At 65.7% G+C, this 54,599-nt stretch carries 53 protein-coding genes and 1 tRNA gene (1 of these 54 running past the window's edge); 28 read left to right on the forward strand and 26 right to left on the reverse strand.

Annotated elements, in window-relative coordinates; all coding sequences use genetic code 11:
- The 3 genes from fliR to OXR00_RS15035 form a co-directional block, all read left to right on the forward strand.
- Window positions 1-329: the 3' end of a flagellar biosynthetic protein FliR gene (gene fliR, locus OXR00_RS15025; RefSeq protein WP_267389094.1), read on the forward strand. Its footprint begins 442 nt before the window's first position; only the last 329 of its 771 coding nucleotides appear in the window; its start codon lies off the left edge, out of view; it ends in the stop codon at window positions 327-329.
- Window positions 330-333: 4 nt separating this feature from the next.
- A complete protein-coding gene (gene flhB / locus OXR00_RS15030; protein ID WP_267389095.1) occupies window positions 334-1,392 on the forward strand; it encodes a flagellar biosynthesis protein FlhB in 1,059 nt (352 codons plus the stop codon).
- Between the two features lie 113 nt (window positions 1,393-1,505).
- A complete protein-coding gene (locus tag OXR00_RS15035; protein WP_242148666.1) occupies window positions 1,506-2,114 on the forward strand; it encodes an energy transducer TonB in 609 nt (202 codons plus the stop codon).
- Window positions 2,115-2,200: 86 nt separating this feature from the next.
- Here the strand turns inward: OXR00_RS15035 and OXR00_RS15040 are convergent, their stop codons facing one another.
- Window positions 2,201-2,638, reverse strand: a complete 438-nt coding sequence (locus OXR00_RS15040; RefSeq protein WP_267389096.1) for a flagellar assembly protein FliX — start codon at window positions 2,636-2,638, stop codon at window positions 2,201-2,203.
- Between the two features lie 87 nt (window positions 2,639-2,725).
- Here OXR00_RS15040 and OXR00_RS15045 point away from each other — a divergent pair, with 87 nt between their 5' ends.
- Genes OXR00_RS15045 through OXR00_RS15055 form a run of 3 tightly spaced genes read left to right on the forward strand, consistent with a single transcriptional unit; the run spans window position 2,726 to window position 4,565 of the window.
- Complete coding sequence (locus OXR00_RS15045) at window positions 2,726-3,814, forward strand: flagellar basal body P-ring protein FlgI (RefSeq protein WP_242149075.1); 1,089 nt, start codon at window positions 2,726-2,728, stop codon at window positions 3,812-3,814.
- Window positions 3,814-4,110, forward strand: a complete 297-nt coding sequence (locus OXR00_RS15050; RefSeq protein ID WP_267389097.1) for a rod-binding protein — start codon at window positions 3,814-3,816, stop codon at window positions 4,108-4,110. The genes OXR00_RS15045 and OXR00_RS15050 overlap by 1 nt, the downstream gene beginning before the upstream one ends.
- Window positions 4,107-4,565, forward strand: coding sequence for a flagellar protein FlgN (locus OXR00_RS15055; protein WP_267389098.1), 459 nt, complete (start codon window positions 4,107-4,109; stop codon window positions 4,563-4,565). Before OXR00_RS15050 ends, OXR00_RS15055 begins: the two co-directional genes overlap by 4 nt.
- 40 nt (window positions 4,566-4,605) lie before the next feature.
- On the opposite strand, the gene OXR00_RS15060 is transcribed toward OXR00_RS15055, so the two are convergent.
- From OXR00_RS15060 to OXR00_RS15070, 3 genes are all read right to left on the reverse strand, one after another.
- The gene (locus tag OXR00_RS15060; protein ID WP_242148673.1) at window positions 4,606-4,893 is read right to left on the reverse strand and encodes a glycine zipper 2TM domain-containing protein; all 288 of its coding nucleotides are present in this window, start codon (window positions 4,891-4,893) and stop codon (window positions 4,606-4,608) included.
- A gap of 104 nt (window positions 4,894-4,997) precedes the next feature.
- Window positions 4,998-5,414 carry a flagellar basal body protein gene (locus OXR00_RS15065; RefSeq protein ID WP_267389099.1) on the reverse strand — a complete coding sequence of 139 codons (417 nt, stop codon included), beginning with the start codon at window positions 5,412-5,414 and terminating at the stop codon, window positions 4,998-5,000.
- Window positions 5,415-5,453: 39 nt separating this feature from the next.
- Window positions 5,454-8,174 (reverse strand): hypothetical protein, encoded by a 2,721-nt coding sequence (locus OXR00_RS15070; protein WP_267389100.1) that lies wholly within the window; start codon window positions 8,172-8,174, stop codon window positions 5,454-5,456.
- Between the two features lie 113 nt (window positions 8,175-8,287).
- Here OXR00_RS15070 and OXR00_RS15075 point away from each other — a divergent pair, with 113 nt between their 5' ends.
- Both OXR00_RS15075 and OXR00_RS15080 read left to right on the forward strand, forming a co-directional pair.
- On the forward strand, window positions 8,288-9,322 hold the full coding sequence (locus tag OXR00_RS15075; protein ID WP_242148679.1) for a flagellar motor switch protein FliG: 1,035 nt from the start codon (window positions 8,288-8,290) through the stop codon (window positions 9,320-9,322).
- Window positions 9,322-9,981 (forward strand): FliH/SctL family protein, encoded by a 660-nt coding sequence (locus tag OXR00_RS15080; protein ID WP_267389101.1) that lies wholly within the window; start codon window positions 9,322-9,324, stop codon window positions 9,979-9,981. The genes OXR00_RS15075 and OXR00_RS15080 overlap by 1 nt, the downstream gene beginning before the upstream one ends.
- A 21-nt stretch (window positions 9,982-10,002) precedes the next feature.
- Here the strand turns inward: OXR00_RS15080 and OXR00_RS19705 are convergent, their stop codons facing one another.
- The 4 genes from OXR00_RS19705 to OXR00_RS15105 form a co-directional block, all read right to left on the reverse strand.
- A complete protein-coding gene (locus OXR00_RS19705) occupies window positions 10,003-10,695 on the reverse strand; it encodes a methyl-accepting chemotaxis protein (protein WP_276593121.1) in 693 nt (230 codons plus the stop codon).
- Window positions 10,696-10,770: 75 nt separating this feature from the next.
- Window positions 10,771-11,679, reverse strand: a complete 909-nt coding sequence (locus OXR00_RS15095; protein ID WP_267389102.1) for a flagellin — start codon at window positions 11,677-11,679, stop codon at window positions 10,771-10,773.
- A gap of 10 nt (window positions 11,680-11,689) precedes the next feature.
- On the reverse strand, window positions 11,690-13,777 hold the full coding sequence (locus tag OXR00_RS15100) for a flagellar basal body rod C-terminal domain-containing protein (protein WP_267389103.1): 2,088 nt from the start codon (window positions 13,775-13,777) through the stop codon (window positions 11,690-11,692).
- Between the two features lie 28 nt (window positions 13,778-13,805).
- Window positions 13,806-15,107, reverse strand: a complete 1,302-nt coding sequence (locus tag OXR00_RS15105; RefSeq protein WP_267389104.1) for a flagellar hook protein FlgE — start codon at window positions 15,105-15,107, stop codon at window positions 13,806-13,808.
- A 158-nt stretch (window positions 15,108-15,265) separates the two neighbouring features.
- Between OXR00_RS15105 and OXR00_RS15110 the strand changes: the two genes are divergently transcribed.
- From OXR00_RS15110 to OXR00_RS15145, 8 genes are all read left to right on the forward strand, one after another.
- On the forward strand, window positions 15,266-15,658 hold the full coding sequence (locus OXR00_RS15110) for a flagellar biosynthesis repressor FlbT (protein WP_242148688.1): 393 nt from the start codon (window positions 15,266-15,268) through the stop codon (window positions 15,656-15,658).
- A gap of 9 nt (window positions 15,659-15,667) precedes the next feature.
- On the forward strand, window positions 15,668-17,014 hold the full coding sequence (gene fliI, locus OXR00_RS15115) for a flagellar protein export ATPase FliI (RefSeq protein ID WP_267389105.1): 1,347 nt from the start codon (window positions 15,668-15,670) through the stop codon (window positions 17,012-17,014).
- Window positions 17,011-17,451, forward strand: a complete 441-nt coding sequence (locus OXR00_RS15120) for a hypothetical protein (RefSeq protein ID WP_267389106.1) — start codon at window positions 17,011-17,013, stop codon at window positions 17,449-17,451. The genes fliI and OXR00_RS15120 overlap by 4 nt, the downstream gene beginning before the upstream one ends.
- Window positions 17,448-18,422, forward strand: coding sequence for a peptidoglycan-binding protein (locus tag OXR00_RS15125; RefSeq protein WP_267389107.1), 975 nt, complete (start codon window positions 17,448-17,450; stop codon window positions 18,420-18,422). Before OXR00_RS15120 ends, OXR00_RS15125 begins: the two co-directional genes overlap by 4 nt.
- Before the next feature lie 36 nt (window positions 18,423-18,458).
- The gene (locus OXR00_RS15130; protein ID WP_267389108.1) at window positions 18,459-19,142 is read left to right on the forward strand and encodes a protoglobin domain-containing protein; all 684 of its coding nucleotides are present in this window, start codon (window positions 18,459-18,461) and stop codon (window positions 19,140-19,142) included.
- 106 nt (window positions 19,143-19,248) lie between these two features.
- Window positions 19,249-20,199: a sigma factor gene (locus tag OXR00_RS15135; RefSeq protein ID WP_242148697.1), complete on the forward strand. Its 951-nt coding sequence runs from the start codon at window positions 19,249-19,251 to the stop codon at window positions 20,197-20,199.
- A 70-nt stretch (window positions 20,200-20,269) separates the two neighbouring features.
- Window positions 20,270-20,779: a hypothetical protein gene (locus OXR00_RS15140; RefSeq protein ID WP_267389109.1), complete on the forward strand. Its 510-nt coding sequence runs from the start codon at window positions 20,270-20,272 to the stop codon at window positions 20,777-20,779.
- Window positions 20,780-20,896: 117 nt separating this feature from the next.
- A complete protein-coding gene (locus OXR00_RS15145) occupies window positions 20,897-22,018 on the forward strand; it encodes a helix-turn-helix transcriptional regulator (protein ID WP_267389111.1) in 1,122 nt (373 codons plus the stop codon).
- A gap of 31 nt (window positions 22,019-22,049) precedes the next feature.
- Here the strand turns inward: OXR00_RS15145 and OXR00_RS15150 are convergent, their stop codons facing one another.
- Both OXR00_RS15150 and gpmA read right to left on the reverse strand, forming a co-directional pair.
- On the reverse strand, window positions 22,050-24,818 hold the full coding sequence (locus tag OXR00_RS15150; RefSeq protein WP_267389112.1) for a PAS domain S-box protein: 2,769 nt from the start codon (window positions 24,816-24,818) through the stop codon (window positions 22,050-22,052).
- A 181-nt stretch (window positions 24,819-24,999) separates the two neighbouring features.
- Window positions 25,000-25,686 (reverse strand): 2,3-diphosphoglycerate-dependent phosphoglycerate mutase, encoded by a 687-nt coding sequence (gpmA, locus tag OXR00_RS15155; protein WP_267389113.1) that lies wholly within the window; start codon window positions 25,684-25,686, stop codon window positions 25,000-25,002.
- A gap of 178 nt (window positions 25,687-25,864) precedes the next feature.
- Here gpmA and OXR00_RS15160 point away from each other — a divergent pair, with 178 nt between their 5' ends.
- Window positions 25,865-27,007, forward strand: a complete 1,143-nt coding sequence (locus OXR00_RS15160) for an aminotransferase (protein ID WP_267389114.1) — start codon at window positions 25,865-25,867, stop codon at window positions 27,005-27,007.
- 84 nt (window positions 27,008-27,091) lie between these two features.
- Here the strand turns inward: OXR00_RS15160 and OXR00_RS15165 are convergent, their stop codons facing one another.
- Window positions 27,092-28,435 carry an MFS transporter gene (locus OXR00_RS15165; protein WP_242148709.1) on the reverse strand — a complete coding sequence of 448 codons (1,344 nt, stop codon included), beginning with the start codon at window positions 28,433-28,435 and terminating at the stop codon, window positions 27,092-27,094.
- A gap of 214 nt (window positions 28,436-28,649) precedes the next feature.
- Here OXR00_RS15165 and cyoA point away from each other — a divergent pair, with 214 nt between their 5' ends.
- The 7 genes from cyoA to OXR00_RS15200 are packed head-to-tail and all read left to right on the forward strand — an operon-like array spanning window position 28,650 to window position 35,383.
- Window positions 28,650-29,708, forward strand: coding sequence for a ubiquinol oxidase subunit II (gene cyoA, locus OXR00_RS15170; RefSeq protein WP_267389139.1), 1,059 nt, complete (start codon window positions 28,650-28,652; stop codon window positions 29,706-29,708).
- Between the two features lie 12 nt (window positions 29,709-29,720).
- Window positions 29,721-31,727, forward strand: a complete 2,007-nt coding sequence (cyoB, locus tag OXR00_RS15175) for a cytochrome o ubiquinol oxidase subunit I (RefSeq protein WP_267389115.1) — start codon at window positions 29,721-29,723, stop codon at window positions 31,725-31,727.
- Window position 31,728: 1 nt separating this feature from the next.
- Window positions 31,729-32,361: a cytochrome o ubiquinol oxidase subunit III gene (gene cyoC, locus OXR00_RS15180; RefSeq protein ID WP_267389116.1), complete on the forward strand. Its 633-nt coding sequence runs from the start codon at window positions 31,729-31,731 to the stop codon at window positions 32,359-32,361.
- On the forward strand, window positions 32,358-32,768 hold the full coding sequence (gene cyoD / locus OXR00_RS15185) for a cytochrome o ubiquinol oxidase subunit IV (RefSeq protein ID WP_242148716.1): 411 nt from the start codon (window positions 32,358-32,360) through the stop codon (window positions 32,766-32,768). Before cyoC ends, cyoD begins: the two co-directional genes overlap by 4 nt.
- Window positions 32,768-33,505 (forward strand): SURF1 family protein, encoded by a 738-nt coding sequence (locus tag OXR00_RS15190; protein WP_267389117.1) that lies wholly within the window; start codon window positions 32,768-32,770, stop codon window positions 33,503-33,505. The genes cyoD and OXR00_RS15190 overlap by 1 nt, the downstream gene beginning before the upstream one ends.
- Before the next feature lie 44 nt (window positions 33,506-33,549).
- The gene (locus OXR00_RS15195) at window positions 33,550-34,860 is read left to right on the forward strand and encodes an ATP-binding protein (protein ID WP_267389141.1); all 1,311 of its coding nucleotides are present in this window, start codon (window positions 33,550-33,552) and stop codon (window positions 34,858-34,860) included.
- On the forward strand, window positions 34,850-35,383 hold the full coding sequence (locus tag OXR00_RS15200) for a response regulator transcription factor (RefSeq protein ID WP_242148717.1): 534 nt from the start codon (window positions 34,850-34,852) through the stop codon (window positions 35,381-35,383). The genes OXR00_RS15195 and OXR00_RS15200 overlap by 11 nt, the downstream gene beginning before the upstream one ends.
- Window positions 35,384-35,764: 381 nt before the next feature.
- Here OXR00_RS15200 and OXR00_RS15205 read toward each other — a convergent pair whose 3' ends face one another.
- Genes OXR00_RS15205 through OXR00_RS15220 form a run of 4 tightly spaced genes read right to left on the reverse strand, consistent with a single transcriptional unit; the run spans window position 35,765 to window position 39,280 of the window.
- The gene (locus OXR00_RS15205; RefSeq protein ID WP_267389118.1) at window positions 35,765-36,373 is read right to left on the reverse strand and encodes an ABC-type transport auxiliary lipoprotein family protein; all 609 of its coding nucleotides are present in this window, start codon (window positions 36,371-36,373) and stop codon (window positions 35,765-35,767) included.
- 8 nt (window positions 36,374-36,381) lie between these two features.
- Window positions 36,382-37,344, reverse strand: a complete 963-nt coding sequence (locus OXR00_RS15210) for an MlaD family protein (protein WP_242148721.1) — start codon at window positions 37,342-37,344, stop codon at window positions 36,382-36,384.
- A complete protein-coding gene (locus tag OXR00_RS15215) occupies window positions 37,344-38,174 on the reverse strand; it encodes an ABC transporter ATP-binding protein (protein WP_242148723.1) in 831 nt (276 codons plus the stop codon). The genes OXR00_RS15210 and OXR00_RS15215 overlap by 1 nt, the downstream gene beginning before the upstream one ends.
- Complete coding sequence (locus OXR00_RS15220; protein ID WP_267389119.1) at window positions 38,171-39,280, reverse strand: ABC transporter permease; 1,110 nt, start codon at window positions 39,278-39,280, stop codon at window positions 38,171-38,173. Before OXR00_RS15220 ends, OXR00_RS15215 begins: the two co-directional genes overlap by 4 nt.
- Before the next feature lie 62 nt (window positions 39,281-39,342).
- Here OXR00_RS15220 and OXR00_RS15225 point away from each other — a divergent pair, with 62 nt between their 5' ends.
- The gene (locus tag OXR00_RS15225) at window positions 39,343-40,014 is read left to right on the forward strand and encodes an HAD-IB family hydrolase (RefSeq protein WP_267389120.1); all 672 of its coding nucleotides are present in this window, start codon (window positions 39,343-39,345) and stop codon (window positions 40,012-40,014) included.
- A gap of 54 nt (window positions 40,015-40,068) precedes the next feature.
- Here the strand turns inward: OXR00_RS15225 and OXR00_RS15230 are convergent, their stop codons facing one another.
- The 3 genes from OXR00_RS15230 to OXR00_RS15240 are packed head-to-tail and all read right to left on the reverse strand — an operon-like array spanning window position 40,069 to window position 45,704.
- Window positions 40,069-41,331: a DUF445 domain-containing protein gene (locus tag OXR00_RS15230; RefSeq protein ID WP_267389121.1), complete on the reverse strand. Its 1,263-nt coding sequence runs from the start codon at window positions 41,329-41,331 to the stop codon at window positions 40,069-40,071.
- A gap of 55 nt (window positions 41,332-41,386) precedes the next feature.
- Window positions 41,387-44,512, reverse strand: a complete 3,126-nt coding sequence (locus OXR00_RS15235) for an efflux RND transporter permease subunit (protein WP_242148730.1) — start codon at window positions 44,510-44,512, stop codon at window positions 41,387-41,389.
- A 7-nt stretch (window positions 44,513-44,519) separates the two neighbouring features.
- The gene (locus OXR00_RS15240; RefSeq protein ID WP_242149085.1) at window positions 44,520-45,704 is read right to left on the reverse strand and encodes an efflux RND transporter periplasmic adaptor subunit; all 1,185 of its coding nucleotides are present in this window, start codon (window positions 45,702-45,704) and stop codon (window positions 44,520-44,522) included.
- Window positions 45,705-45,993: 289 nt separating this feature from the next.
- On the opposite strand from OXR00_RS15240, the gene OXR00_RS15245 reads away from it, so the two are divergent.
- Entirely contained in the window at window positions 45,994-46,713 is a 720-nt protein-coding gene (locus OXR00_RS15245; RefSeq protein WP_242148732.1) for an SIMPL domain-containing protein, read from the forward strand.
- 61 nt (window positions 46,714-46,774) lie between these two features.
- Here OXR00_RS15245 and OXR00_RS15250 read toward each other — a convergent pair whose 3' ends face one another.
- The 3 genes from OXR00_RS15250 to OXR00_RS15260 form a co-directional block, all read right to left on the reverse strand.
- On the reverse strand, window positions 46,775-47,026 hold the full coding sequence (locus tag OXR00_RS15250) for a GlsB/YeaQ/YmgE family stress response membrane protein (protein ID WP_242148734.1): 252 nt from the start codon (window positions 47,024-47,026) through the stop codon (window positions 46,775-46,777).
- Window positions 47,027-47,121: 95 nt separating this feature from the next.
- Window positions 47,122-47,421 carry a DUF1153 domain-containing protein gene (locus OXR00_RS15255; protein ID WP_242149087.1) on the reverse strand — a complete coding sequence of 100 codons (300 nt, stop codon included), beginning with the start codon at window positions 47,419-47,421 and terminating at the stop codon, window positions 47,122-47,124.
- A 97-nt stretch (window positions 47,422-47,518) separates the two neighbouring features.
- Entirely contained in the window at window positions 47,519-47,746 is a 228-nt protein-coding gene (locus tag OXR00_RS15260) for a hypothetical protein (protein WP_267389123.1), read from the reverse strand.
- 190 nt (window positions 47,747-47,936) lie between these two features.
- Here OXR00_RS15260 and mnmA point away from each other — a divergent pair, with 190 nt between their 5' ends.
- Entirely contained in the window at window positions 47,937-49,043 is a 1,107-nt protein-coding gene (gene mnmA, locus OXR00_RS15265) for a tRNA 2-thiouridine(34) synthase MnmA (RefSeq protein WP_267389142.1), read from the forward strand.
- A 26-nt stretch (window positions 49,044-49,069) separates the two neighbouring features.
- Here the strand turns inward: mnmA and OXR00_RS15270 are convergent, their stop codons facing one another.
- Genes OXR00_RS15270 through OXR00_RS15290 form a run of 5 tightly spaced genes read right to left on the reverse strand, consistent with a single transcriptional unit; the run spans window position 49,070 to window position 52,712 of the window.
- The gene (locus OXR00_RS15270; RefSeq protein WP_267389124.1) at window positions 49,070-49,861 is read right to left on the reverse strand and encodes a PhzF family phenazine biosynthesis protein; all 792 of its coding nucleotides are present in this window, start codon (window positions 49,859-49,861) and stop codon (window positions 49,070-49,072) included.
- A complete protein-coding gene (locus OXR00_RS15275) occupies window positions 49,858-50,808 on the reverse strand; it encodes a cation diffusion facilitator family transporter (protein WP_267389125.1) in 951 nt (316 codons plus the stop codon). The genes OXR00_RS15270 and OXR00_RS15275 overlap by 4 nt, the downstream gene beginning before the upstream one ends.
- Window positions 50,805-51,386, reverse strand: coding sequence for a pyridoxamine 5'-phosphate oxidase (gene pdxH, locus OXR00_RS15280; protein WP_267389127.1), 582 nt, complete (start codon window positions 51,384-51,386; stop codon window positions 50,805-50,807). Before pdxH ends, OXR00_RS15275 begins: the two co-directional genes overlap by 4 nt.
- 46 nt (window positions 51,387-51,432) lie before the next feature.
- Window positions 51,433-51,846, reverse strand: coding sequence for a DoxX family protein (locus OXR00_RS15285; protein ID WP_267389131.1), 414 nt, complete (start codon window positions 51,844-51,846; stop codon window positions 51,433-51,435).
- A gap of 38 nt (window positions 51,847-51,884) precedes the next feature.
- A complete protein-coding gene (locus OXR00_RS15290) occupies window positions 51,885-52,712 on the reverse strand; it encodes an EipA family protein (RefSeq protein WP_267389132.1) in 828 nt (275 codons plus the stop codon).
- Between the two features lie 162 nt (window positions 52,713-52,874).
- Between OXR00_RS15290 and OXR00_RS15295 the strand changes: the two genes are divergently transcribed.
- Window positions 52,875-52,964: transfer RNA gene (locus OXR00_RS15295), tRNA-Ser, on the forward strand.
- Window positions 52,965-54,599 lie beyond the last annotated feature (1,635 nt).

The raw sequence follows: 54,599 nt of genomic DNA on the forward strand, positions 1-54,599 counted from the left end.
TTTGGATCGGTGCGCTGGTGCACAGCTATGCGATGTTCCCGGTCGGCGTGCTGCCGTCCTCCGCCGACTTTGCGCAACTCGTCGTCGCCACCGTGTCGCGCGCGACCGAGCTTGGGCTTGGCCTCGCCGCGCCGCTAATCGTGTACGGCATCGTCTTCAACGTAGCACTCGGGCTCGCCGCGCGTTTGGCGCCGCAGATCCAGGTGTTCTTTATCGCGCAGCCGCTCAACCTGCTGCTCGGGATGGGCATCACCGCGCTGCTGATGGCGGCGATGCTCGGCGGGTTCGCGCAGGCGATGTCGGCGTGGACCCGGTCGGTGTGGGGGTAGCGGCATGTCCGACGACAAGACGCATGCACCAACAGAAAAGAAGCTCGAGGACGCGCGCAAGAAGGGCGATGTCGTCACCGCTGCCGAGGCGCGCCATGCGGTGATGTTCGTCGGTGCGCTCGCCGTGCTGCTGATGCTGGGGACGTGGACCGCCTCGCGGTTCGGCGTGCTGCTCACCGGTATGTGGGGGCACAGCGAGGATATCGCGATCACCCCCGCCGGCGCGCAGCACCTGGCGTCCGCGCTGATGGGGCAGGCGGCGATGACGGTGCTGCCGATGCTCGCCGTACTGTTCGCCTTCGCGCTGCTGACGATGTTCTCGTCCGGCAAACCCCGCCTCGCCACCGATCGGCTCAAGCTCAAATGGGACAAGCTCTCGCCGATGGCGGGTGCCAAGCGGCTGTTCGGAATGCGCGCGCTGGTCGAGTTCGCCAAGACCTTCGCCAAGCTGGTGATGGTGATCGTCGTGGTCGGCTGGATGGTGTGGCCGCGCATCGCCGGGCTCGACACCCTGATCGGCGCGCCCGCCGCGACGATCGGCGCGGCGGCGACCGGCCTCGTGCTGGCGATGGTCAAGGCGGCGGCGCTGCTCGTCGTGGTGATCGCCGCCGCCGATTACCTCTATCAACGCCGCAGCTTCATGAAGCGGATGATGATGTCGTTTCAGGAGATCAAGGACGAGCACAAGCAAAGCGAGGGCGACCCCAAGATCAAGGGCAAGATCCGCCAGATCCAGATGCAACGCTCCCGCCAGCGCATGATGGCCAAGGTGCCGGAGGCAAGCGTGATCGTCGTCAACCCGACCCACTATGCGGTGGCGCTGCAATACGATCACGGCGCGATGGCGGCGCCGGTGGTGGTGGCCAAGGGCGTCGACGCAGTGGCGCTCAACATCCGCGAGGTAGCGACACGCGCGAACGTGCCGATCGTGGAAAGCCCGCCGCTCGCCCGCGCGCTGTACGCCACGGTGGAGTTGGACCATCCGATCAAGCCGGAACATTACACGGCGGTGGCGGAAATCGTCAGCTTCGTGATGAAGCTGGGGAAGAAGGGAAGCGCATAGCTTTGCTGTAGAAAAGCCAACCTTTATTCAACGGCGGGTGACCAGCAGCACGAAACTTGACAAGGTCGCGGGTCATAGGAACAGATTACCCGGTTTGGTTCGGAAGGTTTGCGATGCGCAGTTTGCTCTTGGTTGGGCTAGGTTTGGCACTGTTTCCAAGTGACAGTTCGGCGCAAGCGGCACGTCACGCCATGCCTGCGATCATCATCGGAAACCCCGGCGAGTGGTTCGGCCCTGATCAGTATCCCAAGGACGCCCTGCGTGCAGAGCGACAAGGTCGGGTCGTTGCGGACATCAGCGTCGACCTCACCGGAACAGCCACTGGTTGCAGCATCGAAATATCCAGCGGCACAACCAGCCTGGACACGGCGACATGTGATATCGCGCTTGCGCACGCCAGGTTTAACCCGGCGATCGATCGCAACGGGAAGCCCGTCACGTCCACCTACAAGCTGCCGATCAATTGGATGCTTCCAGATGAAGTGCCTGCCGTGGAAGCAAACAAGGCGACTGTGAGTTCGGCGTATGAGGCTCAGATCGTTGCCGATGGGGCCGGTATGGGATTGACATGCCGCACGATATCGAGATCGGGCGAAGCGCCGGATCCGTGCGGAAATTTCAAACCCGGCTTCAGGGTTAGCCGCCCGTACGTGCGGGACGGAAGAAAAGTCGGGTCGACCACAATTGTTAAAACATCCAGCAGCGTCACAATAGATCCGTGACTCGCCTGGCTTGTGCCGGACGCCGGGAGGCGCGCGTTCAGGCAATCTCCACGTGACGCTAACACTATAACGATTGCGGCGTACGCTCAAACTTCCCGATCGTACTTCGCCAGTTCCACCTGTACCCGCAGCTCGATCTCCGTCATCAGCGCATCCAGCGCCGGGTCGCCCGCCTCGTGCAGTTCGCGTGACCAGTCGGCCAGCGTCTCCACCACCGCCGCGCGCGGCGCGTCGACAATCGTTGCGGCATCGAGCGCCGCCAGCGCGTCCAGCCCGCGCGTGGCGCGTTGTACGACGCGGCGGCGGCGTTCTTCGGGCGGCGTGGCGGCGCTCATCGCGACGAGCATCTGCACCGATCCGATCGCGGGGTTGGCGAGCGCATTGGGTTGCAGCGCGGTATCGGGCGGGGGCGCCTGATCGCCGAGCGTGGCCATCGCGGGCGCGGGCCGGCCGATCGCCTGCACCAGCAATTGCGGCATTATCGCACCAAGCCCGTCGATCCGCACGTCAATCCTCCCGTTCACGCCACCTCGTACCCAATCATCCTATAAGAAAGATGAAGGCGGAGACGCCGATGTTTTCAAAGGATGCGCGTGGCTAATCTGCGGACACTGTTGGGCGGGCTCGCCGCCGTGCTGGCATTCAGTGCGCAGCCGGCGTGGGCGGGGTCGCGTATCAAGGACATCGTCGATTTCGAGAACGTCCGCCCCAACCAACTGATCGGCTACGGCCTCGTCGTCGGTCTCGCCGGCACGGGCGACCGGATGCGCAACTCCCCCTTCACCGAGGAATCGATGCAGGCGATGCTGGAGCGTATGGGCGTCAACATCCGCCAGGCGCAGATGAAGACGCAGAACGTCGCGGCGGTGTCGATCACCGCGACGATGCCGGCGTTCTCGCGCGCCGGTTCCGCGATCGACGTGACGGTGGCGGCGCTGGGCGATGCCACCAGCCTGCAGGGCGGTACGCTGATCGCGACGTCGCTGCGCGGGCTCGACGGCAATACCTATGCGGTGGCGCAGGGGCAGGTCGCGGTGTCGGGGTTCAAGGCGCAGGGCGCGGCGGCGAACATCAGCCGGGGCGTGTCGACGTCGGCGCGGATCGCCGGCGGTGCCATCGTCGAGCGCGAGGTGCCCTATGCGCTGCGCTCCGCCAACACGCTGAAACTGGCGCTGCGCAATCCCGATTTCACCACCGCGCAGCGGGTCGCGGATGTCATCAACAAGAATTTCCCCGGCTCCGCGCAAATGCTCGATCCGGCGACCGTCCAGCTCACCCCGACCTCGGCGGTGCCGGGTGGGGTGGTCGATCTGCTGACCCGCGTCGAGAACCTGCCGGTCGATGTCGATCAGCCGGCGCGCGTCGTCGTCAACGAAGCGGCGGGCACGGTGGTGATGAACGCCGACGTGCGCGTCAGCCCTGTGGCGATCGCACAGGGCGGTCTGACGATCAGCGTGGCGGAAAGCCCGGTCGCCTCGCAGCCGGCACCCTTGTCGTCGGGGACGACGCAGGTGTTGCCGCGCACGCAGATCAACGTGGATGACGGGGGCGGCAAATCGCTCGCCATGCTGGAGGGAGCCTCGCTCAAGTCGCTGGTCGGCGGGCTGAACGCGCTGGGCGTGTCGCCGCGCGATCTCATCACCATCCTTCAGGCGCTGAAGACGGCGGGTGCGCTCCAGGCCGAAATCGAGGTGCAGTGATGGACGCCGTATCTCCAACCGCCGCCGCCGTGCCGACCGCGCAGGCGCTCGCCGCCAACAAGAAGGCGAAGGACAGCGCGCAGGAGTTCGAGGCGGTATTCCTTGGCCAGATGACAAATCTGATGCTTGAGAACGTGCAGACCGATGAGCAGTTCGGCGGCGGCCACGGCGAAGAGATGTTCAAGGGCATTCTCGCCGAAAAGCTCGGCAAGCAGATGGCGAAGGTCGGCGGGATCGGTCTCGCCCCGGCCGTGATGGATCAAATCATCAAACTCCAGCAAGGATCGAAGTCGTGAACGCAGTCATGAAGCTTGGCCCGACCGACACCCTGTTCGGCACGTTGATCGACACGATCGATTCGCTGGTCGGCGTGATGGAGGAGGAAAGCGACAACCTAGCGCTGCATGGCCGTTGCCCCGGTATCGCCGAGCTCGCCAAGGCGAAATCGCGGCTGGTCGATATGCTGGAGGGTGCCACCGCTCAACTGTTCCGGCAGTCGCCCGACTGGATCGAGGCGCTGGCGGCGGACGAGCGGGCGATGCTGACGACGCGTGTCGGCCTCTTGCGTGATGCGGCGGCGGTCAACGCGGAGGTGCTGACGCGGCAGATCGCGCTGACGGCCGAAATGATGGCGGCGGTCGGCGTCGAGATGCAGCGGCTGACCGGGCGTCGCTCCGAAGCCTATAGCGCGCAGGGACAGGTGTCGCTGCGCGAGGTGAACGCGCCGCTGTCGATCAACTACCGGCTGTAAAGAACGGGCCGACGCGGGGACCGCGCCGGCCCGAACCGGATCAGCAACCGTTCTTGCGGTTCTGCGCGGCGTCGTGCTTCTTGTCGAGGTGACGGCCGAGCAGCGCACCGCCGACCCCGCCAGCGACCGTGCCGAGCGTACCACCGCCCAGCGCGTGGCCGGCCAGTGCGCCGCCCGCACCGCCCGCGATCGTGCCGGTCGTGCCGCTGCTGCGCTTGCAATCCTGACGATACGTCCGCTCGCTGCGGCGGTGATCGCGGTGATCCTGCGCCACGGCGGGTGCGGCGACGGTGGCGGCGAGCAGGGCGAACCCGATAAGCTTTTTCATGGTGAAACTCCCGATTGTGCGGCCTGTCACGCAGGCCAACCGGGTACACAACGCATGAGCGCGGCTTTGTTCAGCCCGTTCGCCGCATTTGCGCGAGGCCTGCGTCAGCCCTCGTTCTTGCCGAGCGCGGTTTTCAGCAGCGACATCTGCTTGCGGTAGAGGTTTGTCAGCGTCGCGAAATCCTGCTGGATGTTGCCGAGTTTGAGCAACTGGTCCTCCAGCGTGACGTTGTTGCCGTCGGGCTTCGTCTCGGTCACGTCATGGTCGAGCACGATGTTCCCCGCCTTTACGTTGCGGGCGCCGAGCGACACCATCGTGCTGCTGAGTTCGACGGTGGGTGCGGAGACGCTTGGCGCACCGTTCTGCACCATCCCGGCGAAGCTGGCCGGTGCGGTCTCCTGCGCCTTGAAGCCGGGCGTGTCGCCATTGGCGATGTTGCGCGCGATGACGTCCTTGCGCGTATCGAGATAGCGCATCGCATCGCCAATGCCGGCGAGCAGCGAAGGGAGTTGCTGGCTCATGTCAGATTCCTGAGGTGAAAGCGTGGAGGCTGGGCACGATCAGCCGGTCAGGCGCGCGAGCGCGTCGGTATAACTGGCGAGCTTGGCCTTGTCGTAGGCGGACACGCTCGATCCGCCGGACGGTCCGTCGACGGTGGCCGCCTTGGTCGCGTCCCAGTAGAGCGAGCGATAGGCGGTCTGCGTTATCGACAGCGCGGAGGTAAGCTGCCCGAGCGCCGCCTTGGCATCGGCGACGCTATCGAGGCGCAGCGCCGAGGACAGGCCGAGGCCGTAGGTGCCACCCGGCCGGACCTTGGGCGCGCCCGTCGGTACCGGATCGGACACGGTGAGCCGCTTGGCCGGCAGGCCCAGCTTGGCGAGCGCGTCCTTGCCGGTAGCGCCCGCGATCAGCTCGACGGACGCGCCGGCCTTCGCTTCGATGCGCAGCACGTTGCCGTTGCCGACCTTGGGCGTTGAAACCGTGATCTTGCCGCCGGTCAGCCGGTTGATCCGGCTGGCAAGCGACGTGAGCGTGTCGTCGGCGGCGATCGTCACCTTGCGCACCGCGCCGCCTTCGACCTGGATCGAGAATTCATCGCCCGCGCGCAACGAGGTGTTGGCGGTGAGCAGCGTGGAGTCCTGCGCGCCCTGCACGCCGAGCTTCAATCCGATCGCGCCGAGCGCACTCGCGCCGCCCTTAGCGGTCGAGACCTGCACCGAGTCCGTGCGCGTGGAAAGCTGGCCGAACTGGCGCGCACTGCCGATCGCGCCGGTCGCAGTGTCGATACCGACGACGAAACCGTCGGTGGAACCGATCTTGGCGGCGCCGATCGTACCGGTGGTGCGGCCGCCCGCGTAAAGCGTGGTGCCGTCGAACGCGATGCTGTCGATCTGATCGTCGGCGGCGGTGCCGACGTAAGATGTGGCGGCGCTGGTCAGCCCGGTGTCGAGCAACGTGACGAAACCGTCGCGTCCACCTGACATCGCGTTGGCCTGCGCGCCCGCCACCGCCGCGCTTGTCGCGCCGGCAACGGCGACCGTGCCGTCCGCACCGACCGCGATCGCGCGCGCCTCGACCGTGCCGAGGCTGATCTGGCCGAGATCGGTGGACAGCGCGCCGCCTTGCAGCTTGCGCACCTGCGTGTCGGTGCCGGCGTGCATCAGCGCGAGGACGTTGCCGTCGCGGTCCACCGCCAGGCCGCTCACCCCGTCGCTGCCGCCGCTATCGATGACGCGGCGTTCCTGTAACCGGCCGTTGCCGTCAAGCCGCGCGACGAACGCATCGCCGTCGCCGCTTGCCGCGCGACCGCCAACGTAGATCGAACCGTCCGGTGCGGTGGTGATCGCGCTCGCGGTGTCTGCGCCGTTTGCGCGAACCACCGTCGACCATTGCTCCTCGCCAGTGGTGTTGTAGCGCGAGACCAGCACGTCGCCATCGCTGTTCTGCGTATCGAAGCTGCCGGTGACGGTGCCGGCCACCACCACGTCGCCGTTGGGCGCGAGGCTGACCGCCGCGCCGGTCGCGCTGCCGGCCGCGCCGAGCATCCGCTCCCACACCACCTTGCCCTCGCTGTCGCGCTTGGTGAGCAGCAGGTCCTGGCTGCCGGCGAGGGTCTGCCCGCCGACATCGCCGGCGGCGGTGCCGACCACATAGGTGCTGCCATCGGGGGCGGTGACGCTGGCGTTGGCGGTGAGGCTGGCGTTGACCTGCGCGGGCGGCGGCGGCGTCACGCCCTTCACCGCTACCGTTGTCGAGGGGAGCAGCGCCGCACGCGCGGTGGCATCGGTGTCGAGCGCGGTGACGCTGCCATAGCTGTGCTGTGCGCCGTTATTGGCGGGATCGTCGAAGCGCAGCATCCGCACGGCCGAGGGCGCATCGAGCGCGCTGCTGCCGACCGAGACCATCAGCGCGTCGGGCGCATTGTCCTGGGTGATCGCGACCTGTTCGAGGCGCGGCGTGGTAATGCCCATCGTCCAGCCGTCGCTGTTCTTCACGGGCGCGAACTTGACGGAGTAAAGCGGCTTGGGATCGCCATTGTCATCCAGCGCGACGGTGCCGTCCGCGTTCTTCGCCGGGATCGCGGCGATCGCGGCGTTGATCGCGGCGGCGACGGAATCGAGGGTCGGCGGCTGCTGGGAGCCCGCCAGATCGACATGCACGGTGGTGCTGCTCGAGCCGGATGTGATCGCGACCGAGAATTGCTCGCTGCCGGTCATGCCGGTCAACGCCGCGTCGCGCGCGGTCGCGACGGTGCTGCCGGTGACGGTGCCGGTATTGGCGGCAAGCGACGGCAGCGTCTCGCTCTCGCCGCGGCGGGTCGGCTGCGCGAAGGCGAGATCGAGCTTCGAGGTCGGCGCGGTGCCGAGATAGGTCTGGAGATCGGCCAGCCCCTTCGCGAAGCTCTTGTTGATGCTGGCGCGCTGGCTGTCGCTGAGCGTGGCGGAAGATGCGGCCTGCGCGAGGATGCGCAGCGAGTCGAGCGCCTTGTACGCGGTGAAGCTGGTCTTCACGTCGTCGGGCAGTGTGCTGCTCTGCGCGGTGGTGGCGTCGATGATGGTCTTCATCGCCTTGACGGTGGCGACCTGCGCGCTGTCGGATGCCTTGGACGCGGGCGCCTTCCACGGTGGCGTCGTGGCGGCGAGCGTGAACTGCGCCTTGGCCTTGCGCACGGCGAGCGATTCAGATGTCGCGGCGGCGCTGCTGTTGGCCGAGGCGAACAGGCTGGTGTCGCCTGAGAGCAGCGACAGCCCGATCAATCCGCTGGAAGAGTTTATCGACACTTTCTTTACCGCCTTTCACCGACCGCGCATCGGTAATCCTATAATAGAGCGTGAAACCGGTGCCGGACGGCGCGGGAACAGTTTTTTTGGGAACGGCTGCAAAGGGGACGCAGATGCCGATGACGGCGCCCATCATCGAACCGCCGGAGCTGAAGCGCTATTCCGGCCCGCAGCGTGCGGCGGCGTTGCTGCTGGCGCTCGGCAAGGACAATGGCGCAGCGCTGTGGGAACAGCTCAGCGCCGATGAGATCCGCGAACTGTCGGCGGCGATGGTGGAGCTCGGCAGCGTGGCCGCGCCGGTGGTCGAACATCTGCTGCTGCAATTCTCCTCCGAGGTGTCGACAATCTCCTCGCTGCACGGTTCGTTCGAAACGACCGAGCGGCTGCTCGGCAACGTGCTGAGCGGCGAGCGTGCCAAGGCGATCATGGAGGATATTCGCGGGCCTTCGGGCCGGACGATGTGGGACAAGCTGTCCAACGTCAGCGAAACCGTACTCGCCGCCTATCTGCGCAACGAGTATCCGCAAACGGTCGCGGTCATCATGAGCAAGCTGAAGACCGAACATGCCGCGCGCGTGATGGCGGCGCTGCCGCGCGACTTCGCGATCGACGTGATCCAGCGGATGCTGCGCATGGAGCCCGTCCAGCAGGAGATCGTCGGCGAGATCGAACGCACGCTGCACAGCGAGTTCATGTCGAACCTGTCGCGGTCGCAGCGTCGTGATCCGCACGAGAGCATGGCCGAACTGTTCAACGCGCTCGACCGATCGACCGAGGAAGCGATGCTCACCGCGCTCGACAACCGCTCGCCCGATTCCGCCAGCCGCATTCGCGCGCTGATGTTCACCTTCGAGGATCTGTCGAACCTGATACCCACCGCGATCGCCACCGTCGTCAAAAACGCCGACAAGCGCATGATGGCGCTGGCGCTGAAGGGCGCGCCCGACGCGATGAAGCAACTGTTCCTCAGCTCGATGACCGAACGCGCCGCCAAGATGATGCGCGAGGACATCGCCGGCATGGGGCCGGTGCGTGCGCGCGAATGCGAAGAGGCGCAGGGCCAGCTCGTCCGGCTTGCCAAGCAACTCGCCGATCGCGGCGAGATCGTGCTGGTCGATCCCAAGGACGATGAAGCGATGGTGTATTGATGATGGCGGACATGAGCTTCCAGGCGCGCCCGTTTGCGTTCGACCGCGTGTTCGCCATCGCCGAACCCGATCTGTCGGGATCGGCGAGCGAACTCGCGCTGCGCCTCGCGGCGGCCGAAGCGCAGCTTGCGGCGCTGCGCGCGGATCACGCCGCCGCGCTCGCCACTGCCTATGCCGAGGCGTTCGAGGCAGGTCTGCGCGAGGCTCGGCAGGAGCGCGACACAGCGCTGCTGTCGGCGGCGGATGCGCTCCAGGCCGGCATCGAGGACATTGCGGAACGCCACGGCGCGGTGCTAGACGGCCTTGCGCAGGATGCCGCTGAGGTGGCGCTGGCGGCGGCGGACATGCTCGCCGGGCATGCGGTCGCGCTCGCGCCGGTACAGGCGATCGACGACGCGATCGCGCGTGTGCTCGGGCAGGTGGCGCGCGGGCAGGAAGTGGTGATCCGCGTGCACCCCGATCTGGTCACCGATATCGAAGCCCGCATCGCCGACCGGCAGAGTCGCGACCGTCGTCGGCTGGCACTGGTGGTGATCGAGGATATCACGCTCGCCCCCGGCGACGCGCAGATCGCGTGGGATAGCGGTGGCGTGGTGCTGGATGCCGCCGCGCGCCGTGCGGCGGTGCTGGCGGAACTGGCGCCACTGCTCGGGGCGTAGCGCCGGACGCGCGTCCAGCCGTCAGGCCGCGAGCGCGCGCTCCGTGCCGCGCTTCATCATGTCGGCGGCGCGTTGCGTCGCCTGGCGCGTGTCGCCGGCGAGTTTCTTGACCTCGCTCGCCACCACCGCGAAGCCGCGCCCGGCCTCGCCGGCGCGCGCCGCCTCGATCGTGGCGTTCAGCGCGAGCAGGTTGGTCTGCGCGGCGATGTCGCCGATCGCCTGCACGATGGCGGAGAGTTCCTGCATCGTCGATTCAAGCTGCTGCTTGCGATCCTGTAACTGGTTCTGGAAACGCTCGCCGTCGTCGAGGCGAAGCTGCACCTCCTGTTCGAGCTTGACCTGGCGGGTGATGTCGGTGGCGAACTTGATGATCTTGACCGGACGGTCGTCGCGGTCGAGCACTGGCGTGTAGGTTGCCTGCAACCACACCTCCCGGCCATCCTTGGCAACGCGGCGGTAGACGTTCGCATCGAACGCGCCGCTGCCGAGTTTGGCCCAGAACGCGGCGTAAGCGTGGGTGCGGATCAGATCGGCGTCGCAGAAGATCGCATGGTGCCGCCCGACGATCTCGTCGAGGGTATAGCCCATCAGGTCGAGGAAGATCGCATTCGCCCACAGCACGTGGCCGCCGGTGTCGAACTCAATCACTGCCTGAGAACGGCAGATCGCATTCCAGGCCGCCGCCGTCCGCAGATCGTCGTTCCGTTCGCTCATCGATATGCCTACTTCCATACGCAGCCGAGCGGTAGCGGCACTGGGTTAAGCCCGCGTTAGCAAATCGGCGGATGTCTATTGCAGGTAGCTGACCAGGCTCATTCGCGAGAGCTGCCCGAACACCGAATAGCTCGCCTCCAGCGCACTTTTGCGGGTGGCGAGATCGATCGCGACCTGACCAAGATCGGCATCCTCGTTATCGCTGACGATACCCTTCAGCAGCGTGTTGCGCGCCTGCGCGCGCGTGCCGAGCGTGTCGACCTGCGCCATCTTGCGACCGTTCTCGGCGTTGACGTCGCGCAGTTGCGAGATGCCGGAATCGAGCTTTTTCACCGCATCGCTAAGCGCGGTCTTCTGCGCATCGGTGAGGGTGGTGCCGATCGTGCCGGCCTGCGCCAGCGCCTTGAACGCATCGAACAGGCCGCCGCCGGCATCGCTTGCCAACACGCCGACCGTCAGATCCTGGTTCTCGCCGACGCGGACGGTGGCGCGCTTCTGGTCGTTGGCGAACGCGGCGGGCGCATCGGTGGTGGTGAGATCCGCGAGCGTGGCCGGCGTGAACGGCGGCGTATCGGTCTGCGCGCCGCCGAACACGGCGATGCCGCCTTCGGTGGTGTTGAGCGCGCTGCGATACTGATCGAACGCGGCCTGGATCGTGCTTTGCAGGCCGGAGGATTGCCCGCTGCCGATCGCGGTCTGCAATTGCGTGCGCAGGTCGCTGGCGCTGCCATCGATCGCGGTCAGCGCGGTGTCCTGAAGCGCCAGCGTGGTGCCGGCCTGCGTGGTCGCGGTCGACTCCGCCTGTTGCCGGGCGAGCATCGAATGCGCCGACACGGTACGCACGCCATCCGTGCCGAGCGTGGCGTAATCGGGCGCCTTGCTGCCCGAGGCGAGCTGCTGTTGCGACACGGCGATCTGCGACTGTGCGCGCTGGATGCCGGAGATCAGCACGGACTGGAGCGGAATGGTGGCGACGCGGGTCATGATGTCTCTCTCACTTGATCATGTTCAGCAGGGTGTCGTACATCTGGCTCGCCGTGGAGATGACGCGGGCGGCGGCCGAATAGCTGTTTTGCAGCACCACCATCTGTGACAGTTCCTCGTCGAGATTGACGCCGGAAAAATTGTCGCGGCGGTTGATCGCGTCGGTCTGGCTGGCGCTCGCGACGCTGAGCCGGGAGGCGGCCTGGTTGGCGTCGATGCCGGCGCTGCTGACGAGGTTTGCGGCGTAGGTTTCGAGGGCTGCCTTGCCGCCGGTGCCGAAATCGGTGGTGCCGGCAAGCGCGTTGACGAGGCCGGTCGCGCCGCTGGTGTCGCCGGTGCCGAGCGCCTGCCTGCCGATGCCCGCGCTCGCGTCGAAGGTCGCCACCGGCAGCTTGCGCGTATCGCCGGCGAGATCGACCCGCACCCCGCCGTTCGTCAGCGCATCGGCCGCGCCGGTCAGCCCGGACAGCGCGGTGAAAGACACGCCAGTGCCGAGCCGGTCGGTCGAATCCGACGGGATCGAGATGGCGGCGCCACCGACCGATGCCTTGGGGGTGAACTGGAACCGGCCATTCGCAGCAAGCGCGAAGCTGCCGTACTGGCCGAGGTCGCTGCCGTTCAGTTCGGTGACGAGATCGCCGATCGTTCCGCCGGTTGCCGGGGTGAGTACATGGGCCGCGAGCATGCGGCCGTTGCCGTCGCGCAGGTCGATTTCCGCAGTCTGTCCGGTCGCGAAGCCACTAGCATCGCCGGCTGTGAAACCGGTCGGGACGAGCGGCGACGTATCGCTGCGCACCACGTCGTTGAGCCCGAAATATTGCGAGAAGCCGGCGCCGCCGCGATCACTTGCCGGCGTGCCTTGCGCGACCACCACGCCGTTGCCGCTGGCGGCGGCGGTGAAGGTGAGCGTGCCGGTGGCGTCCAGCGAGGCGGTGGCCGCGCCGTTCAGGCCGGCGTTGATCGCCGACAGTGCATCGCCGACGGTTGCGTTCGCGCCCATCGTGGAGAAATCGAGGCTGGTCTTGGCGACGAGCTTGCCGCTCGCATCGGTGACGGCGAAGGTGGCGGCACCCGTGAAGCCGAGCCGATCGCCCGCCGTCAGCCCGGTGGCGTGACCCTCCAGGCTGTTGGGCGCGGGGACAGTGGTGGCGGCATTGCTGGCGGCGTTGAGTGTGCCCGCAAGGCCGGTGAACAGCGCGCCCAGCTTCTCCTGAAACGCCGGCAGCGTCTGGTCGCGCAGGGCCACGAGGCCGCCGATCTTGCCGCTGATCGTGCCGGTATCGATCTTCTCGCCGGTCGAGGCTCCTGCCGCCAGATCACCATCCGCGAAGCGCAGCGTGATCGCCGGATAGCTTGATTGCGCGGCGGCCTGATCGCCGACCGGATAGGACAGTTGCCGCAGCCGGTCATCGAGCAGGGCGGTACCGTTCGACGTTTCGATGGTGACGCGCCCGTCCGACTGGTTGCGCACCGTCACCTTCATCAGCCCGCTCAACTCTTCGATCGCGCTGTTGCGCTGGTCCGTGGCGGCGGCGGTGCTGCGGCCTTGCCCTTGCGCCTGCGAAACCGTGCCGTTGAGCGTGTAGATCTGCTTCAGCAGCACATTGGCGCGGTCCACGCTGGCGCTGAGATCGCCCGCGACGTCGCTCGCCAGCGCCTGCGTGTCGGCCTGGGTCTGCTTCAGTCCGCCGATCGCATCCTGCACGGCGGCTACGAACACCGCCTTCTTCTGCGTCGCGCCGGCGGTGCCGGTCAGGTCGATCGCCGCCGCCGAGATCGCATCGATCCGCCCGGGCAGGCCGGAGGCGTCACCCGGCGTACCGAGCAGCGCCTGCAGTCGACTGGTGTAATTGGCCTGGACGTCGGCCTGGCCGGTGTCGCCGGCGCGGCGGTACACGGTTTCCTCCAGGAAGCGGTCGGCGACGCGCGTCGGCTCGCCGATGCTGACGCCGCCGTACGCGTTGGAGGTGATCGCCGTCTTCTCCCGCGCGTAGCCCGGCGTGTTGACGTTGGCGATGTTGTTCGAGACGCTGCGCAACCCCGCCTGCGATGCGGCGAGGCCCGAGACGGCGGTGCCGAGGATTTCGTTGAGTGACATGGTTGGTGGTCCCCGGCCCGTTTACGGATCAGCGCTTGAGATTGCTGATTTCCTGCAACATCTCGTCGACGGTCGTGATGATCTTGGACGAGGCGCTGTAGGCGCGCTGGAAGCGGATCATGTTGGTGAACTCGCCCGCCAGATCGACGTTCGACTGCTCCAGTACGCCCTCCTGCACCGTGCCGGCGCCGACCGTACCGGCGGCGTTGAGCAGCATGTTGCCGGATTCGCCCGACACGGTGAAGCCGTTGCCGGGCAGGCGGGTGAGGCCGTCCGGATTGGCGAAGGTGGCGAGCGGGAGCTGGAACACCGCGCGCTTGGTGCCGTCGGCGAACACCGCGCTGACCACACCCGCCTTGGTGATGTCGATCGAGGAGACATTGCCGGCAAGCCCGCCGTCGATGTTCGACGCGACCGTGCCCGAGGCGCTGGCGAACTGGGTGAAGCCGTCCATGCCGCCATCGGTGCCGAGGTCGAGCTTGATCGGCTGCGATGCCGCGCCGTTGGTCCAGGTCGGGGTGAGCGAGCCGAACAGCGCGGGCGACGAATTGGCCATATCGAGGCTGCCGTCCGCCTTGAACTTCATCGTGCCGCTGGCGAGCAGGCCGCCGGCAGCGGTCACGTCGCTCTTGGGATCGGCATAGACTTCGGTCTGCCAGGTGTTGGCGTCGGTGCGCACCATGCCGAGCGTGAGGTTGTGCGGGTTGCCCTGACCGTCATAGACCTGCAGCGAGCGCGTGAAGGCGGGCGTCGTGGTGCCGGCGGCCATGTCGCCGGCATTGTAGGTGCCGGCATAGGTCGGCGTGGTCGACTGGACGTTCGCGCGCAATTCGATCTTGGTGGTCGGCGCCGCGCTGCCGCTGAGGTCGCTGAGGCGAACCGGCTGGAGATTGGTGACCGTGCCGTTGTTGGCATAATTGCCGGCCGCGTCGAGCTTCCAGCCTTGCAGGTAATAGCCGGCGCTGTTCTTGAGATAGCCGGAATCATCGGGCGCGAACGCGCCTGCGCGGGTGTAGGCCACGGTCTCGCCGCTCGGCGAGTTTGCGCGCGTGACGAAGAAGCCGTTGCCCTCGATGCCGAGATCGTTGGTACCCGACGAGGCCTGCAACAGCCCCTGTTTCGAGATGAGCTGGCGCGGCGCGAGCTGCACGCCGCCCGCCGTATAGGTCTGGTCGGTGCGCCCGTCGGTGACGAGCGAGACGAACTGCGAATCCACCGCTTTGTAGCCGACCGTGTTCACGTTGGTGATGTTGTCGGCCACCGTCGCCATCGCGTTCGACTGGGCATTCAGGCCGGACACACCGGCATAGAAGGCTGAATAGAGGCTCAAGGGTACACTCCTGTCGCCGGGCAGCGCGCCCGTTCAGATGCATTGTAGGAAGGCGTGAGGCTGCGGCCAAAACGGCAAAATTTTCCTAGTTGCGCGCCATTCGCCGTCACGGCCTTCCTATAACGGAGCCAAGGACACGATCATCAGGCGATACCGACATGCTCAAGATCACGCTGCGCAACGACGAAAAATTGGTCATCAACGGCGCGGTGCTGCGTTCGGTCGGCCGTACCGAACTGGTCATCGAGAACGACGTCGCGCTGCTGCGCGGCCGTGAGGTGATGGCGCCCGAGGAGGCGAACACGCCGGCGCGCCGGCTCTATTTCGCCTGCATGATGGCCTATCTCGATCCGGAGGGCCGCGACGCGCACCGCGACAGCATCCTGACGCTGCTCGCCGATCTGATGGGGGCGCTTGAAGCACCGGAGGCACGCGCGTTGTGCGTCGCGTTTGCGCATCACGTCGGGCTGAGCGATTATTACCGGGCGCTCACCGACTGCCGTGGGCTGATCGATTACGAAACCGGCGTCCTCTCGGCGCTGGCCGCGTAAGCGCACGCCATGCACAGCCTCGCCTCAGCCGCCCGCGCGCTGCGCGCCAGCCCGGTCGAACGCCATTACGGGCGCGTCGTCGCGGTGCGCGGCGCGCTGATCGAGGTGGAGGGCTTCCTCGGTGCGGCCAGCATCGGCGCGCGCGTCGCGCTGCGCACGCCCGAAGGCCCGGTGGAGGCGGAAGTGACCGGACTTGATCGCGGCGCGGCCTTGTGCCTGCCGTTCAGCGATCCGCACGGCATCGCCAGCGGCGCGCGCGTCGATCTCGTCTCCGATCAGGTCTCGATCCGGCCGAGCCATGCGTGGCTTGGCCGCATGGTCGATGGCCTCGGCCGCCCGGTCGACGGCAAGGGGCCGATGGCGATCGGCGCCGAACCCCGCTCGATGAAGGCCGAACCGCCCGCCGCCGCCGAGCGTGGCCGCGTCGGCCACCGTATCGACACCGGCGTGCGCGCGCTCGATCTGTTCGCGCCGTTGTGCCTCGGCCAGCGGCTTGGCCTGTTCGCCGGCTCTGGCGTGGGCAAGTCGGTGTTGCTGTCGATGCTAGCGCGGTGGACCGATTGCGATGTCGCGGTGATCGGCCTGATCGGCGAACGCGGTCGCGAGGTGAAGGAGTTCGTCGAGGATGATCTCGGACCCGACGGTCTCGCGCGCAGCGTGGTGGTGGTGGCGACGTCCGACGCGCCTGCGCTGATGCGTCGGCAGGCGGCCTGGACCACGCTCGCCATCGCCGAGCATTTTCGCGATCAGGGCCTCAACGTGCTGTGCCTGATGGATTCGGTCACGCGCTTCGCGATGGCGCAGCGCGAGATCGGCCTCGCCAACGGCGAACCGCCTGCGTCGAAAGGCTATACCCCCACCGTCTTCGCCGAACTGCCGCGCCTGCTGGAACGGGCCGGGCCGGGCCTGCACGGCCACGGTTCGATCACCGGGCTGTTCACCGTGCTGGTCGACGGCGACGATCATAACGAGCCGGTGGCGGACGCGGTGCGTGGTATCCTCGACGGCCACGTCGTCATCACCCGCCGCATCGCCGAGCGGGGGCGCTATCCGGCGATCGATATCCTCAAATCCGTGTCGCGCACGCTGCCGCATTGTCAGTCGGCCGAGGAAAACGCACTTCGCATCCGCGCGCGCGGGTTGCTCGCCACCTTCAGCGAAATGGAGGAAATGGTGCGGCTCGGCGCATACAAGGCCGGCGCCAACCCTGCGGTGGATGCGGCGATGCGGCTCGCCCCCCGCATCGAAGACATGCTCAAGCAGGGCAAGCAGCAGCAGGGCGGCGGCGGCGGCGATTTCGCGGCGCTGGCCGACCTGTTTGCCGAGGATGACGCGGCATTGGCGGTGGCGGCATGAAGACGCCGGTCGATCCGGTCGTGCGGCTCCAGCGCCGTTCGGTCGATGATCTGCGCGGGCAGATCAGTGGCGAGATGTCGCGGCTGGGCGAGATCGACGCGGCTTTTGCCGCCGTCGAAGCAGACGTAGCCGCGCAATATCGCATCGTAGCGGGTGATTGGACGATGCCGATGCACGGTTTCGCGCAGCGTCGCCGCGCCGATCGGTCCCGCTTGGAAGCGCAACGTCGCGACGCGGTGGCCCGGCTGGACCGCCTGCGCGGCGAGGCGGCGGAAGCCTATGGCAAGCTGAAGGCCGCCGAAGGTGCCGCCGAACGCTTCCGCGACGAGGCTAACGCCGCGATCGCGCTTGCCGAACAGAACGCTGCCGACGATTTCGCGCTCGGCCGTTTCGTCGCGCGCAAAGCCGCCACCGCCCGTGCGGAGCGCCGCGCATGAGCCACCGCATCGATGCTGCTACAGTTGCCGCCACCCATGTCCAGCGTGAGGCGCGCGCCCGCGCCATCTACGCCGAAGCGCAGTCGCAGATCACCAGCCGGCTATGGCAGGCGGCGATCGGCGGTGAGGACGGCGTGACCTCCGCCGTTGCGGACGCGCCACCGCTCGCCCGCGGGTTCGAGGCGATGCTCGCCCGGTTCGACCGCAGTTCGGCGATGGTATCCGGCCCGATCGCACAGGCAGCGGTTGCGAAACAGACCGCGAGCGTGCCGAGCGACGATCCCGCGCCTGCCAACATCGACGGTCTCGGCGCCAATGAACGCCATCGCACGTCGCTGGAGAAGGCCTCCGTGCGCAGCGGCATTCCCGCCGCGTCGCTTGCCTCGATCATCGATGCCGAGGCGGCGAAGGGATCGGACGGGCGGTGGAACGTCTATTCGCGCAACCCGCGATCGAGCGCGGCAGGGCTCGGCCAGTTCATCAGCGGTACCTGGGTCGGCATGGCCGAGCAGGCGGGCAGTTTCCTGCACAGCGTTGCGCAACGTAACGGCTGGCTGTGCGCGAGCGGCAAGGTGCTGCCCGAGGCGCGCGCCAAGGTGCTTGCACTACGGTATGACGCCGAAGCTTCGATCCAGACGATCGCGGACTATTCGCGCTGCAATCTCGATACGCTGAAGAAGTGCGGCATCACCGTCGGCAACAGCGTGGAGGAGATCAGCAAAACCGCCTATCTCGCGCATTACATGGGGCCGCGCGACGCCGCGAAGTTCTTGCGCGGGCAGCTCGACAGCGGTCGCGCGCGCACCCTGCTCGCCGCGCAGATCGGCACCGCCAAGGCCGGACGCGATATCGCTGCTGCGGGTAACGCGGCCGACGCGCACCGCATGTGGCTTGCCAGCCACGTCAGCCGCAACGTGCGCCCGGCGCGTTACGTCCTGTCGGGCGTGAAGGCGACGACGCTGCAATCCTAAAGCCGTGGCGCGGCTGGTCGTCCTATAAAGGATGACATGCCTCCCACACCTGCATCTGCCGTCGTGACGATCCGCGCGCATTACAGCGGGGTCTTCGATATTCGCGATTTCGACGCAGCCGATCACGCGCTGCTGCGCGAAGCCGCGCCGGCGTTCGAACGCGCTGTCCCGGCTATCATCGCGGCCTGCAATGTCCAGATCCAGGCCAGTCCTGCCGCCGCTCGCTGCCGTGCGGACAGGTCCGACATCAACGACCTGATCCACGCGCAGGCACGCCATTGGATCGCCCTTTTCACCGGACGGTTTGATACCAGCTATGTGGACTCGGCCCGCGCGATCGCGACGATGCACCGCCGGCTCGGGTTCTGTCCGCACTGGCTGTCCGCCGATCACGGCATTGTCACGACACGGTTTTGCGCGATCGCTGCCGAACACGCCAGTCGCGGCTTCCAGCCCGCACGGGGGAGGCGCGTGGCGCGCCTGACCGCGGTGGTGATGAAAACACTTCGACTCGATGCCGAGTATATCGAATCGGCCTATAACGAGGGGAGTGAGGCATTCCTCACAAACACGCGCGCCCCTCACTTCGGGCAAGCACGGGACGGCGTACCGACCCGCCGATATTACGGGGAAGGGCGGTTCCGTGCCAATCGCACCTCGGCGATCCGGCGCGGTGTGCCGCTGCCGGCGCCGACAGCTGCGGGACTCTACGTAATATAGGATTAGGTGGAGACACCTATAGGATTAACAACGATCCCTTAAGTCTTCGAACGGCATTAATGTCCTCAGGCGATGCGACGGGATGCATCGAAACAAGGGGAAGATCATGTCGAAGACCACCGATCTGCTGGAAGTGGCCGTTGCCGTCGTCATCGAGAACACGCCGGCCGGCGAGGTCCGTCAGACCAACCGCCAGCGCGCCAATGTCGACAAGGCGTTCGCCCGCATCCTCACGCTGATCGCGCCCCGCATCCGCCACTTCATCCGCCAGTACGGCCTTGTCGCGCATTGGGACGATGCCGAGCAGGTCTGCGCGATTGCCGTGCACCGCGCCATCGCCGCATACGATCCGGAGAAGGCCAAGTTCACAACCTTCGTCAACTGGCAGATCCGCGGCGAGTTGCAGGGCCTGCGCTTCCGTCTGATGGCCGACCAGCGTCCGTCCGCGAAGAAAGTCTCCGCTGCCACCGTTTCGCTCGACGCTCTGGCGATGGGCATGGACGGTGAGGACGGCGTGCACGAATTCCTGATCGAGGACGAGAGCGCGCTACCCTCCACCGAGGCCGCCGCATCGTCGTTCATGGCCGAGGGTGCCGCACAGGCGCTGCTCGATGCCTATGTCGACCATCTTCGCGAGGTTGGCACCAGCCACCTGCTGCGCGCCCGCGCCAAGACCGGCACCCGCGCCAAGACGCTCGATGCAGGCGAGTCCGCCAAGCTGGAGGAGCGCATCCAGCGCGACCGCGAGATCGTCGAGCATCACCTGTTCAACGCCGACGAATCCGCCGAACTGCCAAGCGACCTGACCCGCGAGCGTCTGCGCCAGATCACGCGCCGCGCCAGCAAGATCATCAGCGAACTCGCCGAGGACGGTGCCCACCTGCGCAGCCGCCCGGCCGACCGCAGCCGCTCGCTGCTGCCGAGCCCGGCGCAGCGCCAGAGCCAGATGGTGCGCGTCAAGGCGATCGCCTCGGTCCCCGCCGATTTCGAAGCCGCCGATGCCGCTTTCCTGCCGCGTGAGCAGACGCTCGCACCACGCGGTGCCCGTCTCAACTAAAGTTTGAGAGCTGTTTTGTCGGAGTACGTACTCCTCCTATAAGGTCTAGTAGGGACTTGGAGGAACAGTCATGCGGCATCTCTCGGCACAATGCGGTCCGCGGCATCGGCCGGTTTGCACGCGCGAACCGGCACCGGCCACGCCGGCGATCCCGACGGCCGACCTGATCGCCCACGCCCGCGCGCTGATCGCCGCGCAAGACTGCACGATGCTGCTGATCGAGCGGACGGTGCGTGCCGGCAAGGTCGCCATCCGCATCGACAAGATCGCTGCCGATGGTAGCCGCACCAACGGGATCGCCCGCAGCAATGATCCGGCGATGCACGCGCTTTGCTATGCCGCCAATGCCACGCTGCGCCAGCTTGCCACGATGCTGCCGGAGGCCGCGCGTGATCGGGTCGGGCTGATGACCGATGGAAGCGGTGCGGCGTTCAGCCCCGACCAGGTGTCGGTGGCCGCAGGGGACTGGCTCGGCGCGGTGCTGAGCGGTGCCGTGCTGTGCGTCGACATCGCGCCCTTTGCTGCCGATGGGCGCTGGGCCAAACTTTCGGTGCCGCAACGGGGCAGCCGGGCGCACTAGTCCTGCCATAATCGCCTGTTCCCTTCCGCGAACGCTTGCTATCAGGCCGCAACAGCGCACCGGCTTCTTTTGCCGGAGCCGGAGGGTGAAGTGGCGGTTCGCAAACAAGCCGGAATGATGGATGCAACCGCACGCCGCGGTGCGCCGCGCGCCCGTGGTGCTCTGATTGCGAGCGCCGGCAACGACGCCCCCGCGATCCCGCTCGACCCGTATCGCAGCATCGTGTTCCCGAACCATCTGCGCGAACAGCGCCGACTGCATGGGTTCTCCGCGTTGCTCGGGCTGTCCGCCGCGCTACCGGCGATCCCCTATATCCGGCTGTCGAAAATCGAACGTGGTGAGGTCGTCGCCCGCGCCGATGAGCTTCAGGCGATTGCCGACCTGCTCGGCATCTCGCCGGTCGATCTGCTGCTCGACATCGAAGATCCCGCCTTCGACATGGCGCATTGGGTGGCGCAGCGCGGCCAGCAACTTGAATTTGACCCGCCCGCTGAGCAACTGGCGATCCTGCTCGCTGCCGCCTTCCGCAAGACGCGGCAGGTCGATCGTGATCTGCCGCTGGCGGTGCTGGAGAGCGTCTATGGTCTTCCGCCGGTGATCGTGTCGCGGATCGAGAACGCGGTGAAGACACCCGATCGCTGGAACGCGACGACGTTGCGCGCCATCTGCGCGGTCATGGACGTCGCGGACTTCGATGCGCTGGTGCAGACCGTGCGCGAGGCGCATGCCGCCGGCGCGTTGGATACGTGGATTGAGCGGTTGCCCGGCGAGGCGAGTCGTCGTCGCCGCACTGCCGAGCGCGTGGCCGATCTGCGCAAGCAACTCAGTAGCGCTACGCCGGTGCCGCAGGCCCCGCCCACGCCGGCAGCGGACGCGCGCGCGCTGCTGACGGTGTATGGTGCGCCACTTGCCGACGGGCTGATCGCGGCGACGCCAGCCGGTTTCACCATCGCGGCGCCGCCTGCGGCCGGCCCGGCAAGCTTCGGCGTGCGGATGTGCCGCGCGACGCTGGGCGCTGGCATGCCGGCGCATGCGGTGCTGGTGGTCGATCCGGACGTGTTTCCCGCGCCAGGCGCGCTTGCCGTGCTGCGGGAAGACGCGGGGTTTCGCGTCGTCTCGATCGGAGTCGATCGCAACGGCATGATGACGGGGTATAGTGCGCAGCCAGACAAGCAGATCCCTATCGACGCGCTTGATCCGGCGGCGGTGCTTGCCGTTATTGCGGCATATTTCCCATAGTTTTGCGTGTGTCGGCTGGCAGAGTCGTCGGTCACGCTCGCGCCACGGGATCGGGCAAGGCGCGCCGCTGACCTGCCTCGCGCACCGGCGCGACGGGCAGCGCGATGAGGAAGGCCGCGCCGCCCTCCGGCGCCGACTCGGCCGTCAGTTTGCCATCGTGGCTTTCGATAATCGTGCGGCACACCGGCAACGCCAGTCCTGAGCCACGATCGCGTGGATCGCCGAACGGTTCGAACACCTGCTGGATGGCCGCCGCCGCCACGCCGACGCCGGTGTCGGCGATGCGGATGATGAGGGTGTCGCCGCGCCGCGCGACGGTAAGGTCGACGCGCTTGGTCTCGCAGCCGCGCATCGCCTCGATGGCATTGTGGAAGATACCGATCAGCACCTGTTCGATCTGGAGCCGGTCGGCCAGGATCTCCTCGTTGCCGTGTTCGTAATTGCGTTGCACCGTGACGTTCTCGGCCACGGCGTCGGGGGCGATGGCGGTATAGGCGTTCTCGATAATGTTGCCGATCGGCTCGCGGCGGCGTGTGGCGGCGCTGTTCGGAGTCAATTGCCGCATCTTTTGAACGAGTTGTCCCGCGCGCATCGCCTGTGTCTGCGCCTGCAGCACCGCGTCGAGCAGTTGCGGCGGGTGACCATCGGCCTGCGCCTTCAGGATGCGAATGCACACTTCGATGTAGTTTACGATCGCGGCAAGCGGCTGGTTCAGTTCGTGTGCGAGCGTTGCTGCCACGCTGCCCATCGCGCTCAGGTGCGACACGCGCAGCATCGTTGCCTGTGCGTGTCTCAGCTCCGCTTGCGCCGCCTGCGCGGCGGTCACGTCGATGGAGAGGCCGATGATGCGTTTGGTGTCATCGGTGGTCCGATAGGTGCGACCCATGCTATGGATCCAGCGCAGCGTGCCGTCCGACCGCACCACCGGGTACACGATGTCATGATTGGCAACCTCGCGGGAGGCGAATCCGCTGCTGTCGATCAGATCAAGCGTCGGCTGGTCGAACAAGGCACGCCATTCCCGAAGGGGTACGCCGTTGGTGCGCTCGGGCGCGACGCCGTGCATGCGCAGCATATCGGCGGAGGCGATGATCGCGTCACGCTCGAAATCGATCTCCCACAGTCCGGCGCCCGCAGCCGACTGCGCCAGCCGCAGCCGCAATTCGCTCTTGGCAAGCGCGGCGAGCGCATCCTTGCGCGCGGTGATGTCCTGTATGGCCGACGCCGCGTAGAGTGGCTGTCCATCGCGGTCCCGGATCACGGTCGCCGATATGGTTACCCAGACGATCTGGCCCTCGCGGCTGCAATACCGCTTTTCGACCGAGAATTGCTCGTCGGAGCGGGCGATCATCGCCTGCAAGATCGCATCGCTCGCCCCGAGATCGAGCGGATGGGTGATGTCACGATAGGATTTCGTCAGCAGTGCGGCGCGATCATGCCCGACGATCTCGCAAAAGCGGTCGTTCACTTCGAGGAAACGGCCATCCAGCCCGGTGCGGGCGAAACCGGCCGCCGCCTGTTCGAAGACGGCGCGGTATCGGGTTTCGGCCTCCTCCAGCGCGGCACGCGACCTCACCGCCTCCGTCGCGATTTCACCGAACACCATCACGCCACCGATCGCACCGTCACTATCGTGCCACGGCTGCAACTCGGACCGCAGATACTCGCACGAGCCATCCGCCATCCGTACTTTGCTGACTGGGCGCGAAACCTTCTCGCCGGCGAGCGCACGCACAGCACCGTCGCCGAGGTGCGCGGCGTACGGCGGCAGCACCTCGGCCGGGCGCCGGCCGATGATCGAGGGTTCGTTTTCCAGCCGCAGGTCGCGCAGGTAGCGGCGCGACACTGCCCGATAGCGTAGTTCGGCATCGAGGGCGGCGATCGCGACCGGTGCGTCGGTGACGAACGCCGTCATCTCGGTGGCGCGCCGGGTGTGGGCTGGTAGCGTAGCGCGGCCGGCGATGCCCAGCGCATCGATCATCAGCGCGGCGGTGGCGCTCAGCGCCAGGAACGGCACCAGATCGGCCGTGAGCGGTGCGCCTGCGGTGATGCTGAAAATGACTAGCGAAGCGCCGCTCAGCAGCAGCAGGATCAGCGCGGCGCCGATCGCGCTGCGGCGGTAAGCGACTCCCGCCCATAACAGCAGCGGTACAACGACCCACGCGCCCGGCCGGATATCGAGCATCGACAATGCGGCGAGCGCGAGCAGCGGCAGCCCGATCGCGCCGAGCAGCACGGGTGCTAACCCGGGGCGGCGCGTCGCGCGCGCTGGCCACAACAGCAGCGCGAGGGCGAGGATGGTCTGGACCGGTGCCGTGGTCGCGAACTCCCGGACGGCATCGGTACTGTCGAGCGAAGAACCACGCAGCAGTGCACCGAGCACGGCACCGGCCGCGCAAGTGATGACCACCGCGCCACCGGCAGCGAGCAGCGCGAGCAACGAAGGCTGCAGCGCCCTGACATCTCCCTCCGCTGGGATCAGGCTCGCACCAAGCCAGGCCGCAGACGCGCCCGCCAGGCTGGCGAGTACCTCCAGCATCGGCGGATAGGTATGAGGATGAACCAACAGCGCAGCGACGGCACCGATCACCACCGCTGGCCAGAGCCGGCGGCCGCCGACCACCAGCCCCGCCAGCGCAACGCCGATTGCCGGGAACAGCGGTGTCGGGATGTTGCGCAGCTCGGCGAGGGAGGTCAGACCTGCGGTTGCCAACGCCGTTGCCGCAGCAAGCAACACAAAACCCACCGCCGCCGCGAAAACGCTACGCGTCTGCGGGTTGGAGATGGGCACGTCTGTCATGCCTGCTGGTATCCGATGGTGCCTGTGAATACCATTCCGCTGCACTACTTAAGGCCACTGCGACAGTGTCGATGTGGCCAATAATGGCACGCTAAGCTATGGAACAAACTGCCAACTCGCTCCTGATTACCCCATAATGGGGCAATAAAGAGACGAGGTGAGCCACCTTTACGTCAGAATGTTACCGCTCGTTCAAGTAATAGCGGTCGGTCGCAACAAGATCATCATCGAGATCATACACGATCGGTTGCCCGGTCGGGATCTCCAGCCCGGTGATTTCATCATCCGGAATGTCCGACAGATGCTTGACGAGCGCGCGCAGTGAATTGCCGTGCGCGGAGATCAGCACGCGCTGACCGCTTTTCAGGGCCGGTGCGATGCGGCTGTTCCAATATGGCAGTACGCGCGCGATCGTATCCTTCAGGCTCTCGGTGGCGGGGATGGCGATGCCGGCGTAACGGCGATCCGACGACAGGTCGAACGCGCTGCCCGGTTCGAGTGGCGGGGGCGGCACGTCGAAACTGCGGCGCCAGATATGGACCTGCTCGTCGCCGTGTTTGGCAGCGGTCTCGGCCTTGTTGAGGCCGGTCAGCCCGCCATAATGCCGCTCGTTAAGCCGCCAGTCCTTTTCGACCGGCAGCCACAGCCGCCGCATTTCCTCCAGCGCGAGATCGAGCGTCTTGATCGCGCGGGTTTGCAAGGAGGTGAAGCACAGGTCGAAATCCAGGCCCTTTTCGGCCATCAGCCGGCCGGCGGCACGCGCCTCTTCCGCGCCTTGCTCGGTCACGTCGACATCCCACCAGCCGGTGAAACGATTCTCGAGGTTCCAGGCGGACTGGCCGTGGCGGATCAGGACGAGGCTGGGCATGCGGTGTCTTTCCCATGGGGCAATGATGCACCCGTTCTTAGCGGCTGCTCGCGCGGAGGCAACGTACACGCTGGGGCAGTGCGGGGGCGGGTGCGGCTATGGGTGACGTGGGATTTTTCCTGCCGCGCCTGTTCGTGTAACGCGTCTTCCCGACCCGCAAAGATCCGAAGGCGTTTGCATGAACCCCGTCTATACCCAACTCGGCACCACCATCTTCGAGGCGATGTCGGCTCGGGCGCGGGCGAGCGGCGCGATCAACCTCGGTCAGGGCTTTCCGGACGGCCGCGGGCCTGAGGATGTGCTCGCGGAGGCGGCGCGCGCCCTGATCGAGGAGTCGAACCAATACCCGCCGATGCTCGGCACCGCGCTGCTGCGGCAGGCGGTGGTGGGTCACTACCGCGCGCATCAGGGACTCGACCTTGCACTGGAGGAGGTGATCGTCACCTCCGGCGCGACCGAGGCGCTGGCCTGCGCGATCTTCGCGCTGGTGTCCCCCGGGGACGAGGTGGTGATGTTCCAACCGCTCTACGACGCCTATCTGCCGCTGGTCGAGCGGGCGGGCGGTGTGGCGAAGCTGGTGCGGCTCGAACCACCGCACTGGCGTATCACCGCCGATGCGCTGGCGGCGGTGGCGAGCGACCGGACGCGGCTGGTGATCCTGAACAGCCCGCTTAACCCCGCCGGCACGCTGGTGAACGCGGCGGAACGGGCCTTGCTCGCTGATTTCTGCGTGGCGCATGACGCGATCGCGATCTGCGACGAGGTCTGGGAGCATGTCATGTTCGACGGCGCGCAGCACCGCTCGCTGATCGCCGAACCCGGCATGCGGGAGCGCACCGTCAAGATCGGTTCGGCGGGTAAGATCTTCTCGCTGACTGGTTGGAAGGTCGGCTGGATGTGTGCGGCGCCGCAGATTGCGGAGGTGCTGGCAAAGGCGCATCAGTTCATGACCTTCACCACCGCGCCAAACCTTCAGGCCGGCGCGGCCTATGGTCTCGGCAAGGATCGTCGATACTTCGAGGAGATGCGGGCCGGCTACCAGCGCTCGCGCGATCGGCTGACGGCGGGGTTGGTCGGGCTTGGCTATGCGGTGCTGCCGTGCGCGGCGACGTATTTCGTCAACATCGACTTGACCGCGTCGGGCGTGGAGATGGGCGACGTCGCATTCGCAGAATGGCTGATCGCCGAAGCGGGCGTCGCCACCATCCCGGTTAGTGCCTTCTATGCCGAGGCGCCGGTGACGAACGTGGTCCGGCTGTGTTTCGCCAAACAGGACGCGACGCTGGACGCCGCGCTCGCGCGGATGGAGCGGCGGCCCTAGCCCGCTACTGTCCGGGTCTGCCAAAGCAAACGGCCCGCCCTCCTGCCGGAGAGCGGGCCGCCTGTTGACCGTGTCAGCCGAGACTTAGGAGAATTTCTGCCCAAGCTCGCGATTGACGTACAGGGCAATGATCGTGCCGAGCGCACCCGACAGCAGGTACCCACCCGCCGCGAGCAGCCCGAGGTGGCTTGCCAACGCCAAAGCGGCCAGCGGCGCGAATGCCGCGCCGAACAGCCACGCCAGATCCGACGTTAGCGCCGAGCCGGTGTAACGATGGTGGCTGGTGAAGTTCGCTGCGACCACGCCCGACGACTGGCCGAAGCCAACCCCGAGGATCGCGAAGCCGAGCACCATGAACACGATCTCGCCCGCATCGCCACCGGCGAGCAGTTGCGGCGCGAAGCCGCTGAACACCGCGATCGCCATCGCCGACACGCCGAGCACGTAGCGCCGGCCGAACCGGTCGGCGAGCAGCCCCGACGCAAGCACCGCGCCGAAACCCACCACCGCGCCGAGGATCTCGATCTCGAGGAAGCGGGCCGGACTCTGTTTGGTGAACAGGAACACCCATGACAGCGGGAACACCGTCACCATGTGAAACAGCGCGAAGCTGGCAAGCGGCGCAAACGCACCGATGATGATGTTGCGGCCCTGTTTGGTTACGGTGTCGAACACCGGTGCCGGCTGAAGATCGCGGGACTCGAACAGGTTGCGGTAATCGGGCGTGGAGACGATACGAAGCCGCGCGAACAGCGCGACGACGTTGATCGCGAAAGCCACGAAGAACGGATAACGCCAGCCCCATTCGATGAAGTCGTTCGCCGACAGCGTCGAGACGAGGAACGCGAACAGTGCGCTCGCCACCATCAGGCCGAGCGGTGCGCCGAGTTGCGGGATCATCGCATACCAGCCGCGCTTGTTCTCGGGCGCGTTGAGCGCGAGCAGTGAGGCAAGGCCGTCCCACGCGCCGCCGAGCGCAATGCCCTGGCCGATGCGGAACAGCGCCAGCAGGATGCCGGCCGCCTTGCCGATCTGTTCGCTGCCCGGCAGGAACGCGACCAGCGCGGTGGCGCCGCCAAGCATGAAGATCGCGATCGTCAGCTTCGTCCCGCGCCCGTAGATCCGGTCGATCGTCATAAAGATCATCGACCCGATCGGCCGCGCGATGAACGCCAGCGCGAAAATCGCAAACGAATAGAAGGTGCCGGTCAGCCGGTCCACGTCCGAGAAGATCAGCTGCGGGAACACCAGCACCGACGCGATCGCATAGACGAAGAAGTCGAAGAACTCCGACGTTCGCCCGATGATGACGCCGATCGCGATTTCGGCCGGCGCGATGCCATGCTTGCCGATATCGGCGTGCGCATCGGTGCCGTGGCCGCCGGGCGGGGCGCTGCCGGATTGGTTGCCGATGGTCTTCGTACTCATATCACGACTCCGGTATGGCGGCGCGCCGCGCAAAGAACGCACGGCGAGTCGATCGCGGATCGGGTCCGCGCGGTCAAGCCGGCCTCTCGATTATTGCTCGCATCTGCGGGATTGGACAAAATGTCCTATGTTGCGCTGCGGGACACATGCTAGGCGCAACCCCATGCCCGAAAGTGCTCCGAAATTCCGAGTCCGCACGATGTTGCGGCCGATCATGATCTTGGCGACGAGCATGATGCTCAGTGGCTGCAACATGGTCGTTCTTCACCCGGCCGGCGACGTTGCTGCGCAGCAGCGTGATCTGCTCATCATCGCCACCGTGCTGATGCTGCTGATCATCGTACCGGTGCTCGCGCTGGTGGCGTTGTTCGCGTGGCGGTATCGCGCCACCAACAAGGATGCACACTACGAGCCGGACTGGGACCATTCGACTCAGCTCGAACTGGTGATCTGGGCGGCGCCGCTGATGATCATCATCTGCCTCGGCGCGGTGACCTGGGTCGGCACCCACCTGCTCGATCCCTATCGTCCGATCGAGCGCGTCGGGGTGGGACGTCCGGTTGCCGCCAACATCAAGCCGCTGGAGGTCGATGTAGTCGCGCTCGATTGGAAGTGGCTGTTCATCTACCCGGAATACGGTATCGCCACCGTCAACGAACTGGCTGCGCCGGTCGATCGCCCGATCGCGTTCCGCATCACCGCATCCTCGGTGATGAACGCCTTCTACGTGCCGTCGCTCGCCGGCATGATCTACGCAATGCCCGGCATGGAGACGCGGCTTCACGCCGTGATCAACAAGCCCGGTGACTATGCGGGCCTGTCGGCCAATTATAGCGGTGCCGGTTTCTCGGGCATGCACTTCCGGTTTTACGGGATGAGCAACGCCGACTTTAATGGATGGATCGCGCGCAACAAGGCCGCGGGCGCCAAGCTCGACCGAGCGACGTACCTGAAGCTGGAACAGCCGAGCGAGCATGTGCCGGTCCAGCGGTTCGCCGCGGTCGATGCAAGCCTGTTCCGCGCCGCCGTCAACCTGTGTGTCAAGCCCGGTGCGATGTGCGCGGACGATATGATGCGGCGCGATGCGGCGTCCGACAGCACGCCGGATGAATTGCAGAAACACGGCCCGATGCCGATGCCTGGTGCTGCCGCCACGCCGTCACCATCTACCAAGTCGAACACCGCATTGCTGACCGGCGCGGGCCTGCCCAAGCCGACTGCAACGTCTGTCGGAACGGCGATCGCCGCTGCCGCCAGCCAACCCCGTTCTTAAAAAGCGAAACCCATGTCAGCCCCACAGTTCGTTCCGATCAGCCCGATCTTCGGTCGCTTCACGATCGACTCGCTGCCACTCCACGAGCCCATTCTCGTCGCCACCTTCTGTGGCGTCGCGGTGGGCGGCATCGCGCTCGTCGCGGCGCTGACGTGGTTCAAATTGTGGGGCTATCTCTGGAAAGAGTGGTTCACGTCCGTCGATCACAAGAAGATCGGCGTCATGTACATGATCCTTGGTCTCGTCATGTTCCTACGCGGCTTCGCCGACGCGCTGATGATGCGCGCGCAGCAGGCGATCGCGTTCCACGGCAATGACGGCATCTTCCCCGCGCACCATTACGACCAGGTGTTCACCGCGCACGGCGTCATCATGATCTTCTTCGTGGCGATGCCGTTCGTCACGGGCCTGATGAACTTCGTGGTGCCGCTTCAGATCGGCGCGCGCGACGTGTCATTCCCGTTCCTCAACAACTTCAGCTTCTGGATGACGGTCGGCGGCGCGGTAACGGTGATGATGTCGCTGTTCGTCGGTGAGTTCGCCCGCACCGGCTGGCTCGCCTATCCGCCGCTGTCGGGCATCGCCTACAGCCCGGGTGTCGGGGTCGACTATTATATCTGGGCGTTGCAGATCGCGGGTGTCGGCACGCTGCTGTCCGGCGTCAACCTGATCGCGACCATCGTGAAGATGCGCGCGCCGGGCATGACGCTGATGCGGATGCCGATCTTCACCTGGACCGCGCTGTGCACCAACATCCTGATCGTCGCGGCCTTCCCGGTGCTGACCGCGGTGCTCGCGATGCTCAGCCTCGATCGCTACGTCGGCACGGATTTCTTCACGAACGACTTCGGCGGCAACCCGATGATGTACATCAACCTCATCTGGATCTGGGGCCACCCGGAGGTGTACATCCTGATCCTGCCGCTGTTCGGCGTGTTCTCGGAAGTGACCTCGACCTTCTCGGGCAAGCGGCTGTTCGGCTATTCGTCGATGGTCTACGCGACTTTGGTCATCACCATCCTCGCCTATGTCGTCTGGCTGCACCACTTCTTCACGATGGGGTCGGGCGCGAGCGTCAACAGCTTCTTCGGCATTACCACCATGGTGATCTCGATCCCGACCGGCGCGAAGATCTTCAACTGGCTGTTCACGATGTATCGTGGCCGCATCCGCTTCGAACTGCCGATGATGTGGACGATCGCATTCATCTGCACCTTCATCATCGGCGGCATGACCGGCGTGATGCTCGCGGTGCCGCCGGCCGACTTCGTGCTGCACAACTCGCTGTTCCTCGTCGCGCACTTCCATAACGTCATCATCGGCGGTGTGCTGTTCGGGGTGTTTGCGGCGGTGAACTTCTGGTTCCCGAAGATGTTCGGCTTCAAGCTCGACGTGTTCTGGGGCAAGGTCGCCTTCTGGTGCTGGGTTCCCGGCTTCTGGGTCGCGTTCACCCCGCTGTACGTGATGGGCCTGATGGGCGTGACGCGTCGTACCCGCACCTTCGACGATCCGTCGTTGCAGATCTGGTTCATCATCGCCGCACTCGGTGCGCTGTTGATCGCCGCCGGGATCGCCGCCATGCTGATCCAGATCGGCTGGAGCATCATCAACCGTGAGAAGCTGCGCGATACCACCGGTGACCCTTGGCACGGCCGTACGCTGGAATGGTCGACCTCGTCGCCGCCGCCGGAGTACAACTTCGCCTTCACGCCGGTCGTGCACGACACGGATGCGTGGTGGGACATGCAGGAGCGCGGCGCGGTGCGTCCGACCGAAGGCTTCAAGGCGATCCACATGCCGCGCAGCACCTGGGCCGGTATCGTTCTCGCCGGGATCAGCGTCGTGTTCGGCGTGGCGATGATCTGGTACGTATGGTGGCTTGCGGCGATCAGCTTCGTCGCACTGATCGCCACCGCGATCGCGCACACGTTCAACTACAAGCGTGATTACCACATCCCCGCCGAGGACGTGGCGCGTACCGAAGCCGAGCGGACCAAAGCGCTCGCGGTGGAGGCATAACATGTCGGCAAATTCGATGACTGCGGACGGCGAGAACCTCGAGGTGTTCTACGACCTCGACGAGCATGAGCATCCCGAGGGCTACAGCACGATGCTGGGCTTCTGGATGTACCTGATGAGCGATTGCCTCATCTTTGCGATGCTGTTCGCGACCTACGGCGTGCTGGGACACAGCTACGCCGGCGGTCCTGGCCCACGGCAGTTGTTTGAACTGCCGCTCGTCGCGCTCAATACGGCGATGCTGCTGTTCTCGTCGATCACCTACGGCTTCGCGATGCTGGCGATGAACCAGAACAAGGTCGGGCAAACCCAGTTGTGGCTGTTCGTGACCGCGTTGTTCGGTGCGGCGTTCCTCACGATCGAGCTGACCGAGTTCGCCTCGCTGATCCATGAAGGCGCGACGCCGCAGCGCAGCGCCTTCCTGTCGTCGTTCTTCACGCTGGTCGGCACGCACGGGCTGCACGTCACCTTCGGTCTGGTGTGGCTGTTCACGCTGATGGTGCAGATCGGCCGCAAGGGGCTGATTCAGGCTAACCGCCGCCGCCTGATGTGTCTAAGCCTGTTCTGGCACTTCCTCGACGTCATCTGGATTGGCGTCTTCACCTTTGTCTATCTGATGGGAATGCTGCGATGACCACGCAGGACGGCGCGCCCGCGCACAGCCATGGCCAGGACGTCGCGCACGGTCATGACGATCGCCACGGCGACGGTGCCTCGCACGGCACCTATGGCAGCTATCTGCTCGGCTTCGGCTTGTCGGTGGTGCTCACCGCTATCCCGTTCTGGTTGGTGATGAGCCACGTGCTTCCCAATCAGGCGACCGGCTATGTCATCATGGCATTTGCGGCGATTCAGATCATCGTCCACATGATCCTGTTCCTGCACATGGATACCAAGTCCGAAGGAGGCTGGAACATGATGGCGCTGGTGTTTACGCTGGTCGTTCTCATAATCACGCTGAGCGGTTCGCTATGGGTGATGTACAACATGAACACCAACATGATGCCGATGTCCGTCGAGGACATGCGACAGATGCCGTGATGCCACGCGGCGGCCCGGTGGAACGGCCGCCGCGATCGCTGGCGACGCTGGTGCTGCTCGGCAGCATCGCGGCACTGGTGTTTGTCGCTCTCGTCGGGCTCGGGATGTGGCAGATCGAGCGACGCGCGTGGAAGCACGCGTTGATCGCCCAAATCGATGCGCGGCTTCATGCTGCGCCCGTGCCTGCGCCGGGTCCGGACGCATGGCCGCACATCACCGCTGCCGATGCATACCGTCGTATCGCTCTCGACGGTGTTTACCAGTCGGGGCGTGACGTTTTCGTCAAGGCAGTTACCGCTCGCGGCGCCGGTTTCTGGGCAGTGTCACCGTTCCGAACCGTGCGTGGCTTCACCGTTCTCGTAAACCGTGGCTTCGTGTCGCACCCGAAGGCGTCCGTGCCCGCCGGTGCCATGCACATCACCGGCTTGTTGCGGGTGAGCGAACCGGGTGGCGGCTTCCTGCGCTTGAACGATCCCGCCGGCGATCATTGGTATTCGCGTGACGTCACCGCCATCGCGCGCGCAAAACGGATTGGCGTCGTCGCTCCATATTTCGTCGACGCTGATGCTGCGTCCTCCGAGCGCGGCGGCCCGATCGGCGGCATGACGGTGGTGCGGTTCAGCGACAACCATCTTGTCTATGCCCTGACGTGGTTCGGGCTTGCCGCTCTGCTGTTGCTTGGGGTGCGTGTGGTGATCCGCGAGGAACTGCGCGTCCGCCGCGCCTCCTTGCGGTGACGATCGAAGCGACACCGCCGCGCGAGTCGACCCGCACCGCGTTGATGAGCGCGCTGCTGTCGGCAGATGCCGCCGGGCGCAAGAACATGGTGTTGCTGATCCAGCTGCGCTGGTTGGCCGTCGTCGGACAGTTCGCAACCATTCTGGTCGTCCAGTTCGCGATGGGTGTGGTCTTGCCGCTGCACGCGATGATCGCTGTTCTGGCCGGGCTGGTCGCGTTCAACCTGTTCAGCCTTTACCTCGTGCGGCAACGTCGCACGATTTCGAACAGCGAACTGCTGGCGGCGCTGTTGCTCGACGTGGCGGCACTGACGCTGCAACTGTCGCTGAGCGGCGGGGCGACCAATCCCTTCGTATCGCTGTTCCTGCTCCAGGTGGTGCTCGGCGCAATCCTGCTGGAACGTTGGTCGAGCTGGGCGCTGGTTCTCGTCACCACTGCGGCGTTCGCGCTGCTGATGCGCCGGTTCAGCCCGCTTGCGCTGCCGCTGAAGCTTGCGACCGATCCCTTCGGGCTACACATCCTCGGCGCACTGGCCTGTTTTGCGTTGGTGGCGGTGTTGCTGGTCCTGTTCGTCACGCGGGTCAGCGGTAATCTGCGGGCGCGCGACGCCTTTGTCGCGGATATGCGCCAGCGGGCGGCGGATGAGGACCACATCATCCAGATCGGGTTACTCGCGTCGGGCGCCGCCCACGAACTCGGCACGCCGCTCGCCTCTCTGGCGGTGATCCTAGGCGATTGGCGGCGGATGCCGCGCCTCGCCAGCGACCCGCAGCTTGCGCAAGACATGGCCGAGATGCAGGCCGAGGTCGAACGCTGCAAGGCGATCGTCACCGGCATCCTGATGTCGGCGGGCGAGGCGCGCGGCGAGGCGCCTGCCATCACCAGTGTACACGGCTTTTTCGACGATCTGGTCGACTATTGGGCGGCGCGCGGCACCGCTCCGATCGATTATGACAATGATTTCGGGCCTGATCTGCCGATCGTGTCCGACACCGCGTTGAAGCAGGTGATCTGCAACGTGCTCGACAATGCCGCCGAAGTCTCTCCGCGGGGCATCGCGCTTGTGATCGCGCGGGAGGGTGACGCGATCCGCCTGACCGTGAGCGATGGCGGCCCCGGCTTCGCGCCCGAAATGCTTGCCAACCTCGGCAAGCCCTACCAATCCACGAAGCAGCGGCCGGGCGGCGGCCTGGGCCTGTTCCTGGTGGTCAATGTCATGCGAAATCTCGGCGGATCAGTGGCGGCGAGGAACCGCGCCGATGGTGGTGCGGAGGTGACGATGCGACTGCCGATTGCGTCGTTGGCCTTCGAGGGTGACGTCAGGACCGTGGGGGAGGAGGATCATGACGGCTGAACGTCTGCTCGTCATCGTGGAGGATGATGACGCCTTTGCACGAACGCTGAAGCGGTCGTTCGAGCGACGGGACTATGTGGTGCTGACCGCCGCCAGCCCCGAGGCGCTCGACGCGTTGCTGGTAGATCACCGGCCGGGCTATGCCGTGGTCGATCTCAAGCTCGGTCAGGCATCGGGCCTCGCGTGCGTCAAGACGCTGCACGCGCATGATCCGGCGATGCTGATCGTGGTTTTGACCGGCTACGCCAGCATCGCGACTGCGGTCGAAGCAATCAAGCTCGGCGCATCCCATTACCTCGCCAAGCCGTCGAACACCGACGATATCGAGGCGGCATTCCACAAGGTGCCGGGGGATATCGACGCGCCGATCAGCGAGCGGCAGACGTCGATAAAGACGCTGGAGTGGGAACGCATCCACGAGGTGCTGGCGGAGACCGGCTTCAACATCTCCGAAACCGCGCGGCGGCTGGGCATGCACCGCCGAACACTGGCGCGCAAGCTGGAGAAACAGCAGGTCAAATGACGTTACGCGGACATTTCTATCGGCCCGCGTGCGTACGATCCTGCGGCCAGGTGACTGCAACAAGCGGATCGCATCGCGACTAAAAGGCTACCCCGTGGATGCCGTGGCATGTGTGCTTCGGCAGCAGGATAACGGACCTGCGTTGGTCGACGTCCACGGCGAACGTCGCCGCGATAGATGCTGCCGGACCCCAACCCATGGTGGGGCGATCTTGAGACACCGCCCGCTGTCGGTCTACTGTCGTTGCGGGTCGCGTTGCGCCGCCTTTCGGTTTCGACCTCGGGCGATTACGTGCACGGCGCTACACGATCGATCGGCAACCCCGGAGTTTGGTCACAGCAACGCATTTGCCGCGCAACTCCGGTACGCGTTATTCCCGCGTTATCGCCCGACCCAGTCCGCTACCTGCACCGCAACCTGATTGGCAGCCTGATTCAGAGCCGCCGCGCTGCCATTTGCGTCGATGACGGAGACGGGCACGCTTGCCGAAAAACGCTTCTTGTCGATCACGTTCTTGTCATCGCGGATCAACGACCCGTCGAACGCCACCACCGCCTGCTTCGAGGTCGCATCGATCCCGAAGCTGCGCAACTCGCCCGACAGCCGCGCGCCCGGATCGGCGCGAAACTGCGAGACGCTCAGCACGACGCGGCCGGTGCGTGTCGTCACCGTGTCCGACAGCAGCCGTGCGAACAGACGCGCGGGCGGTTCCACCCACTGTGCCTTGGCGACATAAGCGATTGAAGTCTCGTTGATCTGTACCGGGATGCGCGTACCGGCAAGCGCCTGCGAAACGGCCGGCACCTGGATGACGATCGTCGGCTGCGTCGCCGAACTCTGGTCCTGCCCGATCGCTGCGGGCGTAGTCGACGTGATCGTCAGCAATTGGGGCGGCGGCTTTGGCGCGAAGCTGATGCAGCCCGACAGCGACACCAGCGCAAGCAGGGCGAGAGACGATTTGACGGGCGCTTTCGGACGGAAGGAACGCATCGAAGACCTCACTTGCTTGGCTTGTAGTCGGGCAGCTTGGACTGGCCGACGAGCGAACTGGCGCCACCACGATCGAGCTTCTCGGCAACCGCCGTCAGCGCCTGCGACATGTTGCGCAGATCGTGGACGAGCGCACCGACCTCCGGGATGGTTTCCTTCGAGAACGCCTTCAGGCCGGGCCGCGCATCGGAGATCGCGGAATCAAGCGTCTCCATGCTGTGCTGCGCCGCCGCCACGGTTGCACCGAGGTTCTTGGTCGCCGGGCGAATGTCCTCGTTGATCATCACGTTGGTCGATCCGGCAAGATCGCCGATCTGCTTGGCTGCGTCACTCGCCTGCTTCAGCGTGGTGCGCATCTCAGCCAGCGTGGCGGCGATTTCCGGGCCGCGATCCGCGAGTGCGCCGGTGAGCCGATTGGTATTGGCAAGAATGCCGGTGATCGACTGCTGGTTCTTATCGGACAACAGTTCGTTGAAGCGCTCGGTCAGCGTCGAGATGCGTTCGAGCAGCTTTGGTGCGGAATTGAGCAGCGCGCCGAGCCCACCGGCCTTGGCCGGGATGGTGGGCAGGCCGTTGGGGCAATCGAGCTGCGGGTTGGTGTCCGGGCAAGCGATCGGCGGCGCACCTTTAACCGCACCGTCGAGCTGGACCGTGCTGGTGCCGGTAAAGCTGCCCTGGATCGTCGCGGTGGTGCCGACCAGAATCGGCGTATTGTCCTTCACGCTGATCCGCACCCGCACGAACTGCGGATCGTTGGTGAGGGCGATCTCCTTCACCTCACCGGTCGGCACACCAGAAAATGCGACCGCCGAACCTTTGGCGAGGCCATCGACCGACTGTTTGAAGAAGATGTCGTATTCCTTGTCACTCGCCCCGCCGAAGCGGGCGATCCACACCAGGAACACCGCCATGACGGCGATCAGGATCAGCACGACAGTACCGACAAGGACGTGATTCGAGCGCGTTTCCATCAGCTTTCCGTCCCTGCAGGCTCGTTCGCTTCATTATGTTCCAAGGTGGCGCTCGCGGCGCGACCGCGCGGCCCCCGGAAATATTCCTGGATCCAGGGATGATCGGTCGCGAGCAATTCGTCGATCGTCCCCACCGCGATCACCTTGTGATCGGCCAGCACCGCGACCCGGTCGCAGATCGCGTACAACGTGTCGAGATCGTGCGTGATGAGAAACACGGTGAGGCCGAGGGTGCGCTGGAGCGACTTGATGAGATCGTCGAACGCCGCCGCACCGATCGGGTCGAGTCCGGCGGTCGGCTCGTCGAGGAACAGCAGATCGGGGTCGAGCGCGAGCGCGCGGGCGAGGCCGGCGCGCTTCTTCATGCCGCCCGACAGCTGCGACGGATATTTCGGGCCCGCATCGGCTGGCAGTCCGGTCATCACCACCTTGTAGGCGGCAATTTCGTCGAGCAACGCGGGCGGCAGCTTCTTATAGAACTCGCGCAGCGGAACCTGCACGTTCTCCGCGACGGTCAGGGTCGAGAACAACGCGCCGCCCTGGAACAGCACGCCCCACCGCTTCGACAGGTCGACCATCTCGGTCTCCTCACGGTCGATCGTGGGGTCACCAAGCACGTGAATGTCGCCGGCATCGGGCTTTTGCAGGCCGATGATCGAGCGCATCAGCACCGACTTGCCTGTGCCCGAGCCGCCGACCACGCCGTAGATCTCACCACGTCGCACCTCGAGGTCGAGCCCGTCATGCACGACCTGCTCGCCAAACGTGTTGCGCAGGCCGCGCACGACGATCACATCGTCAGGCGTGTCGGCAGGGGGGCGTGTGCTCATATCCAGCCTACCCAGGTGAAGAACACCGCGAAGAACGCATCGAGCACGATCACCATGAAAATGCCCTGCACCACGGCGGCGGTGGTGCGGGTGCCGACCTGTTCGGCGTCGCCCTCGACCAGCATGCCCTGGAAACAGCCGGCCATGCCGATGATTGCGCCGAACACCGGCGCCTTGATGAGGCCAACATACAGATCGGTCATCGGCACCACCTCGCGCAGGCGCTGCACAAACGTAACGGGCGGAATGCCGAGTGAGACCCAGCACAGCAGACCGCCGCCGATGATCGAGATCAACGAGGCGTAGATGCCGAGCAGCGGCATCATCACCACCACCGCCATCACGCGCGGCAGCACCAGCGCCTCCATCGGCGAAACGCCGATCGTGCGCATCGCGTCGATCTCCTCGGTCAGCTTCATCGTGCCGAGCTGCGCCGCGAACGCCGAGCCGGAGCGGCCCGCAATCATGATCGCGGTCATCAGAACGCCGAGTTCACGTAGCGTGAGCCGGCCGAGCAGGTTGATCGTGTACACCTCCGCACCGAACTGTCGGAGCTGCACCGCGCCCTGTTGCGCGATGACGATGCCGATCAGGAAACTCATCAGCCCGACGATGCCGAGCGCCTTGACACCGACCACCTCGAACCGGGTGACGGTCGCGTTGAAGCGGAAGCGCGAGGGGTGGACGATGACGTTCCACAAAGCGATCATCGTCGCACCGAGGAAGCCGACCAGCCCGACCAGCGTCCTGCCGGTGAGGACGACGGCGTCGCCCACCTCGCCGATCACGCGGGTGATGCCGCCGACCGAAGCAGGGCGTATCGCGACCGGCTGATCGGCGGCTTCGACCTGCTGGAGCAGATGCTGGCCGTCCTGATCCAGGCCCTCGATCCTGGCACCGTGCTGCGCGGCGAAACGGTGGATCAGCCACGCGCCGACCGTGTCGATCCGTTCGACCCCGCTGAGATCGACGGTAGCGACCTTACCGGCATAGCTGCGCAGGCGATCAGGCAGGTTGCCGATCTGGGCGAGCGACAGGCTGCCGGTGAAGCGCAAGACATCGCCATCGCCGGAACGGTCTTGCGTGAAGGCGGCTGGGTCGTTCATCGCGCGCATCTTTGCGACAATCCCGCTGGAACGGCAAGCCGCGCTGTTGCTAGGGTGAGACGATGCACGCCATCGCCATATACGATCTCGACAAGACAATCACCCATGCTCCGACCTGGACCGCCTTTCTCATCGCAAGCGCCCGGGCGCAGAAGCCTTGGCGGCTGGCGCTGCTGCCGCTCGCCGGGGTGGCGACGCTCGGCTACGCGCTCAAACTGGTGGACCGCGCGCGGCTAAAGCAGATCACGCAACGCCTGCTGCTCGGCAACGGCTGGCAGGATGCGCGGGTCGCGCGCGCGGTCGCCGACTTCGCCGATGGTGTGATCGCGGACGGTATCTACACCGGCGCGCGGGCGGCGATCGCGGCGGACCGCGCGGCGGGGCGGCGGATCGTGCTCGCCACCGCGTCCTATGCGTTCTACGCGGGCGCGATCGCCGAGCGGCTTGGCTTCGACGATGTGATCGGCACCTGTGTGGTGCGCGACAACGGCAAGGTCCGCGCCCGGATCGAGGGCGAGAATTGCTACGGTGCGGCCAAATTGCGGATGATCGAGGCGTGGCTGGCGGGCGAGGGGATCGCGCGGGATGACGCGACCGTCCGGTTCTATACGGACCATGTGTCCGACGCGCCGACGCTGGAATGGGCGGACGAGGCATTCGCCGTCAACGCGCACGGGCCGCTGCGGCTGCTGGCGAAGCTGAAGGGATGGACGATCCTCGACTTCGAGCGGTGAGTCGCATCGTTGCGGCCGACATATCCGGTGTCGCCGACGCAAGATGTGGCCGCCTCAGCCCAGCGCCACATCCACGGTGTGGATCACGAGGCCGACAAGGCCGCCGACCAGCGTGCCGTTGATGCGGATATATTGCAGGTCGCGCCCCACCGCATTCTCCAATCGGCTGGTGATCGTGTCGGCATCCCAGCCCTTTACCGTCTCCGACACCAGCCGGACGATGTTGTCGCCGTAATCCGCTGCGATGCCGACCACGGCGCGGCGCACGAATCGGTTGATCGTCGCGCGCAGCATCGATTCACGGCCAAGCGTGTCGCCAAGCTGGCGCAGCGCGTCGCCGATCGGTCCGCGCATCACCCGGTCCGGATCGCGCGCCATGTTCATCATTCCGATGCGCGCCTGTTCCCACACGCCGTCAAGCCAGCGCTGCATCGCCGGGTTGGCGATGATCTCGGCCTTGATCGCTTCCACCCTCGCCTGCATTTCTGGGGAATGCATGAGGTCGTGCGCGAGGCTGGCCAGCCCCTCGTCGGCCTTGGCGCGCAAGGGATGTTCGGGGTTGTCCGCCATATCGGTGAGCAGCCCGTTCAGGCCGGCAATGATCTTGTTGGAGAGCGTCTCGTCGAGGCCGGTCCAGCGCATGATAGACCCGGCGCGATCATGCACCATCGCACGGATCAGATGGTCGTTGGCTTCAAGGATGCGCGCCGCCCAGCGCACGATCCCGTCGAGCAGCGGCAGGTGGCGCTCCTCCGCGATCGCGGCCGTGAGCGCCTGCCCGAGCAGCGGCGCGACATCGAGATCGGCCAGCCGCTTGCCGAGCATCCCCCGGACGATCCCGCCGAGCCGCTGCTGATCGAGCGCCTGGAGCATGCTGATCGTCATCGCCGACGCGCCACGCGCGATACGTCCGTCGCGGGCGAGCGGATTGGCCAGCCACAGTCCGGCCGCACCGGCGACATCGAGCCGGAGCATGCGGCGCGCGACCACGCGCGGGATCAGGAAATTATCGCGCAGGAAGGTGGCGAGCGTGTCGCCGATCCGGTCCTTGTTACGGGGGATGATGGCGGTGTGGGGGATCGGCACGCCCAAGGGGTGGCGGAACAGCGCCGTTACCGCGAACCAGTCGGCCAGGCCGCCGACCATCGCCGCCTCGGCAAAGGCGCGCACGAAGCCGAGCGCCGGCCAACGCTGATCGTAGGTGCGGGAAACCAGAAACACCGCCGCCATCGCCAGTAACAGGCCGGTGGCGATCAGCCGCATGCGGACGAGACCCGGCGGGGCGGCTTCGGTGCTCAGGCGTCGGGCTTTCGTCATCGGGTACGAAAAGCCCGACGCGCCGGATAGTTCAAGTCCGGCGCTCAGGCTTTCGTCACTCGGCCGCGTGCGGGGCCGGCGGCAGCAACGGCTTCTCGTCATGCTCGATCACCGGCTGGCCATCATCTCCGGGCCGGTAGGTGAGCAAGCGGCGACCGAGCCGCGGCCCCGCCCAGCGCTCGACCCCGACCGCGAGGCTGAACAGTGCCGGTACGATCAGCAGCGTGAGCATGGTCGACAGCGTCAGCCCGCCGATCACGGTGACGCCCATCGGGGCGCGGAACGACGTGTCGCCGTTGAGGCCGAACGCGGTCGGCATCATGCCCGCCACCATCGCCACCGTGGTCATCACGATCGGCTGCGCGCGCTTGTGGCCGGCGTCGAGGATCGCCTCGCGCACCGGAACGCCGTGCTTCATCTCCTCCAATGCGAAGTCGATCAGCAGGATCGAGTTCTTGGCGACGATGCCGAGCAACATCAACATGCCGATATAGACCGGCATCGACACCGGGTAGCCGGTGATGAGCAAAGCGATCAGCCCACCCAGCGGCGCGAGGATCAGCGAGCCCATGTTGACGAACGGCGGCAGCAGCCGCTGGTAGAGCAGCACCAGCACCGCGAACACCAGGAACACGCCCGCGAACACCGCGACGATGAAGTTGGAGATCATCTCCTGCTGCCATTTCGACGAACCGAGGATGAGTTCCTTAACCCCCATCGGCAGGTTCTTCATGATCGGCAGATCATGCACCAGCTTGTTCGCGGTGCCGCTCACCACGCCCGGCGCAAGATCGCTGCCGATCGTGATCTGGCGCTGCTGCGCGACGCGCTCGATCTTGGTCGGTCCGGCGCCGAAGCCGATGTCGGCGACGAGGCCGAGCGGCACCGAACTGCCCAAGGCTGTGGAAACCGGCAGGTTCTTGATGGTCGACAGCTTCTGACGCGAATCCTGCGCGAGCGCGACGCGGATCGGCACCTGACGATCCGACAGCGAGAATTTCGCGCTGTTCTGGTCGATATCGCCAAGCGTGGCGATGCGGATCGCATTCGACAGCGCACTGGTCGTCACGCCGAGATTGGCGGCGAGATCCATCCGCGGGCGAATGACGATCTCCGGCCGTTCGAGATCGCCGGCGATGCGCGGCGCGACGAGGCTCGGCACCTTAGACATCTGGGCGACGAGCGTCTGCGCCGCCTTGAGCAGGATCGCGGGATCATCACCGCCAAGCGTGACGGTGAAATCACGGCCCGAACTGCCCCAGCCGTTGCCCGACTGGAACGAGACGCGCGCATCCGCGAACTTGGCAAGCTGCGGCGCAAGTGAGCGTTCGAACTGCACGCTGGTCACGTCGCGTCCTTGGCCACGCGGCTTCAAAATCGCGGTAACGCGACCACTGCCGACCAGCGACCTGGAGTAGGTCGAGTCGACCTCGGGCTGTTTGCCGAGGAAGTCGGCGACCCTGCGCACCACCACCTGCGTTTCGGCAAGCGTGGTGCCGGGCACCATCTCGATCATCGCGCGGCTGCTGTCGCTGTCACGGTCCGGCTGAAAGGTCTGCGGGATCATCGAGAAGCACACCACCGTCAGCGCCAGCGCGACGGCGGCACCGACGATCGCGGACCAGCGATGCTTCAGCGTCCAGCGCAGCGTGGCCATATAGCGGTCCATCACCGGGCCCTCGCCGTGACTGGCGTGACCGTGCGACTTCAGGAAATAGGCGGCGATCATCGGCGTGATGAGGCGCGCGACTGCGAGGCTCATCAGCACCGAGACGACGACGGTCAGGCCGAAATTCTTGAAGAACTGACCGGCCAGCCCCGGCATCAGTCCTACGGGTAAGAACACCGCGACGATCGCCATCGTCGTCGCCAGCACGGCGAGGCCGATCTCGTCGGCGGCGTCGATCGAGGCCTGATAGGCGGTCTTGCCCATCCGCATGTGGCGGACGATGTTCTCGATCTCCACGATCGCATCGTCGACCAGCACGCCCGCGACGAGGCTCAGCGCGAGCAGCGTCATGTTGTTGAGCGTGAAGCCCATCAGATCCATCAACCAGAAGCTCGGGATCGCCGACAGCGGGATCGCGAGCGCGGAGATGATCGTCGAACGCCAGTCGCGCAGGAAGATGAACACCACCACGACCGCGAGGAACGCACCCTCGACCATCGCCTCCATCGCGGAGTGATATTGCGCCTCGGTGTATTTCACCGAGTTGAAGATCATCTTGAACTTGACCTTGGGATTGCGCTTTTCAAGGTCGGCGAGTTTCTTGACCGCGCCGTTGAACACGTTGACGTCCGAGCCGGTCTTGGAGCGTTGGAAGTCGAAGCTCAGCACCTGCCGGCCGTTCAGTTCGGACGAGGAGCGCTGCTCGGCATACAGATCGCGCACGTCGGCGATGTCGGCGAGGTGGATCGAGCGACCGTCACCCAGCGAGATTTGCGTTTGTCCGAGGTCATAGGCGCTCTTGGCGTTGCCCAGCACGCGCACCGCCTGTTCCGAGCCGGCGATTTCCGCGCGGCCACCGGCGGCGTTGAGGTTCACCTGCCGCAACTGCTGGTTGACCTGGCTCGCGGTCAGGCCCTGTGCCTGCAGTTTGAGCGGATCGAGGATCACGCGGATCTCACGGCTGACGCCGCCATTGCGGTCGACCGCGGCCATGCCGGGGACCGACAGCAGTTCCTTTGAAACGGTGTTGTCGATGTACCAGCTCAGCTGTTCGACCGTCATGTCGGTGCCGATCGCGGCGTAGCTGGCGAGATCGTTGCCGGTGGTGTTGGCGCGGATCACCTGCGGTTCGAGAATGCCGTCGGGCAGATCGCTGCGGATCTGCTGGATCGCGCCGCGCACATCCTCCACCGCACGGTCGATCGGGGTGCCGATGGCGAGTTGGACGACGGTTTCCGACTGGCCCTCGGTAACGGTCGAGTCGATCTCGTCGATACCCTGCAGGCTGCGCACCGCCGCCTCGACCTTTTGCGTGACCTGCGTCTCGAGTTCGGTCGGCGCGGCGCCCGGCTGCGACACCTCGACGATCACCACCGGAAATTCGATATCCGGCTGGTTGTTGACGTCCATCCTGATGAAGCTGACGATACCCGCCACGCTGAGCATGAAGAACAGGACGATCGCGAAGACCGGGTTGCGGATCGACCAGGCCGAGATGTTGCGGAAGCCCATGAGGGGGTTAGCTGCCTGTTTTCTGGAGGACCGGCTTCTGGACGATCGGTACGACCTTCTGCCCCGGCGCGAGGAACGCACCCGCCGACAGCACGACGCGCTCGCTGCCGTCCAGCCCGCTGGCGATCGCGACGCCATCGTCCGAAACTTCACCAACCGTTACGGCGCGGCGGACCACCTTGTTGTTCGGATCGAGGATGTACACGAAATTGCCGCGATCATCGCTCTGGATTGCGGAGTTCGGCAGTTGCGGCGCGCGCGTGGTGCCACCGCCGATTTCCGCCGCCGCGAAGCCACCCGGCCGCAGCGCCGGATTGTAGCCGAGCGCGATACGCGCGATCCCCTGCCGCGTTTGCGGGTCGATCACGGGTGAGATCTGCCAGACATGCCCCGGGTAGGTGGTGGCGCTGCCGACCGGGCGCACGGTTGCGACCGAACCGACATGGATCCTGCCAAGATCGCCCTCGCTCAACTGCGCCCGCATCTCCAGTTCGCCACCTTCCGCCATGCGGAACAGCGTGCCCGATCCCGATCCGACGATCTGCCCCGCCTCGACACCACGCGACAGGATCAATCCCGCTTCGGGGGCGCGGATGTCGAGCCGTCCGTTGCGGGCGAGCTGCTCCTTCAGGGTCGCACGTGCCACCTTCACGCGCGCTTCCGCTGCATCGCGCGTGGCAGCCTTGGTTTCGAGATCGGCCTTGGAGATGAAGCCGCGATCAACCAGCGCCAGCGCGCGGTCGTAGTTCGACTTCGCGATGCCGGCATCCGCCTCCGCCGCGCGGATCTGGGCGGCGAGCGAATCGCCGGTCTGCGTCTGTACCGAACGGTCGATCGTAGCGAGCACCTGGCCCTTGCCGACCCACTGGCCGGGTTCGACCAGCACGCGTGTAATCATGCCGCCTTCGCCCGCTACGCCGACCGGCATGTCGCGCCGCGCCGCGAGCGACCCGGTGGCGGAGATGACCTGCGAGACGGTCGAGCGGCCCGGCATCGACACGGTGACGGTGGGTAATTGCTCCACCACGGCAGCCTGCGGGGCCGCCTTGCTGTGCATCCACCACCAGCCGCCGACCAGCACCAGCAGGATCGCGACGACAGACACGATCACCAGCGTCCGCCGATAGCGCCGCTCCGGCGCGGGCAGCGCAAGCGTGCCGTCATTGCCCAACAACGGCGTTTCGTAATTCATCTCTGCCACGTCCTCGCCCCGGCCGGTCCCGCGCACTAGGGGCTGTGTTACATGAATAATGCACCACGCTCAAGCGCCGTTCGCTTTACGTCTCGTAGAATGAACGTTTCGACGCGACGCCGCAATATCTCCCGAACAGTCTCAGCGGCGAATCCTGTTACATATTGTCAGCGGTCGCGTGGTTTCAGCATTTTGTTGCGCGGTCGTTCCGTTCATCTTCGGTTTTTCTGACGCATGCGAATAGAGCCGCCACGGGCCTTGTCGCTTGTTCAACCGGGAGATTATTACGATGCGTTTTCCTCTTCATGTCGCGGCGTTGACGCTGCTGCCGTTCGCTCCGCTGCCGGCCGCGGCGCAGACCAGTGCGGCGCCGACCGTCCTGGCCGAGGGGACGCTTCTGGACGTGACCGCAGAGGGAAGCACGACACGGACGCCGGATGTCGCGACGATCCGGGCCGGTGTGGTGACGCAAGGAAACACCGCCGCTTCGACCCTCTCCGAAAATGCGCAGCGCATGACGCGCGTGATCGACGCGCTGAAGAAGGCGGGCGTAGCAGCGCGCGATCTTCAAACTGCGACGGTCAGCCTCAGCCCGCAATATCGCTATGCCGATGGTCAGGCGCCGGCCATCACCGGATATCAGGCGAGCAATTCGGTGGCGGTGCGGTTCCGCGACATCGCGCGGGCGGGCGCAATTCTCGACACGCTCGCTACGGTGGGCGCAAACCAGATCGATGGGCCGACGCTTGCGCTGGACGATCCCGATGCCGCGCTCGACGAAGCGCGGGCAGATGCGGTGAAGATCGCGCGGGCACGTGCCGAGCTTTATGCCAAGGCGGCGGGCATGTCGGTGGCGCGGATCGTGTCGATCGCGGAGAATGGCGCCAATGACGGCACATCACCCGGCCCGGTGGTGTTCATGCGCGCTGCAAAAGCCGCGCCGACGCCGCTTGCCGCCGGTGAATCGCGAGTATCAGCCACGCTCTCGGTGCGCTTCCTGCTGAAATAACGCAAAAAGGGCCGCGCGGCGTAACCGCGCGGCCCTCTTAGGCTTGATCCGTCAGTCGCGCTTAACGCAGCGAACCGCGACGCACCAGATTGACGATCGCGAGCAGGATGATCGCGCCGATCAACGAATAGATGAAGGTCATTACAGTGATGCCTTCGTTGATGCCGCCGCCGAAGATGAACGAGGCAATTACCGAGCCGACGATGCCGACGACGACGTTAAGAATGATACCCTGCTGAGCGTCGGTGCGCATGACCATGCTGGCCAGCCAGCCCACAATACCACCAACTACGAGCCAGATAATGAATCCCATATGTCCCTCCATTGCTCCCCAACGTCGGGGTTGACATAGACAAAGACGTATGGGCGGGAAGTTTGTTCCGGTTGCGATTCAACAATCCGTCGTGCTCAGTATTTCTGTTGGCGCTCGTACAGCGATTTATAATGCTGGATTCGGGTCACGCGCAGCCCGGGCATGCCGGAACGGTCGATCGCCCGCTGCCAGCCGGCAAACTCCTCCACCGTCAGGTTGTAGCGCTCGCACACTTCGTCCACGCTCAGCAGCCCGCCGTTGACGGCGGCGACCACCTCGGCCTTGCGGCGCACGACCCAACGCGTCGTCTCGGGCGGGGGCAACGACTCGAGGGTCAGCGGCTCCCCGAGCGGGCCGATTACTTTGGCCGGACGAATTTTCTGGTTCTCGATCATCATCACCTCGATCGGGGCGGGGGCCCCCTCTCAAACTCGAAACGGCAATATCTTGCCGGATTGAAGGGCGTTTAAAGCAGCGTGGTAAACGCTGCCTTCACGTCCCCTTCCAGCGGGTAAACAGCGCGGCGACGCGTGCATTGAACGCGCCGTGCGATGGCGCGAACGGCGTGTCCGTCACGACATGCGACGAAAGGCGGGCGTGCATCATCGCGGTCGGGCTGGCGGCCTGACGCGCGGTGACGCCGACCATCAGCACCGCCAGATCCGGCGGCAGGCCCGTAACGCGACCGTCGTGTTCAAACCTGGAGAAACTCAGATCCACTCGAATACGCCTCTGGTCACGCACGCCGATCGCTTCGACGAGAAGAGAGCTTTAGCCACGGCGTCTAAAGGGCTGGTAAAGCTCGCAAAGAAAAGTTGCGTAGTTCCGGCGTGGTCGCAGGGACGTCGCACGCTTCGCGATGCAGAGGTGCTTTGCATCGGCCTGTATGAAGGCCTATCTTGTGACCATGATCTCCGAAGCCGATTTCCAGCTTGGCGCCGATCTTTCCGGTCGCCGCATCGTCGTTGCCATGTCGGGCGGTGTCGATTCATCGGTGGTGGCGGCGCTCGCCGCACGGACCGGGGCCGAGACGATCGGCATTACGCTGCAACTTTATGATCATGGCGAGGCGGTCGGGCGTGCGGGAAGCTGTTGCGCGGGGCGGGATATTCGCGATGCGCGTGGCGTGTGCGACCGGCTTGGCATCGCGCATTACGTGTTCGATCACGAAAGCAGCTTCCGCGCCGACGTGATCGACGGGTTCGCCGACGAATATCTTGCCGGTCGCACGCCGATCCCGTGTGTCCGCTGCAACATGGGGCCGAAGTTCACCGATCTGTTCAAGATCGCGCGCGATCTCGGTGCGGACTGCCTTGCGACCGGTCACTACGTGCGCCGCGTCGAGGGCGCACAGGGCGCCGAACTGCACCGTGCCGCCGATCCTGCGCGCGACCAGAGCTATTTCCTGTTCGCCACCACGCAAAGTCAGCTCGATTATCTGCGTTTCCCGCTGGGCGGCCTGCCCAAGCCGCGCGTGCGCGAACTGGCTGCGGAACTTGGGCTGGGCGTGGCGATGAAGCCGGACAGTCAGGACATCTGCTTCGTACCCGACGGCGATTACGCCTCGCTCGTCAAGAAACTGCGGCCGGAGGCGGATACCAGCGGCGAGATCGTCGACGAGGCGGGCCGTGTGCTCGGCCGGCACAAGGGGCTGATCCACTTCACCGTCGGCCAGCGGCGCGGGCTGGAGATCGGCGGCACGCCCGAGCCGCTGTACGTGATTCGGCTGGACGCGGCGTCGCGGCAGGTCGTGGTGGGGCCGCGCGCCGCGCTCGGCGTAAGCGCGGCGCGGCTGTCGGGGATCAACTGGCTGGGCGGCGATTTCGCCGGACCGCTGACCGCCAAGGTACGCTCGCTCGCCAAGCCGGTGCCGGCGTGGCTCGACGGCGACAGCGTGCGGTTCGATGCGCCCGAATATGGCGTCGCGCCGGGGCAGGCGGCGGTGCTTTATGCGGGCGAGCGGGTGCTGGGCGGCGGCTGGATCGAGGAAACCGAGCGGGCACTGGTCGCGGCATAGCGCCAGCGCGACCGCAGGTCCGCCGCTTACAGGAAGAACGTCCCCTCGATCACGGTCACGCAGGCGCCGCCTAGCACCACGCGATCGCCGTCGAGCGTGCAGGTCAGGCGCCCGCCGCGCGCGCTCGCCTGATAGGCGGTCAGTGTATCGCGGCCAAGCCGCTTCGCCCAATACGGCACCGCGACCGCGTGCGCGGAGCCGGTCACCGGGTCCTCGTCGATGCCGCCGCCCGGCGCAAAGGCGCGGCTGACGATATCGGTCGTGTCGCCGGGCGCGCTGACGATGGTGAGCCAGTCGCCCTCGCGCGCCAGCTTGCGGAAATCGGGTTCGACCGCGCGGACCTGCGCCTCGTTTTCGAGCACGATCAGCCCGTAACGATGTTCGTGCCACAGCGTCTCCACCGGCGTCACGCCGAGCGCGGCGACGATCTCGGGCAGCGGCTTGGGTGAGGGCGCCCACACCGGCAGCGACAACTGGTAATCGGCGCCGGCACGCGCCACCTCCAGCGTGCCCGCCTGCCGCGTGCGGAACGTGACGCGCTCCCGGTTGCGGTCGGCGCTCAGCACGAAGTGGCCGCTCGCCAGCGTGGCGTGCCCGCACATCACCACCTCGTTGGTGGGCGTGAACCAGCGCAGCTCGAAGTCGCTGTTATCGCTCGCATCGGGGACGAGGAAGGCGGTTTCGGACAGGTTGTTCTCGGCGGCGATGCGCAGCAGCGTGTCGTCGTCGAGCCACTCTGACAGCGGCATTACCGCCGCCGGATTGCCCTCGAACGGACTGCTGGCGAAGGCGTCGATCTGGGTGAAGGGGAATCTCATGCGCGCTCCTTGGGCTTGCCGATCACGTCCGGCTCGATCAGCGGATTATTGGCATCGAGCCGCCAGCCCGGATCGACGTGGATCAGCACGTCCGCCTTCGGGTAGGCGACATGAATCCGCTCGGTCACCGATTCGACGACTTCGTACGCGTCGGCAACGGTCATTTCCGGCGCGACGTACATGTGGAATTGCACGAAATCGTGCGTGCCCGAACGGCGCGTGCGGATGTCGTGCAGCCCGCGCAGTTCGGGATGATCCGCGATCAGCGCGATCAGCCGGTCGCGTTCCTCGACCGGCCATTCCTTGTCCATCAGCAGGTCGATCGCGCTGCCGGCCGAACGCAGCGCCCCCCAGCCGAGCCACAGCGCGATCAGGACGCCGAACACGGGATCGGCGCCGCGCAGGTGCATCACCTGATCGAGTACCAGTGCGACGATCACAGACACGTTGAGCAGCAGATCGGACTGGTAATGCACATTGTCCGCGCTGACCGCGACCGAGCCGGTCTGCGCGATCACCCGGCGCTGATAGGCGACCAGCACGAGCGTCACGACGATCGCGGCGACCGACACGCCGATGCCGGTGCCGGCATCATGCGTGGTGGCCGGCGCACCGAACTGGCGGATCGCCTCCCACAGGATGCCGACCGCCGACACCGCGATCAATGCGACCTGGAACAACGCCGCGAGCGCCTCCGCCTTGCCGTGGCCGTAGCGATGGTCATGATCCGCCGGGATGGTCGCGACATGGACGCCGTACAGGGTGACGCACGACGCGACGAGGTCGAGCGCGGTATCGGCAAGCGACCCCAGCATCGCCACCGAATCGGTGGACCATGCCGCATAGCCCTTCAACGCCAGCAGGAAACATGCGGTCCCCACGCTCGCAAGCGCTCCGCGCGCCGCCAGCGGCAGTTTGCTGAGCGAAAGGCGCGAGTCCACGCTCACGGGTAGAGCAAGCCCTCGTTCCAGCCGCCAGCGGCCGTGCGCGTGAACAGCCGGCGTTCGTGCAGCCGGTGCGCGCGGTCCTGCCAGAACTCGATCCGCTCCGGCGCGACGCGGTAGCCGCCCCAATGCGGCGGGCGCGGCACGTCGCCGCCTGCGAAGCGCGCCTCCATCTCGGCGAAGCGTGCCTCGAACGTCTCGCGCGCGTCGAGCGGGCGGGACTGGTCGGACGCCCATGCGCCGAGCCGCGAATCGCGACCCCGGCTGGCGAAATAGGCATCACTCTCCGCGTCCGACACCTGCGTCACTGCGCCCTCGATGCGGATCTGGCGGCGCAGCGATTTCCAGTGGAACAGCAGCGCGACGTTGGCATTGGCGGCGATGTCATCCGCCTTGCGGCTTTGCCGGTTGGTGTAGAACACGAACCCATCCGGCCCGTGCCCCTTCAACAGCACCATCCGCACCGCGGGGCGGCCCTGCGCGTCAACGGTAGCGAGCGCCACCGCATTCGAATCGTTGATTTCGGTTACGCGGGCCTCGGCGTACCAGGCGTCGAACAGGGCAAAGGGATCGTCGGTCATGGCAATGCCTTACCGTGCGAACCGTTCGTTCGCCACCGCCGCGTCGCTATCGGAATGCGGAACTGCGCGGATAGCTATGCCGGCGCAGCGGCCAATCGATCACGCACCCGGCGAACAGCGCCCACCATACGATCACCGGCTGCAACAGCAGGCGAGGCACATGATACCAGAGGCTCAAACCGCCACGCCCCAACGTCACGTAATCGACCGCGTGCTTGATGTTGGCGGGGAACACGCACACCGCATACGCCGCGAGCATCACCCCTGCCCACCAGCGCAGGCGCGGCACCAGCAGCCCGATCGCGCCGAGGATTTCGCACAGGCCGGTCACTGCGATCGTACCCGCGGGGTCAGGCACCCACGCCGGCACGATCGTCAGAAACGGCGCGGGGTCGCGCAGATGCAGCACGCCCGCTGTCAGGTACACCGCCGCCAGCACCCAGTGCGAGCCCGTCCGCATCCGCTCCAGGCGGCGCGGCAGCGTTGGCTGCGACCGGATTATAGCGGGAACCAGTTCTGTTTGTGGCTGAACTTCATGTAACCGACATTGACGCCTTGCCGCCAGCCGACGCCGAGCCGGATCGGGATCAGCACGACGTTGCCCCAGCGCAGATATGTCGCGGCGAACCCGCCGACAAAGTACAGGCGCCCCTCGGCGGCGGGGAAGCGATGATAGATTTCCTCGCTGTCATACAAATTGTAGACCAGCACGAACACCTTGTTGGCATCGCCGCCGAGATCGAAACCGACGGACGGGCCGGTCCAGTAGATCGGACGTTCGCCCTCGATCTTATGGAACATCTTGCCCTTGCCATAGCGCAGGCCGAGCACCACCGCCGCCGAAGCCTCGCTGCCGGCGATGTACGCATTGGGTTCGCCCTGTTCCTTGAGCGTGCGCTCGAGGATGCCGGACAGGCCGGCGGCGCCCTTACCGAACGTGCCCTCGGCTGCGCTGAGCAGTTCCTCGCGCTTGAACGTATCGGGGCGGGCGGCGGCGGCCTCGGCCCGGTCGCGCGTGTCGAACCCGCCCTCAGCCGGTGCCGCTGGTGGCCGGGTATCGCGCCGCGCGGGCGGTGCGTCGTAGCTGGTGCCGGCCGACACGCGCGAATCGGTTTCGGCAGGAACCGGCGTGTCAGGGTAACGCTCCGGCGCCGGTTGCGCGCGCGGGGCAGGGTTGCTCATCGTCGGCGCACGCGGTGCAGGATTGCGAAGGTCGCTGTCGATCGCCTCGTTGGGATCGACCGTCCGCACCTGCGCGAAGCCGGGCGCCACCACCGTGGCGAGCGCACCCGCGATCATCGAACAACGAACAAAACCACCGCGCATCGCGCAACTCCCCCGAACTCAAGTCGCGGGAGCGTAGCGCCTGTTTTGCTTTATCCACAATGAACCACACGCCGAGGCGAGTCGATTTTACGGCAAATGTGCGCAACACATGCGGTTGATCCTTCCGAAAAGCGCCGCTATAGCCCCGCTCTGCCGTGCGCCGGAGACGTGGGTGAGTGGCTGAAACCAACGCTTTGCTAAAGCGTCATACGGGAAACCGTATCGAGGGTTCGAATCCCTCCGTCTCCGCCAAAAGTCACTAATTTCGCTGAATATTTTACGCAGTTAGCCGCTCTGCCCCCGGATCTGCCTTACCGGGTTTGATGCTGCGATGGCTTTCTGGCCAGCCTGCTTGCTGGTTGCCAACCTCTGCGCAGACGGTTGTCGGGCCTCCCGATCGGTCTCTTTAGCCGAATATTCTTCTGGCGCGCTTTCTAGCTGCGTCAGAAGCAGTCCTCGCACCATCCTCTTGGGCCTGCATGTGCGGGAAGGTGCCTTCGACTAGCTGCACGCCTCGTTGTGTCGGGCTATCCAGCGAACCGCGTCTGAATTGCTGCGCTACCTGAAGCTGGGGGCGCATTCCCCCCCCGCTTCTAGTTTGCAGAGGGTTTTCAGATATCGCTGGGTGGATGAGCGCCTGAACGGCCTCTGACGTAATATATAAGCCGCAGTTGCGCGGCGTTCTTCGCTGGGGAGGCAGATTTCATATTTTCACCGTTCATTTTGTCAGAGAGCGATGGCTTAATCAACGCGAAGCCTTCATGGTGCGAAGATCAGCATACGGACTTGATTAGGTGGCTCTATCGAAAGCCGATGGGAGGGCCATTTCGACTTTTAACTTGGCGAAGTAGAGTAAACTGCGGTTACCGACCAAGTCGACTTCGACCGAAAAGCCGAAAAGCCGAGAAGCTCAAGAAGGCGGTCATAGCGCTTACGGCCCATTCCCAACCGCCGAAAGTTCGCAACAGGGTCGGGCCGGCCCCGTACCGGCCCCTTGGACTGAATCCGAGACACCAGTGACGAACTAGAAGCAAAGGTAACTGACGTGGGGCGACAATAAGAAATGTTTTCTTTGCTTCAAATGAGGAACGCTGAGAGGAGGCCACTGCGATCGAGCGCATCCACGGCGAAACAGCGCATAGTTCGCGGTCGACGTGTAACGCAGCTTGCCGTCGACGAGGACGAAGCGGGCGTGGCGCGGTTCATGGAGATCTTTGACAGGCTGGATCGGTCTCGCGCGCGCGGGACACCACAGTAGACTCACGTTGTAGGAGAAGCGACGATGAAGATCGGATGATGATGGACGTGGACGTTTGACTGTTTCTCGAGGGGCGGGACCAAGATCCGGAGATCGCGGCTGAGCTGGCAGCCGAATTCGGACTCGAGGCATCCATTCAGCCGAAGGACATTGCGCGTATCCTCGCGAAGATGCTGGGCGCATCGAATGCCGATACGTTTCAGTCCATCGCAATCGAAGAAGGGTTGTCTAGCCATATCGTGGCCTTCGAGGTCGTTGGTGCGGAGAAGCTGCCTGATCCTGACCAGCCGGCGATGATCTGATGTGCAATCGCGCGCATGTCGAGTGAGCCCGAGACGCTATGGGGCTCCTCAGCCAAGCTGTTTGAGCTGGTCGCGCCGATCCGTCACGATCTCTGCCCAACGATTTTCTTCTTCGCCGTCGCGATGGCGCCACCATTATCTTTTGCCGTGATCAATCGGTCTTGGGCCTACGGTCGTGCAATGGTCAGTTGATTGATCGCTTCTGCCAAATCGCGGTTGCCGTTGCGGCTGCGTCCAGCAATTCCCGGTCGCTAGGCGCCACGGTAATCCCAATTTCAAATAATTCGCGCGCTTTACCAGGAGAGTTGTGTTTCAAAAAATGGTGCC

Source organism: Sphingomonas sp. GC_Shp_3 (assembly GCF_026540945.1).
GTDB lineage: Bacteria > Pseudomonadota > Alphaproteobacteria > Sphingomonadales > Sphingomonadaceae > Sphingomonas.

Bases quoted from the DNA above. Each gene is read 5' to 3' on its own strand.
- OXR00_RS15080 (WP_267389101.1), top strand. From the start codon at position 9,322: ATGATGGCGGACATGAGCTTCCAGGCGCGCCCGTTTGCGTTCGACCGC.
- OXR00_RS15160 (WP_267389114.1), top strand. From the start codon at position 25,865: ATGAACCCCGTCTATACCCAACTCGGCACCACCATCTTCGAGGCGATG.
- cyoB (WP_267389115.1), top strand. From the start codon at position 29,721: ATGTCAGCCCCACAGTTCGTTCCGATCAGCCCGATCTTCGGTCGCTTC.
- OXR00_RS15190 (WP_267389117.1), top strand. From the start codon at position 32,768: ATGCCACGCGGCGGCCCGGTGGAACGGCCGCCGCGATCGCTGGCGACG.
- OXR00_RS15110 (WP_242148688.1), top strand. From the start codon at position 15,266: ATGCTCAAGATCACGCTGCGCAACGACGAAAAATTGGTCATCAACGGC.
- cyoA (WP_267389139.1), top strand. From the start codon at position 28,650: ATGATCTTGGCGACGAGCATGATGCTCAGTGGCTGCAACATGGTCGTT.
- OXR00_RS15120 (WP_267389106.1), top strand. From the start codon at position 17,011: ATGAAGACGCCGGTCGATCCGGTCGTGCGGCTCCAGCGCCGTTCGGTC.
- pdxH (WP_267389127.1), bottom strand. From the start codon at position 51,386: ATGACCGACGATCCCTTTGCCCTGTTCGACGCCTGGTACGCCGAGGCC.
- cyoD (WP_242148716.1), top strand. From the start codon at position 32,358: ATGACCACGCAGGACGGCGCGCCCGCGCACAGCCATGGCCAGGACGTC.
- OXR00_RS15230 (WP_267389121.1), bottom strand. From the start codon at position 41,331: ATGACGAAAGCCCGACGCCTGAGCACCGAAGCCGCCCCGCCGGGTCTC.
- OXR00_RS15245 (WP_242148732.1), top strand. From the start codon at position 45,994: ATGCGTTTTCCTCTTCATGTCGCGGCGTTGACGCTGCTGCCGTTCGCT.
- OXR00_RS15150 (WP_267389112.1), bottom strand. From the start codon at position 24,818: ATGACAGACGTGCCCATCTCCAACCCGCAGACGCGTAGCGTTTTCGCG.
- OXR00_RS15065 (WP_267389099.1), bottom strand. From the start codon at position 5,414: ATGAGCCAGCAACTCCCTTCGCTGCTCGCCGGCATTGGCGATGCGATG.
- OXR00_RS15290 (WP_267389132.1), bottom strand. From the start codon at position 52,712: ATGCGCGGTGGTTTTGTTCGTTGTTCGATGATCGCGGGTGCGCTCGCC.
- OXR00_RS15135 (WP_242148697.1), top strand. From the start codon at position 19,249: ATGTCGAAGACCACCGATCTGCTGGAAGTGGCCGTTGCCGTCGTCATC.
- OXR00_RS15270 (WP_267389124.1), bottom strand. From the start codon at position 49,861: ATGAGATTCCCCTTCACCCAGATCGACGCCTTCGCCAGCAGTCCGTTC.
- fliI (WP_267389105.1), top strand. From the start codon at position 15,668: ATGCACAGCCTCGCCTCAGCCGCCCGCGCGCTGCGCGCCAGCCCGGTC.
- OXR00_RS15240 (WP_242149085.1), bottom strand. From the start codon at position 45,704: ATGAATTACGAAACGCCGTTGTTGGGCAATGACGGCACGCTTGCGCTG.
- OXR00_RS15250 (WP_242148734.1), bottom strand. From the start codon at position 47,026: ATGGGATTCATTATCTGGCTCGTAGTTGGTGGTATTGTGGGCTGGCTG.
- OXR00_RS15145 (WP_267389111.1), top strand. From the start codon at position 20,897: ATGGATGCAACCGCACGCCGCGGTGCGCCGCGCGCCCGTGGTGCTCTG.
- OXR00_RS15210 (WP_242148721.1), bottom strand. From the start codon at position 37,344: ATGGAAACGCGCTCGAATCACGTCCTTGTCGGTACTGTCGTGCTGATC.
- OXR00_RS15075 (WP_242148679.1), top strand. From the start codon at position 8,288: ATGCCGATGACGGCGCCCATCATCGAACCGCCGGAGCTGAAGCGCTAT.
- flhB (WP_267389095.1), top strand. From the start codon at position 334: ATGTCCGACGACAAGACGCATGCACCAACAGAAAAGAAGCTCGAGGAC.
- OXR00_RS15050 (WP_267389097.1), top strand. From the start codon at position 3,814: ATGGACGCCGTATCTCCAACCGCCGCCGCCGTGCCGACCGCGCAGGCG.
- gpmA (WP_267389113.1), bottom strand. From the start codon at position 25,686: ATGCCCAGCCTCGTCCTGATCCGCCACGGCCAGTCCGCCTGGAACCTC.
- OXR00_RS15255 (WP_242149087.1), bottom strand. From the start codon at position 47,421: ATGATCGAGAACCAGAAAATTCGTCCGGCCAAAGTAATCGGCCCGCTC.
- OXR00_RS15195 (WP_267389141.1), top strand. From the start codon at position 33,550: ATGAGCGCGCTGCTGTCGGCAGATGCCGCCGGGCGCAAGAACATGGTG.
- OXR00_RS15140 (WP_267389109.1), top strand. From the start codon at position 20,270: ATGCGGCATCTCTCGGCACAATGCGGTCCGCGGCATCGGCCGGTTTGC.
- OXR00_RS15060 (WP_242148673.1), bottom strand. From the start codon at position 4,893: ATGAAAAAGCTTATCGGGTTCGCCCTGCTCGCCGCCACCGTCGCCGCA.
- OXR00_RS15235 (WP_242148730.1), bottom strand. From the start codon at position 44,512: ATGGGCTTCCGCAACATCTCGGCCTGGTCGATCCGCAACCCGGTCTTC.
- OXR00_RS15100 (WP_267389103.1), bottom strand. From the start codon at position 13,777: ATGTCACTCAACGAAATCCTCGGCACCGCCGTCTCGGGCCTCGCCGCA.
- OXR00_RS15225 (WP_267389120.1), top strand. From the start codon at position 39,343: ATGCACGCCATCGCCATATACGATCTCGACAAGACAATCACCCATGCT.
- OXR00_RS15035 (WP_242148666.1), top strand. From the start codon at position 1,506: ATGCGCAGTTTGCTCTTGGTTGGGCTAGGTTTGGCACTGTTTCCAAGT.
- OXR00_RS19705 (WP_276593121.1), bottom strand. From the start codon at position 10,695: ATGAGCGAACGGAACGACGATCTGCGGACGGCGGCGGCCTGGAATGCG.
- OXR00_RS15215 (WP_242148723.1), bottom strand. From the start codon at position 38,174: ATGAGCACACGCCCCCCTGCCGACACGCCTGACGATGTGATCGTCGTG.
- OXR00_RS15205 (WP_267389118.1), bottom strand. From the start codon at position 36,373: ATGCGTTCCTTCCGTCCGAAAGCGCCCGTCAAATCGTCTCTCGCCCTG.
- OXR00_RS15285 (WP_267389131.1), bottom strand. From the start codon at position 51,846: ATGCGGACGGGCTCGCACTGGGTGCTGGCGGCGGTGTACCTGACAGCG.
- OXR00_RS15220 (WP_267389119.1), bottom strand. From the start codon at position 39,280: ATGAACGACCCAGCCGCCTTCACGCAAGACCGTTCCGGCGATGGCGAT.
- OXR00_RS15125 (WP_267389107.1), top strand. From the start codon at position 17,448: ATGAGCCACCGCATCGATGCTGCTACAGTTGCCGCCACCCATGTCCAG.
- OXR00_RS15200 (WP_242148717.1), top strand. From the start codon at position 34,850: ATGACGGCTGAACGTCTGCTCGTCATCGTGGAGGATGATGACGCCTTT.
- OXR00_RS15165 (WP_242148709.1), bottom strand. From the start codon at position 28,435: ATGAGTACGAAGACCATCGGCAACCAATCCGGCAGCGCCCCGCCCGGC.
- OXR00_RS15095 (WP_267389102.1), bottom strand. From the start codon at position 11,679: ATGACCCGCGTCGCCACCATTCCGCTCCAGTCCGTGCTGATCTCCGGC.
- cyoC (WP_267389116.1), top strand. From the start codon at position 31,729: ATGTCGGCAAATTCGATGACTGCGGACGGCGAGAACCTCGAGGTGTTC.
- OXR00_RS15130 (WP_267389108.1), top strand. From the start codon at position 18,459: ATGCCTCCCACACCTGCATCTGCCGTCGTGACGATCCGCGCGCATTAC.